This is a genomic window from Flagellimonas olearia (assembly GCF_009184425.1).
In the GTDB taxonomy this organism is placed as follows: domain Bacteria; phylum Bacteroidota; class Bacteroidia; order Flavobacteriales; family Flavobacteriaceae; genus Flagellimonas; species Flagellimonas olearia.
The window spans coordinates 1,324,227-1,381,897 of the sequence record NZ_WELG01000002.1; the positions used below are offsets into that span (position 1 = coordinate 1,324,227).

51 protein-coding genes (2 of these 51 cut by a window edge) are annotated in these 57,671 nt (G+C 44.0%); 44 read left to right on the forward strand and 7 right to left on the reverse strand.

Annotation, left to right across the window (positions count from 1 at the left end):
• The 7 genes from F8C76_RS15340 to F8C76_RS15370 form a co-directional block, all read left to right on the forward strand.
• Positions 1 to 151, forward strand: the final stretch of a protein-coding gene (locus F8C76_RS15340; RefSeq protein WP_152132530.1) for a hypothetical protein. 1,781 nt of this gene lie to the left of the window's left edge; 151 of the gene's 1,932 nt are visible here — the last part of the coding sequence; its start codon lies off the left edge, out of view; the stop codon is at positions 149 to 151.
• A gap of 1 nt (position 152) precedes the next feature.
• Positions 153 to 560 (forward strand): hypothetical protein, encoded by a 408-nt coding sequence (locus F8C76_RS15345; RefSeq protein WP_152132531.1) that lies wholly within the window; start codon positions 153 to 155, stop codon positions 558 to 560.
• Positions 561 to 864: 304 nt separating this feature from the next.
• A complete protein-coding gene (locus tag F8C76_RS15350) occupies positions 865 to 1,293 on the forward strand; it encodes a hypothetical protein (protein ID WP_152132532.1) in 429 nt (142 codons plus the stop codon).
• A 468-nt stretch (positions 1,294 to 1,761) separates the two neighbouring features.
• Entirely contained in the window at positions 1,762 to 2,322 is a 561-nt protein-coding gene (locus F8C76_RS15355; protein WP_152132533.1) for a hypothetical protein, read from the forward strand.
• Positions 2,313 to 2,744, forward strand: coding sequence for a hypothetical protein (locus F8C76_RS15360; RefSeq protein ID WP_129655490.1), 432 nt, complete (start codon positions 2,313 to 2,315; stop codon positions 2,742 to 2,744). The genes F8C76_RS15355 and F8C76_RS15360 overlap by 10 nt, the downstream gene beginning before the upstream one ends.
• 15 nt (positions 2,745 to 2,759) lie before the next feature.
• Positions 2,760 to 3,194, forward strand: coding sequence for a hypothetical protein (locus F8C76_RS15365; RefSeq protein WP_152132534.1), 435 nt, complete (start codon positions 2,760 to 2,762; stop codon positions 3,192 to 3,194).
• Positions 3,195 to 3,407: 213 nt separating this feature from the next.
• Entirely contained in the window at positions 3,408 to 3,899 is a 492-nt protein-coding gene (locus F8C76_RS15370; RefSeq protein ID WP_152132535.1) for a hypothetical protein, read from the forward strand.
• A gap of 64 nt (positions 3,900 to 3,963) precedes the next feature.
• Here the strand turns inward: F8C76_RS15370 and F8C76_RS15375 are convergent, their stop codons facing one another.
• Entirely contained in the window at positions 3,964 to 4,338 is a 375-nt protein-coding gene (locus tag F8C76_RS15375) for an SPOR domain-containing protein (RefSeq protein ID WP_129655480.1), read from the reverse strand.
• Positions 4,339 to 4,573: 235 nt separating this feature from the next.
• Between F8C76_RS15375 and F8C76_RS15380 the strand changes: the two genes are divergently transcribed.
• The 9 genes from F8C76_RS15380 (at position 4,574) to F8C76_RS15420 (ending at position 16,926) form a co-directional block, all read left to right on the forward strand.
• Positions 4,574 to 5,908 carry a cytochrome c3 family protein gene (locus tag F8C76_RS15380; RefSeq protein ID WP_152132536.1) on the forward strand — a complete coding sequence of 445 codons (1,335 nt, stop codon included), beginning with the start codon at positions 4,574 to 4,576 and terminating at the stop codon, positions 5,906 to 5,908.
• Positions 5,909 to 5,940: 32 nt separating this feature from the next.
• Positions 5,941 to 9,072 (forward strand): TAT-variant-translocated molybdopterin oxidoreductase, encoded by a 3,132-nt coding sequence (locus tag F8C76_RS15385; protein WP_152132537.1) that lies wholly within the window; start codon positions 5,941 to 5,943, stop codon positions 9,070 to 9,072.
• A 30-nt stretch (positions 9,073 to 9,102) separates the two neighbouring features.
• Positions 9,103 to 10,557 carry an NrfD/PsrC family molybdoenzyme membrane anchor subunit gene (gene nrfD, locus F8C76_RS15390; protein ID WP_129655474.1) on the forward strand — a complete coding sequence of 485 codons (1,455 nt, stop codon included), beginning with the start codon at positions 9,103 to 9,105 and terminating at the stop codon, positions 10,555 to 10,557.
• 2 nt (positions 10,558 to 10,559) lie between these two features.
• Positions 10,560 to 11,087, forward strand: coding sequence for a DUF3341 domain-containing protein (locus F8C76_RS15395; protein WP_129655472.1), 528 nt, complete (start codon positions 10,560 to 10,562; stop codon positions 11,085 to 11,087).
• A 4-nt stretch (positions 11,088 to 11,091) separates the two neighbouring features.
• A complete protein-coding gene (locus tag F8C76_RS15400; protein ID WP_152132538.1) occupies positions 11,092 to 11,661 on the forward strand; it encodes a c-type cytochrome in 570 nt (189 codons plus the stop codon).
• Between the two features lie 17 nt (positions 11,662 to 11,678).
• Positions 11,679 to 13,031 carry a quinol:cytochrome C oxidoreductase gene (locus F8C76_RS15405; RefSeq protein ID WP_152132539.1) on the forward strand — a complete coding sequence of 451 codons (1,353 nt, stop codon included), beginning with the start codon at positions 11,679 to 11,681 and terminating at the stop codon, positions 13,029 to 13,031.
• Positions 13,032 to 13,059: 28 nt separating this feature from the next.
• Positions 13,060 to 14,118, forward strand: a complete 1,059-nt coding sequence (locus F8C76_RS15410; RefSeq protein ID WP_152132540.1) for a cytochrome c oxidase subunit II — start codon at positions 13,060 to 13,062, stop codon at positions 14,116 to 14,118.
• 41 nt (positions 14,119 to 14,159) lie between these two features.
• Entirely contained in the window at positions 14,160 to 15,977 is a 1,818-nt protein-coding gene (locus tag F8C76_RS15415) for a cytochrome c oxidase subunit I (RefSeq protein ID WP_129655464.1), read from the forward strand.
• A 124-nt stretch (positions 15,978 to 16,101) separates the two neighbouring features.
• Positions 16,102 to 16,926, forward strand: coding sequence for a GIN domain-containing protein (locus tag F8C76_RS15420; RefSeq protein WP_170284042.1), 825 nt, complete (start codon positions 16,102 to 16,104; stop codon positions 16,924 to 16,926).
• Positions 16,927 to 16,928: 2 nt separating this feature from the next.
• Here the strand turns inward: F8C76_RS15420 and F8C76_RS15425 are convergent, their stop codons facing one another.
• Positions 16,929 to 19,193 (reverse strand): acyl-CoA dehydrogenase family protein, encoded by a 2,265-nt coding sequence (locus F8C76_RS15425; protein WP_152132542.1) that lies wholly within the window; start codon positions 19,191 to 19,193, stop codon positions 16,929 to 16,931.
• Positions 19,194 to 19,331: 138 nt separating this feature from the next.
• Between F8C76_RS15425 and ruvB the strand changes: the two genes are divergently transcribed.
• From ruvB to tsaB, 26 genes are all read left to right on the forward strand, one after another.
• Positions 19,332 to 20,354 carry a Holliday junction branch migration DNA helicase RuvB gene (gene ruvB, locus F8C76_RS15430; RefSeq protein WP_129655458.1) on the forward strand — a complete coding sequence of 341 codons (1,023 nt, stop codon included), beginning with the start codon at positions 19,332 to 19,334 and terminating at the stop codon, positions 20,352 to 20,354.
• 223 nt (positions 20,355 to 20,577) lie between these two features.
• The gene (locus F8C76_RS15435; protein ID WP_249042434.1) at positions 20,578 to 21,654 is read left to right on the forward strand and encodes a c-type cytochrome; all 1,077 of its coding nucleotides are present in this window, start codon (positions 20,578 to 20,580) and stop codon (positions 21,652 to 21,654) included.
• Positions 21,655 to 21,666: 12 nt separating this feature from the next.
• Positions 21,667 to 22,344, forward strand: a complete 678-nt coding sequence (locus F8C76_RS15440; protein ID WP_152132543.1) for a Tat (twin-arginine translocation) pathway signal sequence containing protein — start codon at positions 21,667 to 21,669, stop codon at positions 22,342 to 22,344.
• Positions 22,345 to 22,355: 11 nt separating this feature from the next.
• The gene (locus F8C76_RS15445) at positions 22,356 to 22,766 is read left to right on the forward strand and encodes a DsrE family protein (protein WP_129655452.1); all 411 of its coding nucleotides are present in this window, start codon (positions 22,356 to 22,358) and stop codon (positions 22,764 to 22,766) included.
• 67 nt (positions 22,767 to 22,833) lie between these two features.
• Positions 22,834 to 23,730, forward strand: coding sequence for a tRNA epoxyqueuosine(34) reductase QueG (gene queG / locus F8C76_RS15450; protein WP_439108300.1), 897 nt, complete (start codon positions 22,834 to 22,836; stop codon positions 23,728 to 23,730).
• A 188-nt stretch (positions 23,731 to 23,918) separates the two neighbouring features.
• Positions 23,919 to 25,250, forward strand: coding sequence for an MFS transporter (locus F8C76_RS15455; protein ID WP_152132545.1), 1,332 nt, complete (start codon positions 23,919 to 23,921; stop codon positions 25,248 to 25,250).
• 120 nt (positions 25,251 to 25,370) lie between these two features.
• Entirely contained in the window at positions 25,371 to 27,668 is a 2,298-nt protein-coding gene (locus F8C76_RS15460; RefSeq protein WP_152132546.1) for an NADP-dependent malic enzyme, read from the forward strand.
• 40 nt (positions 27,669 to 27,708) lie between these two features.
• The gene (gene ruvA / locus F8C76_RS15465; protein WP_129655444.1) at positions 27,709 to 28,290 is read left to right on the forward strand and encodes a Holliday junction branch migration protein RuvA; all 582 of its coding nucleotides are present in this window, start codon (positions 27,709 to 27,711) and stop codon (positions 28,288 to 28,290) included.
• 5 nt (positions 28,291 to 28,295) lie between these two features.
• The gene (gene sov, locus F8C76_RS15470) at positions 28,296 to 35,438 is read left to right on the forward strand and encodes a T9SS outer membrane translocon Sov/SprA (RefSeq protein ID WP_152132547.1); all 7,143 of its coding nucleotides are present in this window, start codon (positions 28,296 to 28,298) and stop codon (positions 35,436 to 35,438) included.
• 105 nt (positions 35,439 to 35,543) lie between these two features.
• Positions 35,544 to 35,924 (forward strand): glycine cleavage system protein GcvH, encoded by a 381-nt coding sequence (gene gcvH, locus F8C76_RS15475; RefSeq protein WP_129655440.1) that lies wholly within the window; start codon positions 35,544 to 35,546, stop codon positions 35,922 to 35,924.
• Positions 35,917 to 36,324, forward strand: coding sequence for a VanZ family protein (locus F8C76_RS15480; RefSeq protein WP_152132548.1), 408 nt, complete (start codon positions 35,917 to 35,919; stop codon positions 36,322 to 36,324). Before gcvH ends, F8C76_RS15480 begins: the two co-directional genes overlap by 8 nt.
• Before the next feature lie 52 nt (positions 36,325 to 36,376).
• Entirely contained in the window at positions 36,377 to 37,081 is a 705-nt protein-coding gene (locus F8C76_RS15485; protein ID WP_129655437.1) for an energy transducer TonB, read from the forward strand.
• Between the two features lie 194 nt (positions 37,082 to 37,275).
• Positions 37,276 to 38,175: a heme o synthase gene (gene cyoE, locus F8C76_RS15490; RefSeq protein ID WP_152132549.1), complete on the forward strand. Its 900-nt coding sequence runs from the start codon at positions 37,276 to 37,278 to the stop codon at positions 38,173 to 38,175.
• A gap of 6 nt (positions 38,176 to 38,181) precedes the next feature.
• Entirely contained in the window at positions 38,182 to 38,763 is a 582-nt protein-coding gene (locus F8C76_RS15495) for a cytochrome c oxidase subunit 3 (protein ID WP_152132550.1), read from the forward strand.
• A 92-nt stretch (positions 38,764 to 38,855) separates the two neighbouring features.
• The gene (locus F8C76_RS15500) at positions 38,856 to 39,830 is read left to right on the forward strand and encodes a cytochrome c oxidase subunit 3 (protein WP_152132551.1); all 975 of its coding nucleotides are present in this window, start codon (positions 38,856 to 38,858) and stop codon (positions 39,828 to 39,830) included.
• A gap of 56 nt (positions 39,831 to 39,886) precedes the next feature.
• Positions 39,887 to 40,270: a cytochrome C oxidase subunit IV family protein gene (locus F8C76_RS15505; protein ID WP_129655429.1), complete on the forward strand. Its 384-nt coding sequence runs from the start codon at positions 39,887 to 39,889 to the stop codon at positions 40,268 to 40,270.
• Between the two features lie 71 nt (positions 40,271 to 40,341).
• The gene (locus F8C76_RS15510) at positions 40,342 to 40,974 is read left to right on the forward strand and encodes a hypothetical protein (RefSeq protein WP_152132552.1); all 633 of its coding nucleotides are present in this window, start codon (positions 40,342 to 40,344) and stop codon (positions 40,972 to 40,974) included.
• Positions 40,955 to 41,698 carry an SCO family protein gene (locus F8C76_RS15515; protein ID WP_152132553.1) on the forward strand — a complete coding sequence of 248 codons (744 nt, stop codon included), beginning with the start codon at positions 40,955 to 40,957 and terminating at the stop codon, positions 41,696 to 41,698. Before F8C76_RS15510 ends, F8C76_RS15515 begins: the two co-directional genes overlap by 20 nt.
• Positions 41,695 to 42,225 (forward strand): DUF420 domain-containing protein, encoded by a 531-nt coding sequence (locus tag F8C76_RS15520; protein WP_152132554.1) that lies wholly within the window; start codon positions 41,695 to 41,697, stop codon positions 42,223 to 42,225. The genes F8C76_RS15515 and F8C76_RS15520 overlap by 4 nt, the downstream gene beginning before the upstream one ends.
• Positions 42,226 to 42,242: 17 nt before the next feature.
• Positions 42,243 to 42,455, forward strand: coding sequence for a hypothetical protein (locus tag F8C76_RS15525; RefSeq protein ID WP_152132555.1), 213 nt, complete (start codon positions 42,243 to 42,245; stop codon positions 42,453 to 42,455).
• A 177-nt stretch (positions 42,456 to 42,632) separates the two neighbouring features.
• On the forward strand, positions 42,633 to 43,334 hold the full coding sequence (locus F8C76_RS15530) for an ABC transporter ATP-binding protein (protein ID WP_152132556.1): 702 nt from the start codon (positions 42,633 to 42,635) through the stop codon (positions 43,332 to 43,334).
• A complete protein-coding gene (locus F8C76_RS15535) occupies positions 43,327 to 44,556 on the forward strand; it encodes an ABC transporter permease (RefSeq protein ID WP_129655417.1) in 1,230 nt (409 codons plus the stop codon). The genes F8C76_RS15530 and F8C76_RS15535 overlap by 8 nt, the downstream gene beginning before the upstream one ends.
• A 59-nt stretch (positions 44,557 to 44,615) precedes the next feature.
• Complete coding sequence (locus F8C76_RS15540) at positions 44,616 to 45,815, forward strand: ABC transporter permease (RefSeq protein WP_249042435.1); 1,200 nt, start codon at positions 44,616 to 44,618, stop codon at positions 45,813 to 45,815.
• Positions 45,816 to 45,849: 34 nt separating this feature from the next.
• Positions 45,850 to 46,962, forward strand: a complete 1,113-nt coding sequence (locus F8C76_RS15545) for an efflux RND transporter periplasmic adaptor subunit (protein ID WP_129655413.1) — start codon at positions 45,850 to 45,852, stop codon at positions 46,960 to 46,962.
• A 37-nt stretch (positions 46,963 to 46,999) separates the two neighbouring features.
• A complete protein-coding gene (locus F8C76_RS15550; protein ID WP_129655411.1) occupies positions 47,000 to 48,349 on the forward strand; it encodes a TolC family protein in 1,350 nt (449 codons plus the stop codon).
• Positions 48,350 to 48,365: 16 nt separating this feature from the next.
• Positions 48,366 to 49,043, forward strand: a complete 678-nt coding sequence (tsaB, locus tag F8C76_RS15555; RefSeq protein WP_152132558.1) for a tRNA (adenosine(37)-N6)-threonylcarbamoyltransferase complex dimerization subunit type 1 TsaB — start codon at positions 48,366 to 48,368, stop codon at positions 49,041 to 49,043.
• Here tsaB and F8C76_RS15560 read toward each other — a convergent pair.
• The 4 genes from F8C76_RS15560 to F8C76_RS15575 form a co-directional block, all read right to left on the reverse strand.
• Complete coding sequence (locus tag F8C76_RS15560) at positions 49,040 to 49,861, reverse strand: mechanosensitive ion channel family protein (protein WP_152132559.1); 822 nt, start codon at positions 49,859 to 49,861, stop codon at positions 49,040 to 49,042. The two genes, tsaB and F8C76_RS15560, sit on opposite strands and share 4 nt — an antisense overlap.
• 77 nt (positions 49,862 to 49,938) lie before the next feature.
• Entirely contained in the window at positions 49,939 to 52,053 is a 2,115-nt protein-coding gene (locus F8C76_RS15565) for a thioredoxin domain-containing protein (protein WP_152132560.1), read from the reverse strand.
• Between the two features lie 60 nt (positions 52,054 to 52,113).
• Complete coding sequence (locus F8C76_RS15570) at positions 52,114 to 52,314, reverse strand: dodecin family protein (RefSeq protein WP_116217249.1); 201 nt, start codon at positions 52,312 to 52,314, stop codon at positions 52,114 to 52,116.
• A gap of 70 nt (positions 52,315 to 52,384) precedes the next feature.
• Positions 52,385 to 53,281 (reverse strand): NifU family protein, encoded by an 897-nt coding sequence (locus tag F8C76_RS15575; protein ID WP_152132561.1) that lies wholly within the window; start codon positions 53,279 to 53,281, stop codon positions 52,385 to 52,387.
• A 129-nt stretch (positions 53,282 to 53,410) separates the two neighbouring features.
• Between F8C76_RS15575 and F8C76_RS15580 the strand changes: the two genes are divergently transcribed.
• Positions 53,411 to 54,406, forward strand: coding sequence for a PorP/SprF family type IX secretion system membrane protein (locus F8C76_RS15580; RefSeq protein ID WP_152132562.1), 996 nt, complete (start codon positions 53,411 to 53,413; stop codon positions 54,404 to 54,406).
• A gap of 50 nt (positions 54,407 to 54,456) precedes the next feature.
• Here the strand turns inward: F8C76_RS15580 and F8C76_RS15585 are convergent, their stop codons facing one another.
• Positions 54,457 to 55,626: a VWA domain-containing protein gene (locus F8C76_RS15585; protein ID WP_152132563.1), complete on the reverse strand. Its 1,170-nt coding sequence runs from the start codon at positions 55,624 to 55,626 to the stop codon at positions 54,457 to 54,459.
• A 232-nt stretch (positions 55,627 to 55,858) separates the two neighbouring features.
• Between F8C76_RS15585 and F8C76_RS15590 the strand changes: the two genes are divergently transcribed.
• Positions 55,859 to 57,671, forward strand: the 5' portion of a protein-coding gene (locus F8C76_RS15590; protein ID WP_170284043.1) for a tetratricopeptide repeat-containing sensor histidine kinase. Its footprint extends 143 nt past the window's final position; 1,813 of the gene's 1,956 nt are visible here — the first part of the coding sequence; its start codon is at positions 55,859 to 55,861; the stop codon falls past the right edge of the window.

The following is a 57,671-nucleotide window of genomic DNA, read 5'->3' on the forward strand; positions in this document are numbered from 1 at the left end:
ATATACTCTAAAGCAAATACAATCTGCTTTGAATACATCAAGAGGCGTCCACACATGGAAAGAGCGATTAAAAAAGCTATATAATAATTCAACGGAAATGTTTATGGATGAGTTGTTCAATGAGTATATGTACAATCGAAATTGTGATTAAAATGAAAGCAATCAAGACAATATGTATTCTTTTATTCTGCCTTTTATCCTGTTCTCCAGAGGATAGTGATATTGTGACATTTAGAATGTTTAATGATACGAATCATCAAGTAAAATTATTGGCTTTTAATAAAGTCAGTAAGGCAATGGTCGATGAAATAAATATTTCATCAAAGGGTATTTATGCTATCAAGAAAAATAGGGGTAATTCTGGAAATTTTATCAGTGAAGCTTTTTACTCCTCCAATAATGTAGACTCAATAAGAATGATTTTTAATGCAAACAAGGTGCATGTCTTTTTGCAGACAATTGAAAATAACGACATCTTTTTTGGAGACCAAAATCGAGAGTTTCGTATAACAAACGAGTACTATTCTATGGCAATGGTTTGCAGTGCCGAATGCGAGTGAATTTCAATTTCTTTAGTTGCATTTTGTGGATTGTCAAACAACGCCTAAATGTAAATGGACTGTTGGTAAAGTCATTTGACCTTCATTGGTTTTTGGTGGAATTTGAATTATAAGCAATCATTTCGAATGAGTTGACTTTGGGTTGTTCATTAAAACAAATCCAAGCCTCCTTGAACAATTCACGTGGGCCACATACTTGGAAGGAGAGAATAAAAAGTCAGCACAGCAATGCTACGGAGAATTATGTAGATGAACTGTTTGGGGTGTACATGTTTGACAATTGTAAATAATAAAACTTTTTTGAATGAAAAAAGCAGCAATACTTTTTAGTCTTTTTATCATAGTTTCATGCGGCAGTGGACTGGATGGTGAGGAAGAAGTTTATTTCTATACCTTCATTTTAAAAAATGAAACAGGCGCCACTGTTGTTATAACAGGAGATTCTCCTGAAAGAGTTGAAGAACTTCAAAATGGCCTTTCTTTTTCTTGTGGATATACTTCAATATCGGGCACAGCGGTAGGGATTTGTGAGGATTATGTTTTTATTTTTTTTCCTCAGATCAATAAAGGGTATCAGTGTTATGGTGGTTCAGGTGATACTGGCTTGTGTTTTGAGGGGGGTATGGGGTTATTTACAAAACTTGAAGGGACCATCTTTACCGAAATTGCTCCCCGAACCTATGAATATGTGTTGACCCCCGAACTTTTGGAGGGTGCTTTTGAATTGCCTTGATGTGCTGCTATGAAAAGGATTGCCTTGATATGTTGGGTCTTTTTTGTTTCATGTACGGAAACCAGTGAAGACATTTTTTTTGCACTCCACAACGATACAGATAAAGCTATTGAACTAAGGGCATTTGAAAGCAAAGGTGGAAAGTTGCTGGATGTCATAAACATATTGCCCTTTTCGCAGCATCAGCAAAAGCAAACAATTGGTTTTTCGGATACTCAAAGTAGAGCATTTTACTCGGAGTTTGGTGTTGATTCGGTTAGGGTGATATTTGATATGTCAAAGGTTACCGTGTATACCGGATATAATAACCAAAGTATCAATTTGGAAATCATTTATGGGGATAACCGAGAGTATCGCATAACCAATGAAGATTTTTCAAAAGGGATGGAATGTAATAATAATTGTAGATGAAGTTAATTTCCACTTTTTCAGAAAGTTCCGGCCTTTTGATTGTCTTGTTCCCTTCGTGTGACTTCGTTTGACAAAGGTACCAATGATAACTGCTTTTATTGCAGTAGTGATGGCATTTACGCCACCACCGTACATGAGCTTACCCATGCGGGCCACCGGGAACTGGACCCGGGCATGTTCAGTGTATTGCATAGCAAGAACTGCGAGCGGTTGATGCTGCGTGAAAGCTGGGCCGAAGGGGTAGAGACCATTGTGACGAATGATAGGTATAAACGTCTAAGCTCAACCTATATTAATCCCACTAACGACAATATAGGGTGGAATTATCAAAGACAAAGAAATACGGTGGATGAAATGACAGAATACACTCCAATTGTAGCAGATTTGATAGATAACCTAGACCAAAATGAAGTTTTTTCGAATATCTACCCGACAGATCGAGTTAAAAACTATAATCTACAACAAATACAAAAAGCATTGGATAATTGTAGAACCCTAGATTGTTGGAGAAGTAATCTTAAGAGTTACTATCATAATTCAAGTGAACAGTATTTAAATGAACTCTTTGGTTATGTGAAAGGAGTTCTTAACAATAACAATCCCAAAAAATGCAAATAAGACTATTATTATCATTGATGCTGATTGTAATGCTTAATGCATGTACAGACGAACCAGATTTAATTCAATTCTCAGTAAGTATCAAAAATAGCACTGATAAAACATTTGAAATACGGTGTTTTAGTCAAGGTAAACTACAGGTTCAAAAAAGTCTGAGTCAGGGTGAAGCTAAAAATATTTGCACCTACACTTCAGAATTCTTTATTGGACTTGCCGGATGCCAAAAAGATTCTGTGGTAGTGGAATTCAATAATTCAAAAGGGTACATTGATATACGCTTAGGCAACAATCTAAACGAATACCGTTTTTTGGACAATAAATCCATATTTATTCAAGGAAATGGCTTCCAAAATGTAGGTAACGAGTATGAATTTTCAATCACTCAACAGGATTTCGAAAACGCTTTTGAACTGCCAAAGTAGTAGAACAAAGATAGGATGAGAAAAACAGCAACATTTTTTGCTCTATTAACTGCAGTTTCATGCGGCAGTGGTCTGGATGGAGAAGAGAAAATGTTTACATATACTTTTATTTTGAGAAAAGAGACTGGTCAAGATTTAAGTATTACCGGAGATTTTGGGCCAAGAAATGAAGTGGTGGCGACAGGTGAGATATTTACCTGTGCATATGTAGGGTCGGTTAGCGATGCTGGCGGTTTTTGCTCAAGCTTTTTAGAAATAGTAGATATTGAAAAAGTTAAGGGTTATCGTTGTTTCGGAAAGGCTTCGCAAATAGAGGGATTTTGTTTTGTTGAGGACGCAAGAGTGTTCACAAGGATTGGTAATACCATTTTCACTGAAATTGCTCCCCGAACCTATGAATATGTGCTGACCCCCGAACTTTTGGAGGGTGCTTTTGAATTGCCAGGATAAATACGGTAACCTATGAAAAGAATATGTATTGCTATGGGTTGTTTTGTCTTTTGGTTCTCTTTAAAGGCGCAAGAACAAACAACTCTGGAAATTGAAAAGCCGTTCAAGGCCATTACGTTTGATCTGTTGTCCCCTTTATACCCGAGGCGGCTTCTAAGTTCTAGTGAAAGTTCTTCACACTTGACCCGATGGAGAATTGGCTACCAACACCAATTGAACCAAAGATGGGGCATAGGTGCCGATTTCGGTTACGGAAACAAAAGTTTGGCCGTTTTTAAGGAAAGAGAGCATTATAGGTTGTATGAGTTTAGGTCAGAAATTCTATACCTACCTCTGCAACAAAGTAGGATAAAGGTATATTTTTCCTTTCAGCCCTTTTATATTCTACATACTGAGACGCTACTGAACAAATCAGTTTTTGCTGAAGGAATGGGCAGGGTCAGCTTCGATCGGGCAGATTATAAAAGAATCAAATATGGTTTTACGTTCAACTATGGTTTTCTCTTTCCAATATTTCCTTCAATAAGGCTCAATGTTTATACGGGAGGGGGTTTAAAGAGGAGGGAAAACGACTATGCATCATTCGTTAATCTTGCCCCGAGTCCATATGATGAAGACCATTTTCCACCTTACTTCGATTCATATGAACCATTGACCGAATTTGAATTTTCATTTGGAATGAAAGCTTACTTTTTCCTTAAATAAATATCCGGGATATGGCAGAGTGAAGCCTTATGTGTTCATTGCGCCGATGCGGATGGGAGTATTGCTATGATTTGGAATCGTGCTCCGGTTTCAGGAGCATGGCATCGGGATATTTTTTTCGGACTTCAAGGTATTTTCGTTCCGCCTCCAATTTGGTCTTGAACCGGCCAAGGCGAACCCGGTAGGTAGGGGATTCAAATTCAATTTTGGAATCCCATCCCGGAAAATCAATTTCAACCTGGGCCTTCAGGTTCTGTGCTTTTTGGTAGGAGCCAAAACCTACTTGGATTTGGTAAAACTCTGCTTTTGAGTTCACTTCGGTATAGCGTTTTACCAACTCGTCTATTTTAGGGTCCTGCTGTATGGAAACTGTTCCTTCCTGTGCGGAAATATGCAGGGCAAAGCCTGTAAAAAGCGCAATAAATACAAGAGTCTTCATATAATTCAAGTGTTTTGACATACGGTCATGGTGCAAAAGTAAATTTTTATGGTCTAACCCCGTTGAACCCACTTTATTTAGAATCTTTATAAATTAGAAGTTATAAATACCTTAACATTTCAAAAAATGGCGCTATGTCGTACTTTTGTGACCAATTTTGGTAGGACTGGAAGCTATTGTTCTCAATATCAATAGAAATAATCATGCCAAAGATTTCGATAGAAATTTCGTTAATATGAAAAAGGTTTTGTACCGCCATCTATTTTCTAAAATTTTAGGTTTCTCTCTCCTATTTTTCTCCATTTCATTTTATGCGCAGGAAGAAGCTGCCGCCGCAGGTGGTGGTGATCCGGCAAAAGGGAAACAGCTCTTTAACCAGAACTGTGCTGCTTGCCACGCCCTGGACCGTAAAATGACAGGTCCTGCCCTGGCCAACGTGGAAGCGCGTTTGTCAGAGGATCAAGGATTGGATAAGGAGTGGCTGTATTCTTGGATCAAGAACAGCCCTGGGATGATTAGTTCAGGGGATTCCTATGCAAATGCAATTTACGCCGAGTACAATCAGGCGGCAATGACGCCTTTCCCAACCTTGTCCAATCAGGACATCGATGATATTTTGGCCTATACGGCCGCTCCGCCTCCTGCGCCAGCAGCTGCTCCAGCGGCATCAGGTGGAGGTGATGGAGGTTCTGCTGCGTCTGGTGGAATATCCAATGAAGTGATTTTGGGTGCCTTGGCGTTGGTGTTCGGTCTGTTGGTCATCATGTTGATTTTGGTGAACAAGACCTTGCGTAGAATCGCGGAAGCCAATGGGGTTGTGTTGGAACAAGAGAAAGAAAAACGTCTTCCCATTTGGAAAGCGTTTGCCAAAAACCAGTTTTTGGTCTTGGTAAGTGCCATTTTCCTTTTGTTGGCCAGCGCGTATTTCGCTTATGGATGGATGATGCAGGTGGGTGTCGATCAAGGATATGCCCCGGTACAGCCCATTCACTTTTCACATAAGATCCACGCAGGGGACAATAAGATAGATTGTAAATATTGCCACTCTTCGGCAAGGGTTTCAAAAACATCGGGGATACCTTCCTTGAATGTTTGTATGAACTGTCACAAGTCCATCTACCAATATGCCGGTAATCCAGAAGGACCATCAGCTGAAGATTTGGCTGCCGGTCACACCAATGATTTTTACACCGCTGAAATCAAAAAGCTGTACAAGGCCGTTGGATGGGATGAGGAAAATCAATCCTACACTGGTGAGACACAACCAGTGCAATGGGTAAGAATACATAACCTGCCTGATTTTGCCTATTTCAACCACTCCCAGCACGTTTCTGTTGCGGGGGTTGCTTGCCAGACTTGTCACGGTCCTGTTGAGGAAATGGAAGTCGTGGAACAATTTGCGCCATTGACCATGGGTTGGTGTGTAAACTGTCACAGGGAGACCAATGTGAAGATCGAGGGCAATGCCTACTACGAGGCCATTCATGAGGAGTTGTCCAAAAAGTATGGCGTTGAGCAGTTGACCGCGGCCATGATGGGTGGTATAGAATGTGGTAAGTGTCACTATTAAGAATTAAAGGAAGATAATCTCAGATATATCGTATGGCATCAAACAAAAAATATTGGAAAAGTGAAGCGGAGCTGAATCCGAACGATTCCATTGTTGAGACGCTAAGACAAAACGAATTTACAGAACAGATCCCCGTTGATGAGTTTTTGGGTGACAAGGAGAACTTGTCCGCTTCAAATACCAACAGAAGGGACTTTCTGAAATATGTTGGGTTCAGTACGGCAGCGGCGGCTGTTGCTGCATGTGAGGGGCCGGTCCATAAGTCCATACCCTACGTGGTGCAGCCGGACAATATTGTTCCGGGTGTGGCCAACTATTACGCAACCACTATTGCGGATGGTTTTGATTTTGCCAGTGTTTTGGTAAAAACAAGGGAAGGAAGACCTATAAAAATAGAAAACAACACCGATGCCAAGGTGAACGGAAGTGCCAATGCAAGGGTTCAAGCCTCTGTGTTGACACTGTATGATAGCAAGCGGGTTCAAGGGCCAAGTGCCAATGGTGAGCCTGTGGAGTGGATGGTGTTGGATGCTACGGTAAAAGCTAAATTGGGAAGTTTGAAAGGGTCTAACCGACAAATTGTTTTGTTGACCCAGACGTATGCCAGTCCATCTACCGATAAATTGATCGCTGAGTTCAAGGAAGCTTATGGTGAAAACGTGAACCACGTGGTTTATGATGCCATTTCCGAAGATGCTGCGCTCAATGCGTTCAATGCTGCTTATGGTGAGCGTGCCTTGGCTGATTACGATTTTGAAAAAGCAGAATTGATCGTTTCCTTCGGGGCCGATTTCTTGGGAGATTGGCAAGGAGGAGGCTATGATAGCGGATATGCCAAAGGACGTGTGCCCAAACATGGGAAAATGTCCAGGCACATTCAATTGGAGTCCAATATGTCTTTGTCCGGAGCCAATGCGGACAAGCGTTATCCCATGACCCCAACCCAACAAAAAGTTGCCTTGGCCAAGTTGTATGGCAAATTGAACGGCAGTAGTGTTGGTGGAGGGACTTCTGATGTGGATGAAGCTGTGGATAAGGTTGCTTCCGAGTTGAAAAAAGCGGGAAGCAAAGCCGTTGTGGTCACAGGACTTAATGATGTAAATGCACAGACGGTTGTCTTGGCCATCAATAAATTATTGGCCAGTGAGGCTTTTGATGCCAAAAACCCACGATATGTGCGTCAAGGTGATACGGCCAAAGTGGGCAAGTTGATTGCCGATATGAATGCCGGTCGTGTTGGGGCTTTGATCATGGACGGGGTGAATCCTGCCTATACATTGCCCAATGCCGAGGAGTTTGTAACCGGACTTGGAAAAGTTGATGTTTCCGTGGCATTTGCGTTCAATAATGACGAAACCGCCCAAGCGGCTGGTTATGTTGCTGCTGCTTCCCACTACTTGGAGTCTTGGGGCGATGCACAGTTCAAAAAAGGACAATACACTTTAATGCAACCTGCCATCCGACAGTTGTTCGATACAAGACAGTTCCAAACGGCCTTGTTGACTTGGATGGGCAGTGAAAAAGCATATTACGATTACATCAAGGAAACTTGGAGTGCGGATATCCTTCAGGGAGGGTCTTGGAACAAGGCGCTTCAGGATGGGGTTTTTGCAGCTTCTGCTCCTGTTGCCCAAGAAGAGGGTGCCGTTGCAGCTTCACAAGCTGAGGCGGAAGAAGCGGAAGGTGAATCCACAGTGGTTCCCATTGCCTCTGCAATTCGCTCCTTGGTGAATGCTACCAGTGCCGGAACGGAATTGGTGCTATATTCCAAAGTAGGTATGGGAGATGGCCGACAGGCCAACAACCCATGGTTGCAAGAGTTCCCTGATCCTATTTCAAGGGTTTCTTGGGACAACTACGTGACTGTTTCCAAAGCCGATGCCGAAAAATGGGGTGTGGAAAACAAGATGGTCGCCGATGGTGGTGTCAATGGTAGCTATGTAAAATTGACCGTTGATGGAAAAGTATTGGAAAGTGTTCCGGTAATCGTACAGCCTGGTCAGGCGGTAGGAACCGTGGGACTTTCTTTTGGATATGGTAAAAAAGCCGGAATGCAAGCTGAAATGGCTACGGGGGTAAATGCTTACACCTTGTATACCAATTTTTCAGATGTACAGTCCGTTACTGTTGAAAAGGCTGCTGGAGAGCATGAGTTTGCTTGTATCCAGTCGCAAAAAACATTGATGGGTAGAGGGGATATCATCAAGGAAACTACCTTGGAGATCTTCAATACCAAGGACCATGCAGAGTGGAATCATATGCCACAGGTTTCATTGAACCACAATGAAATCCCTGTGACTTCTCCAGATGCCGACCTTTGGGATGAGTTCGATCGTTCTATTGGGCATCACTTCAACTTGTCCATCGACTTGAATGCTTGTACAGGATGTGGGGCTTGCGTTATAGCTTGTCACGCTGAAAACAACGTTCCGGTTGTGGGTAAAGCAGAGATGCGTCGTTCCCGTGATATGCACTGGTTGCGCATCGATAGATATTACTCTTCAGAGGAGACCTTTGAGCAGGATAATGAGAAGAAGGACGGAATGGACGGTCTATGGGGTGAAAAAGGTTCCTTGGGTGGATTCAGGGAGATGGAAGATCCATCGGCCAATCCTCAGGTAGCCTTCCAGCCTGTAATGTGCCAACACTGTAACCATGCACCCTGTGAAACGGTTTGTCCGGTTGCGGCCACATCGCACAGTAGACAAGGTCAGAACCATATGGCATACAACCGTTGCGTGGGTACTAGATATTGTGCCAACAACTGTCCCTACAAAGTACGTCGATTCAACTGGTTCTTGTACAACAACAATGACGAGTTCGATTTCAATATGAACAATGACTTGGGCAAGATGGTCATCAACCCAGATGTGAACGTTCGTTCAAGAGGGGTAATGGAAAAATGCTCCATGTGTATCCAAATGACGCAAAAGACCATTTTGGATGCCAAGCGCGATGGACGTGTCATCAAGGATGGAGAGTTCCAAACAGCCTGTTCTGCAGCATGTAGCAGTGGAGCTATGGTATTTGGGGATGTTAATGATCACGACAGTAAAGTTGCCAAGTTGAAGGAAGATGATAGAATGTACCACTTGTTGGAGCATGTGGGTACAAAACCCAATGTGTTCTATCATGTTAAAGTAAGAAACACCAACGAGGCGTAATCAATAAAAGAAGTAACTAGAAGATAAATTATGGCGTCGCATTACGAAGCACCTATTCGAAAGCCCTTAGTACTTGGAGACAAAGGATACCACGATGTAACCGTGGACATTGCCCGTCCGGTAGAGGGAAAGGCCAATAAACAATGGTGGATTGTCTTCACCATTGCCCTTGTGGCATTCCTTTGGGGTCTAGGATGTATCATTTATACCGTTTCCACGGGTATTGGGGTTTGGGGTCTAAACCGAACCGTTAACTGGGCCTGGGATATTACCAACTTCGTTTGGTGGGTAGGTATTGGTCACGCAGGAACCCTGATTTCGGCGGTACTGTTGTTGTTCCGTCAAAAATGGAGAATGGCGATCAACCGTTCCGCGGAGGCGATGACCATCTTCTCGGTAGTTCAGGCTGGTTTGTTCCCGATCATTCACATGGGTCGTCCATGGTTGGGTTACTGGGTACTTCCCATCCCTAACCAATTTGGTTCCCTTTGGGTGAACTTTAACTCACCATTGCTTTGGGACGTATTTGCGATTTCAACTTACCTTTCTGTTTCATTGGTATTCTGGTGGACGGGTCTTTTGCCTGACTTCGCCATGATCCGTGACAGAGCGGTAAAACCTTTCCAAAAGAAAATATACAGCTTGTTGAGCTTCGGTTGGACCGGTAGGGCCAAAGACTGGCAACGTTTCGAGGAAGTTTCCTTGGTATTGGCCGGTTTGGCAACACCTTTGGTACTTTCCGTACACACCATCGTATCGTTTGACTTTGCTACTTCGGTAATTCCAGGATGGCACACCACCATCTTCCCACCGTACTTCGTTGCTGGTGCGATTTTCTCTGGATTTGCCATGGTGAACACGCTTTTGATCATCATGCGTAAAGTATGTAATCTTGAAGCGTATATCACAGTTCAACATATTGAGTTGATGAACATCGTGATCATGATTACAGGTTCCATCGTAGGATGTGCCTATATCACGGAGTTGTTCATTGCTTGGTACTCAGGAGTGGAGTACGAACAATACGCTTTCTTGAACAGGGCTACCGGGCCTTACTGGTGGGCGTACTGGTCCATGATGACCTGTAACGTGTTCTCGCCCCAGTTCATGTGGTTTAAAAAATTGCGTACCAGTATCATGTTCTCTTTCTTTATCTCTATCGTGGTAAACATAGGGATGTGGTTTGAGCGTTTCGTGATCATTGTTACCTCATTGCACAGGGATTACTTACCATCATCTTGGACCATGTTCTCCCCAACCTTTGTGGATATCGGAATCTTTATTGGAACCATAGGATTCTTCTTTGTGTTGTTCCTATTGTATTCCAGAACATTCCCTGTAATTGCCCAAGCGGAAGTGAAATCTATCTTGAAGGCATCAGGTGAAAAGTACAAGAAACTTAGGGATGCTGGAAAACCATTGTATGAAATGCCGGCTAAAGGAGGAAATACAACTAAAGCTAAAAAATCTAACGATAAAGAATAATTATGGCATCAAAAGTTATACAAGCACTTTACCACGATGACGATGTGTTGATGCATGCCGTAAAGAAAGTGAGGGCAGAGCACCATCATATAGAGGAAGTATATACCCCTTTCCCAGTTCACGGTTTGGACAAGGCCATGGGATTGGCTGATACGCGAATTGCGATCACTTCCTTCATGTATGGCTGTTTGGGACTTACCGTGGCTATTGTGATGATGAACTACATCATGATCGAGGATTGGCCCCAGGATATTGGAGGAAAGCCCAGCTTTAGCTATTTGGAGAATATGCCCGCCTTTGTTCCGATCATGTTCGAGTTGACGGTTTTCTTCGCGGCTCACTTGATGGTGATCACGTTTTACCTAAGAAGTAAAATGTGGCCCTTCAAAAAAGCGGAAAATCCCGATAAACGTACTACGGATGACCATTTTTTGATGGAAATTGGAGTGCACGATAATGAAAAGGAGTTGACCGATTTGTTGTGGGAAACAGGAGCGGTGGAAATAAAAGTTACAGAAAAGGAGTCTTAATACTATGAAACTACTAGGTAAAATAAGTGTTGTATTGGCCTTGGTGTTGTTTGTTGCTGCTTGCGCTGACAAAAACAGACCAAACTACCAATTTATGCCAAATATGTACGAAGGCGTAGGATATGAAACCTATCAAGGAGTGGATAATGGACTGTTCCCCGAAGGAACGGAAGCCATGTTGCCTGTTGAAGGAACCATCTCCAGAGGATATATGCCCTATGAGTTCGAAAATACTCCTGAAGGAAAAGAACTGGCAAGGTTGAATACAAGTCCCTTGGATTCATTGAACTTGGAGGAAGACTTGGCTGCCGGAGCGGAATTGTACGCTATTTATTGTGCGGTATGCCATGGACCTAAAGGCGACGGACAAGGAAACTTGGTAAAACGTGAAAAAATATTGGGTGTTCCCAGCTACAGTGATGTGGCAAGAAACATTACCGTGGGTACTACGTACCATACCATCTACTATGGTTTGAATTCCATGGGCTCCTATGCATCTCAGTTCGCTAATGAAAAAGAGATGTGGCAGGTGTCGGAATACGTGATGAAGTTAAAGGGGGACCTAACAAAATAATTGGATAAGAGTAAACTATGTACACCTTTTCAAACAGACTTAAAATAGGATCTTTCATTGCCATGGGGCTTGGAGTTATTTTCTTGGCCATTGGTTTTCTATCGGCTCCATCAACAGTGGAAGAGGCAAAGGCCATTGTGGCTGCCCATGATGATGGCCACGGAGGTGGTCACGGACAAGAGGCTGTGAGCCATGGAGGTGATCAAGGCCATGGAGAAAGTGCCGCACACGGTGCAGAAGCTTCGCATGATGAAGGACATGATGCCTCACATGATGAGCATTTATTGCACCAACTACAGAACAAGCCTTGGGCCGCACTGTATGTAGCTGCTTTCTTTTTCTTTATGATCGCTTTGGGGGTATTGGCCTTCTACGCCATACAACGTGCCGCACAGGCAGGTTGGTCGCCCTTATTGTTTAGGGTCATGGAAGGGATTACCTCGTACTTGGTACCAGGAGGTATCGTAGTCTTTGTGATTTTGGTACTCTCTGTAATGCACATGAACCATATGTTCGTGTGGATGGATGCCGATGTTGTGGCACACGATGAATTGCTACAAGGAAAAGCAGGATATTTGAACCCAACCTTCTTCTTGGTAAGGGCCGCTATATTCTTGGGCGGATGGATTTTTTACCGTGAGTATTCCAGAAAGCTTTCTTTGGCTCAAGACGAGTCTGATGACGATAGCAACTTTATAAAGAACTTTAGATGGTCTGCCGGATTCTTGGTATTCTATTTGGTTACTGAATCCATGATGTCATGGGATTGGATCATGAGTTTGGATCCACACTGGTTCAGCACCCTTTTTGGATGGTATGTATTTGCCAGTATGTTCGTTTCAGGGATTACTGTGATTGCCATGGTGACTATTTACCTAAAATCAAAAGGATATTTAGAGCAGGTGAACAATAGCCACATCCACGATTTGGCCAAGTTTATGTTCGGTATCAGTATTTTCTGGACGTACCTATGGTTTGCCCAATTCATGTTGATTTGGTATGCCAACATTCCTGAGGAGGTTACCTATTATGTGGCACGTTTCCAAGATTTCAAACTGCCGTTCTTCGCCATGTTGGTGATGAACTTTGTGTTCCCATTGTTGGTGTTGATGAACAGCGACTACAAACGGGTCAACTGGTTTGTGATCATGGCAGGTATCGTGGTATTGGCAGGACACTATTTGGATATCTTTAATATGGTGATGCCGGCAACGGTAGGAGACCAATGGTATATCGGGTTGCCCGAAATAGGAGGTATATTGTTCTTTGGAGGTCTATTTGTGTACTGGGTGTTCAATACCTTGACCAAGGCTCCGTTGCAGCCCAAGCGCAATCCATTTATTGAGGAAAGTAGACATTTTCATTATTAATACGATTTAAGTCTTAGATAAGTATACAATGACTGCATTATTAACATTGACTGTTTTAGCACTGGTGGCGATTGCGATATGGCAAATGACCAAGATTTTTGAATTGTCCCAACTTAAAACAGAGAAGACCGAGATAGCAAACGATACCGATAACAAAAACAACGGATATCTGTTGTTTGCATTCCTGATATTCATCTATGGGATCACCATATTTTGTTTTGCAAAATATACCAAAGTGTTGTTGCCAGAGGCATCATCTGCCCATGGTGGGGAATACGACCAATTGATGTGGGTGTCCTTTGCGATCATTTTCTTTGTTCAGTTTATCACACAGGCCTTGTTGCACTATTTTGGGTACAAGTACCGTGGGGAAGAAGGAAAAAAAGCATTGTTTTTTGCAGACAATGACCGTTTGGAGTTCATCTGGACCATCATCCCAGTAGTGGTTTTGGCCGGATTGATCCTTTGGGGATTGTATACTTGGACCAACATCATGGATGTCAACGATGAGGATGACCCATTGATTGTTGAACTTTATGCCCAACAGTTTAACTGGACCGCCCGTTATGGTGGGGAGGATAATGTTTTGGGAGATGCCAATGTACGCTTGATTGATATTGATAAGGCCAACATATTGGGCTTGGATGAAGCAGATCCGAATGGGGAAGATGATGTTATTGTAAAGGAATTGCACTTGCCCGTAGGCAGAAAGGTGAACTTTAAGATGCGTTCCCAAGATGTGCTTCACTCAGCATATATGCCACACTTTAGGGCTCAGATGAACTGTGTGCCCGGAATGATCACACAATTCTCGTTCACACCAACCGTGACCACGGAAGAAATGCGTTTGAACCCAGATGTAGTGGAAAAAGTAAAACGTACCAATGCCATTAGGGCAGAATGGGCAGCAGAAGGAAGACCGAATTCCGATCCATGGGAGTTCGATTATGTATTGCTCTGCAATAAAATTTGTGGAAAGTCACACTATAACATGCAAATGAAGATTATAGTGGAGACCGAAGAGGAGTTCAACAAATGGATGGCGGAACAGACTACGTTTAAGCAAACCGTAGCACCCGCAGAATAATTTAGGCTAGGAAAGAAACCATAACAAAACTTAAGAAGATTATGTCAGCTACCGGACACGACGAACACGGACACGAAGATCACGGGCATCATCATAAAGAGACCTTTATCACCAAGTACATCTTTAGTCAAGACCATAAGATGATTTCCAAGCAGTACCTGATTACGGGTCTTATCATGGGATTCATCGGTATTGCAATGTCCTTGTTGTTTAGAATGCAATTGGCATGGCCAGGGGAATCTTTCCCAATCTTTGAGGCCCTACTTGGAAAGTGGGCGCCCGATGGGGTCATGGATGCCGATATTTATTTGGCATTGGTAACCATTCACGGTACCATCATGGTATTCTTTGTACTTACCGCTGGATTGAGCGGTACCTTTAGTAACCTATTGATTCCATTGCAGATTGGTGCAAGGGATATGGCTTCCGGTTTCTTGAATATGGTTTCGTACTGGTTGTTCTTCCTTTCTTCTTTGATCATGGTACTCTCCTTGTTCGTTGAAGCTGGGCCTGCAGCAGCTGGTTGGACCATCTATCCTCCATTGAGTGCTTTGCCTATGGCGCAACCTGGTTCCGGTATGGGTATGACCCTATGGTTGGTTTCCATGGCTATATTCATTGCTTCCTCATTGTTGGGTTCATTGAACTATATTGTAACCGTTCTTAACCTTAGAACCAAAGGAATGTCAATGACACGTTTGCCATTGACCATCTGGGCGTTCTTTGTAACTGCGGTTATCGGGGTGATTTCATTCCCGGTACTTCTTTCAGCAGCCTTGTTGTTGATTATGGACCGTAGCTTTGGAACATCGTTCTTCCTATCCGATATCTTCATTCAAGGTGAGGTATTGCATTACCAAGGAGGTTCGCCCGTATTGTACGAGCACCTGTTCTGGTTCTTGGGTCACCCGGAAGTATATATTGTTATTTTGCCAGCGATGGGAATTGTTTCCGAAGTAATGGCGGTTAACGCACGTAAACCTATTTTTGGTTACCGTGCCATGATTGCCTCCATTTTGGCCATTGCGTTCCTTTCTACGATTGTATGGGGACACCATATGTTCATCTCGGGAATGAACCCATTCTTGGGCTCTGTATTTACATTTACTACACTTTTGATTGCGATTCCATCGGCGGTTAAGGCCTTTAACTGGATTACCACGCTGTGGAAAGGAAACCTGCAATTGAACCCAGGGATGCTGTTCTCCATAGGAATGGTATCTACCTTCATCACTGGAGGTTTAACAGGGATTATTTTAGGTGACAGTACGTTGGATATCAACGTTCACGATACTTACTTTGTAGTGGCTCACTTCCACTTGGTAATGGGTATATCTGCACTGTATGGATTGTTTGCTGGGGTATACCACTGGTTCCCTAAGATGTTCCAAGGACGTATGATGAACAAGAATTTGGGATATGTCCATTTTTGGGTAACGGCGATAGGTTCTTATGGAATCTTCTTCCCCATGCACTTTGTGGGAATGGCAGGGGTGCCAAGACGTTACTACCAGAACACTGCGTTCCCAATGTTTGACGACTTGACCAATATCCAAGTATTGATGACCGTATTTGCCATCATCACTGCAAGTGTACAATTGGTATTTGCCTATAACTTCATCGTTAGTATATTCTACGGTAAGAAGGGTCCACAAAACCCTTGGAAAGCCAATACGTTGGAATGGACCACACCTCAAGAGCACATCCATGGAAACTGGCCGGGGGCCATTCCACATGTGACCCGTTGGGCCTACGATTACAGTAAGACCTACGAAAATGGGGAGTACATCATCGCCGGACAGGATTTTGTTCCGCAGAACGTACCGCTTCAGGAAAATGAGGAAGAACTCAACCACTAAGGTGAAAATATATCAAAAAAGCCCATCCAATTCGGATGGGCTTTTTTGATTGTAGCACATTGATCCACAAGAGTTAGCAACAATTATAATATCTTTAAAGAACGGAACCCCAAAAAGAAGCACAGTGAAAAAAGTACTTGTCCTTATCCTGTTGGTTTTTCCCATTTTGATCTTGGCCCAACGCAAACCCCGAATAAAGGGAAGCCGTATTGTTACCCAGGTCAATGAAGAACTTCCCCCATTCAATGCCATAGTATTGAATGATAATTTGGACATCGTCCTTAAAAAATCTTTTGGTCCGGGTTATGAGGTCATAGCGGACGATAATTTAATAGACATTCTAAAGTTTGAGGTGCAGGACGGTACCTTGCTCATCAGTTCCTATTATGATGTTACGGCAAAGAAACAGTTCGATATCATCGTCAACTATGTAGATTTAAAGGCAATTACCCTTAAAGATGGCAGTATTGTTTCCCAGGATATCATTGAAAGTGATGAGTTGTTTGTAGACGGATTCAACAATACCAAACTCGATATCAAGGCTAGGGCCGGTGTTATGGACATTAATCTGGAAGATACCAGCCATGGGGATTTTAATGTGGATGTGGATAGTTTGAACATCAGCATGGGGCATAAATCCGATGCATACATCTATGCCGTGAACGAAGTCAGCTTGGTGGATTTGGAAGATAATACCTCCCTAACCCTCGAGGGAACCTCCAATAGAGTCCAAGGACGTTTAATGGGAAATGCCAAGTACAAAGGAGAGACCATGGAAGCCGGGACCGTTAAAATGGAACTGGAAAGCAATACAAGCGCCCGCATCTATGCCCACAGCGAATTTGAACTCAGCGCCAAGGGAGATTCAAGGATATACCTCTACGGTACACCAAAAATCACCATCCATGAATTTGTGGACACCTCCCAACTCATTAAAAAGCAAGAATGAGGTTACTGCGCGATGGGCGCGGTAAGACAATGCTCTGGAATGCCAAAGCCGTCCACCAAGACCTCAATATGGGGTCGTAGTTCGGTGGATAAACGTTCCACTCTCTGACGTATCGCCTTGGATTTTGTACTGCCGAGATAGCCCTGTTCCAAATACCATCGGGCATCCAAATGTATCTGTTGCAACGCATGCAGCGTACCTACCTTTTCCAAGAGCTCCCGATAGGTTTCATCTTCTATCGTAGTGCAAAATTCAGAAAAAATGGAGTAGGCCAATTCGGTACTATAGGCCTTGCCCAAGGCCAACAAATGGGTCTGTACCTTCAAGAAAGCCTGATAGGAAGGCACTCCTTTTTTGATATAACCACGAATCCGCATGGCCAAGGTATAGGTCAATCTTCGGGTTCGATAATTAAAGGCATGCTTGTGGAATTTTGGGTTGTACAAGTGCTCCGCATCCACCTTGTTGGAATACAGCGGATTGATGGCCGTTAATTTGTCCGAAAGCTGGCTTTGAAGCAATTTCAACACCGATGTGAACCCAGCACTGTTGAATTCCGCCTTAAAATACGAAAGAATACCTTTTGCTGCCAATTGAAGGAGGACAGTGTTATCCCCTTCGAATGTGGTAAAGATATCCACATCTCCTTTGAGGTCCGCAATTCGGTTTTCCAGCAAATAACCCTTTCCACCACAAGCTTCCCTACATTCTTGGATGGTATCATTGGCAAACCAGGTAATCACGGATTTAAGTCCGGCCACTTGGGTTTCAATTTGCCGCTTGTCCGGTTGGGAGTCGTCACTGTAACGTTTCATCATTTCTTCCAAGACCACATGGTAAACATAGGCACTGGCTATGTCTGGTGTCAATCGTATTTGATGCGTGGGATAATCCATGATCAGATCCTCTTGGATTTTGATACTGTCATTGAATTGTCTGCGGTTCAACGCATGCTTCACGGCTATGGTCAGGGCCATCTTGGCGCCTCCCAAAGCACCACGGGCCACACAGATGCGTCCGCCCACTAACGTGCCCAACATGGTGAAAAAACGCTTGTTCGGATTCTTGATGGATGAAGAATAATTTCCTTCCGAAGTGATTTCTCCGTACTTGTCCAAAAGATTTTCCCGGGGCACACTTACACTGTTGAACCAAATCTTTCCATTGTCCACGCCATTTAGCCCAAGTTTATAGCCATTGTCCTCAATGGTGATGCCTTCAAGCAGTTCGTGCCTTTCATTTCTGAGGGGGACCAAGATGGCGTGCACCCCTTCATTTTTTCCATTGACGATGAGTTGGGCAAAAACAGTGGCTATTGTGGAATGCAATGCATTACCAATATATTCTTTGTTGTCATTCTTACCCGGGGTGTGGATGATGATGGAATCCGTGGTTGGGTCATATGTGGCAGTGGTCCTAATGCCCCTTACATTGGAGCCGTGCCCCGTCTCGGTCATGGCAAAACAGCCCAACAAATTGGTTTTTCCGGCATCGGATAGATATTGGTCATGATGCTTTTTAGTGCCCAATTTTTGGATACTTCCCCCAAAAAGCCCAAACTGTACCCCGAATTTTACCGCAAGGCTGCCGTCCACAAACATCAAATGCTCAAATATGGCGGCATAGGTGGGCATGTTGTCCGTGCCCCCATATGCAGTAGGATACGCCATGGCACCGTACCCCTTTTCACCCAAAAGTTGTACCTGCTCCAATATTCTTGTTCTGAAATCCTCTTTGTTTCGGCGGATATCCCATTGGAAAGTGGGTTGCGCCAAGAACTGGCGAAATTCATCAACTACTGGGGCATGCTCGCCTTTCAGGATTCCATCCAAAATGGTTGCATCGTACAGGTCGGAAGTCTTTTCATGGACTACCTCAACATCGAACAAGTGGTTGTAGTGATTGGGCTGTATGCCCAAATTGATTTCAATATGTTTTAAATGCTCGTTGAAGTCACATTCATCACATCGTAAACTAGCCAATCGTTGACTCAAGGATGCCAAGGGGTAGGTGTCACTTTCCACCAGTTTCACCCCAGAGCTGGAAATGGTTTGTCTCCAAGTTTTGATTTCTTCGTCAGCAGGCGGATTTTCTTTGTTGAGCCAGAGTTTTAATTGTTTCTTTTCATCTGGGTCAAGGGAGTTGTCTTCTTGAACCGTGTTTTCAACTACCGAAATCTCGGAAGCGGAAAGTAGGTCGTCCGACCAAATCACATAGAAAAAAGGGATGTATTGTAGGATTCCCAAGGAATAATCTGTAGTTACCATTGAATTTTGGGTTACGATGGGGTCATTTTGTTTTCAATGTATCTAAGGTAAGGTTTAGTTTTTTAAGATGTGTGCCTGCCATCATTTTGGATGAATTGCTTTCAGCCTCATGGGCTTTTCAACTATATTTGTTAAGCCATGAATGAAAATTTAGATCCAACGGCCCATAATTTTTCCCAAGAGGAGCTCGATATAGAAAGAGCGTTACGCCCTATTACATTCGACGATTTTACGGGACAGGCCCAAGTATTGGAAAACCTTAAGGTTTTTGTACAAGCGGCCAATCTTAGGAATGAGGCCTTGGACCACACCCTTTTTCATGGTCCCCCTGGATTGGGAAAGACCACATTGGCCCATATTCTGGCCAATGAACTTGGTGTGGGGATCAAGGTAACGTCTGGTCCGGTACTGGATAAGCCCGGTGATTTGGCGGGATTGTTGACCAATTTGGAGGAAAGGGACGTTCTCTTCATTGATGAGATCCATCGTTTGAGCCCCATTGTGGAGGAATATCTCTATTCGGCCATGGAGGATTATAAAATTGACATCATGATCGAGACCGGTCCCAATGCAAGGACGGTTCAAATTAATTTGAGTCCCTTTACCCTGATAGGGGCCACCACACGATCTGGATTGCTCACGGCACCCATGCGGGCAAGGTTTGGTATCCAGAGTCGATTGGAGTACTACAACACGGAACTGCTTTCCACTATTGTGGAACGAAGCGCGGAAATCTTAAAAGTGCCGATTACCCAAGAAGCGGCCATAGAAATTGCAGGACGGAGTAGGGGAACCCCCAGGATTTGCAATGCCCTTTTGCGAAGGGTGCGGGATTTTGCCCAGATCAAGGGGGATGGCAACATCGATTTGGGAATCTCCCAATTTAGCCTCAAAGCCTTGAATGTGGATGCCCATGGATTGGATGAGATGGACAATAAGATTTTAAGTACCATCATTGATAAATTCAAGGGAGGCCCTGTCGGAATCACCACCTTGGCCACGGCGGTTTCCGAAAGCGCCGAAACCATTGAGGAAGTGTATGAGCCTTTCCTTATCCAACAAGGTTTCATTATGCGGACCCCAAGAGGTCGCGAGGTCACCGAACTGGCTTATAAGCATTTGGGAAGAATCAAGGGTGGGACCCAACCAGGCTTATTTTAGTAGTGGTACGACTTCTTGTCCAGTAAAATACTTGCCTTCAACTTCATTGATTTTAACATTTTTTTGTAAATTAATACAATGCTTTGGTTTGCAATGCTTTATGTGGTGTTTTTCCTATAAAGTGCTTAAGGCAAATCTATGGTTTTGATATGATGTAGCTATTCCAGATCTACCATTTACGAATTAGGTTCTCAGATAGATTTTAATCGGTCGTGATGGTATTATGGAAGCTAGTCAAGGAAATACACGGACTTCCACTGCAATGGACTCCCAATCCTTATCCAAGCAAATAAGGGGGTTGTGTGCCAAGATAGGTATTTGTAGTGCCCTCATGATCATTATGGCATTTGGGGTGATTCTGATCGGTTTTGGTTTTGGTGCCAAAAAATCCACATTTACTTCCTTTCCAGACGAGGTCTACTACATGGACTATAATGTCTATAACCTATCCTTCTCCAAGAAAAATGAATTGATCAAACACGGGTTTGAGGTTTTTAGAAATACACCATTGCATATTGGTCCCAAACAGAAGGATTCCTCCCAAATCTATGCAGGTAACAATTTGGCCTGTGCCAGTTGTCATTTAAATGGAGGGACCAAGCCTTATGGTGCTCCCCTGATCGGTGTTGTCAAAAGATTTCCGCAATATCGAGGTCGTGAAGATAAAATGGGCACCATAGAAGAGCGCATCAATGGCTGCATGGAGCGCAGTATGAATGGCAAAGTGATGCCAGAGAGTTTAACGGAAATGAAAGCGCTTATTGCTTACATGGACTGGTTGGGCCGCGCAGCTCCCGATAATGGAAAAATTGAAGGACAAGGATTTTTAAAAATTCAGATTCCAAACCGTGCTGTGGATTTAGCGCATGGACAAGCAGTTTTTGAGAAGGTTTGTGTGGAGTGTCATGCCCGGGATGGTCAGGGACAAACCATGGAAGACAATGGCCTTTACCTCTATCCACCACTTTGGGGGAATGATTCTTATAATAATGGGGCAGGTATGACGAGGGTAATTACCGCTGCCCAATTCATCAAGGGGAACATGCCTTATGGAACCACCTATGACAAACCTTTACTTACCGATGAAGAAGCCTATGATGTTGCGGGATACATCAATCAAAAGTTAAGACCGACCAAACCCAATCGGGAAGTCGACTTTCCGGATTTGGTAAAAAAACCCGTTTCTACCCCCTACGGCCCGTATGTAGATCCTTTTACGCAAGAACAACATCAGCTTGGTCCATTTCAACCCATCATGGCGTATTACAAAGAAAACCATCAAATCAATAAATCTAAATAAACACACATTACAATGAAAACAACACAAACAACATCGCGACGAAATTTTATGGGCGCCATGATGTTGGGGGCCACGGCTTCCACATTATCCGCTTTTACCAACCCAATTTTTGGCGGAGCGCCAGAATTTACCACTTCAGAAATGAAGGGGGCGGAAGATTGGATCAAAACCATTAAGGGCAATCATCGTGTGGTCTATGATGGTTCATATCCGCATAAGGGGTTTCCCGTTATTTGGAACTGGGCCTATTATTTGTCCAATAACGAAATGGGTTCGGCTGACGACCAGATTACGGCCATGACCGTTTTCAGGCACGACGCCATTCCCTTGGCATTACAGGATGACCTCTGGACAAAATACCCACTGGGGGAGATGTTCCATGTGAAAAAAGCGGATGGGACCCCTTATGACCGCAATCCGTTTTACGAACCCCAGGAGGGAGATTTTCCCCTTCCCATGATCCAAGGTGTCAAAGATATGCTGGGTCGCGGGGCCATGTTCTGCGTCTGTAACTTGGCGCTCAATGTGTACAGTGGAGCTGTTGCACAACAGATGGGTAAAGATCCCAATGAGGTATACGAAGAGTGGAAAGCTGCCGTTTTGCCGGGCATCCAGATTGTACCATCCGGTGTTTGGGCATTGGGTAGGGCGCAGGAAGAAGGTTGCGGATACATTTTTGCCGGAGAATAAAATTGAATGCAATGAAAAAAGCAATCGTATTGATCTTGTTATTTGTTTCTGGTGTTGTCATGGCCCAGAATGAACCCATCAAAGTAGTTTTTGATGTAACCAGTAGCAATCCTGATGTGCACCGTACAGCGGCCAAACATTTGCGATTGATGGCCGAGGCGTACCCAGATTCGGAATTTGAAATGGTAATCTACAGCGGAGCCTATTCTATGGTGGATAATAAATCTTCGGTAGCAGGAGAAACCTTAACGGAAATGGTCAAAAAGGACAATGTGTCCATTGTGATCTGCCAACAGACCATGAAACGACATGAAATGTCCATGAACGACCTGATTCCGGGAGTGGGGTCGGTGCCCGATGGAATTTATGAAATCGTCATGAGACAAAAAGAAGGTTGGGGCTACATTAAAGAAGCGCAATGACCGAAATGCATTCAATTGCAATTTTATGGATTAACTTTATGGCATGAATGCCACCAAAAGAACCCAAATGATAAAAACCGAAGCCAAGCGCCTCGGTTTTTTGTCTTGTGGTATTTCCAAAGCGCAATTTTTGGAAGAAGAGGCCCCACGTTTGGAGAAATGGCTCAAAAACAACATGCATGGGGAAATGCAGTACATGGAGAACCATTTTGACAAGCGTTTGGACCCGACCAAATTGGTGGAGGGTTCAAAATCGGTGATTTCCCTACTGTTGAATTACTTCCCATCCCAAGAGCAGAACCAAGACTCCTATAAAATCTCCAAGTATGCCTATGGTACGGATTATCACTTTGTGATAAAGGACAAACTCAAAAGTCTCTTGCATTTTATCCAAGATAAAATAGGGGAGGTCCATGGAAGGGCCTTTGTGGATTCCGCCCCGGTTTTGGACAAGGCATGGGCTGCCAGGAGTGGTCTGGGGTGGATAGGCAAGCACAGCAATCTGCTTACCCAACAAGTGGGTTCGTTTTATTTTATTGCAGAGCTTATTGTGGATTTGGATTTGGAATACGATGCGCCAACTACCGACCATTGTGGTACGTGCACGGCTTGTATCGATGCCTGTCCCACTGAAGCCATTGTGGAACCCTACGTGGTGGATGGCAGCAAATGCATTTCCTATTTTACCATAGAGCTCAAAAATGAAATTCCCACTGAGTTCAAGGGAAAGTTGGACGATTGGATGTTTGGCTGCGATGTTTGCCAGGATGTTTGTCCGTGGAACCGATTTTCAAAACCACACCGTGAACCCCTTTTTGACCCTGACCCTCAATTACTTTCCATGACCAAGAAGGATTGGCAGGAAATTACCGAGGAGGTATTTAGACAAGTCTTCAAGAAATCTGCGGTTAAGCGAACCAAGTACAGTGGATTGCAGCGAAATATCAATTTTTTGAAATCCTAGGATTCACTACAACGTTTTCGTTTTCCGTAATGTCAATTTGGGGTTAAGTTTTTTTAACGGAATCATTAAAAAGACTATATTGAATTGGATTTGCATTGATGTATTCTCAAAATTTAAGCTGTGTTTTTGTTATAATGTAAATCCTTGAGTTTTTCAACTCCAGTTTTGCTAACCAAACAACACATACGATGAAGATCATAAAACCCCGATTGAGTTTTTGGCAGATATTCAATATGAATGTGGGCTTTTTGGGTATCCAATACAGTTTTGGGCTTCAACAGAGCGCTATTAATCCCATTTTTCTTTTTTTGGGTGCCAAAGAAGAGATTCTCCCCATTTTAAACATTGCCGGTCCCATAACCGGATTGATAATCCAACCCATAATTGGGGCAATGTCAGATAAAACATGGTCACCTAGATGGGGGAGGAGAAAACCCTTTTTCTTGATAGGGGCAGTATTGGGCAGTCTGTGTCTGTTTGCTTTTCCTTTGAGCCCTGCTTTGTGGTTTGCCGTGGGACTCTTGTGGATTCTGGATGTGGGCAACAATATGGCCATGGAACCCTATCGGGCTTTCGTGGGGGATAAATTACCCGATGCCCAATTGAGTATTGGTTACCAAATGCAAAGTTTGTTTGTGGGGGCCGGTATTCTTTTGGCCAATGCATCCATCTTTCTGTTTCAAGATTGGTTTGGGGGCGGCCAAGAAATTGAGGGAACGGTTCCCAAATGGTTGTATTATTCCTTCTTTATAGGCTCGTTTTTATCCATTGTCACCATACTATGGTCGGTTTTAAAGACCCCGGAGATACCACCTTCGGATGAAGAACTGGCAGAAATCAACAGGCATAAGTCTTTGCCTTTTATGGAGCGTTTTAAAACCCCGTTTGTAGAGATTTCCCATGCAGTAAAGGAAATGCCCCAGTTCATGTGGCGATTGTCTGCGGTATATCTTTTTCAGTGGTATGCCCTTTTTGTCTATTGGCAGTTCATTACGCCCCTTTTTAGAGCCACTTTGGGGTACGATACCTCAGAAGCTGCGGCTCAAGCCGCTAAAATGAGCACTACATACAATATTGTTACTGCTGTGGTGGCTTTGGTTTTGGTGCCATTGACCATGCGATTTGGAGGGAAAAAGATATATGCACTCAGCTTGTTGGGAACAGCAATAGCCTTGTTTGCCATTCCCAATATTTCGGATCCGGTATATGTCTTGTTCCCTATGGTCTTTTTCGGTATAGGTTGGGCGGCCATGATGGGGATTCCCTACAGTATGGTATCCAAAATTGTTCCCCAGGAACGCAGAGGGGTCTATATGGGGATATTGAATATGATGATTGTAATCCCCATGGGTATCCAAACCTTGACCTTCGGTCCTATCTTTAAAAATGTTCTCGGTGCAAACTCTGTCAATGCCATGTTATTTGCAGGCGGATGTTTTGTGCTGGCCTCACTATTGGCCATGCGACTCAACATTCCAAAGGGCAAGCAAGATTCTGAGTTGGATATTGAAATCCCCTGAGTTTCTGCTTTGATGAGCTGCCCATTTAAAGGGTGTTTCATGGATAATATCAAAATAGGTGGATAGGGACTTTCCAAAACCAAGGAATCCCCTAACTTTACCCCATTCATTTTTCACGATATGAGCAAGGAAAAACAACGACGGGAAGCATTGTTGTATCATGCGAAACCCCAACCCGGAAAGATAAAAATAGTCCCTACCAAACCCTATTCCACCCAGCGAGATTTGGCCTTGGCCTACTCTCCCGGAGTGGCAGAACCCTGTTTGGAAATAGAAAAGAACAAGGACGATGTCTACAAGTACACGGCCAAAGGAAATATTGTGGCCGTAATTTCCAATGGAACGGCCGTTTTGGGTCTGGGCAATATCGGCCCAGAAGCCTCAAAACCCGTGATGGAAGGAAAAAGTCTCCTGTTCAAGATTTTTGCGGATATTGACGGCATCGATATTGAATTGGATACGGAGGATGTGGATAAGTTCATTGAAACCGTAAAGACCATCGCACCCACCTTTGGTGGCATCAATCTGGAAGACATCAAAGCGCCCGAGGCATTTGAAATAGAAAGACGCCTTAAAGAGGAATTGGACATCCCGGTAATGCACGATGACCAACATGGAACGGCCATAATTTCTGCTGCAGCCTTGCTGAATGCCATTGAGTTGACCAATAAAAAAATCGATGAGGTAAAAATTGTGGTCAGTGGTGCCGGTGCTGCCGCAGTTTCCTGCACAAAACTTTACAAAGCTTTCGGAGCCAATGGCAAGAATATTGTCATGCTGGATAGTAAGGGAGTTATCCGAAGTGATAGGGAAAATTTAAGTGAGGAGAAGAAGGAATTTGCCACAGATAGAAAAATTGACACATTAGAAGAGGCTATGAAAGACGCGGATGTGTTTATCGGTCTGTCCATAGCCAATATTGTGACCCCAAAAATGCTCAAGTCCATGGCAGACGACCCCATTGTCTTTGCCATGGCCAATCCAAATCCTGAAATTGCATACGATTTGGCTTGCAAGACCCGAAAGGATGTCATCATGGCCACCGGACGTTCCGATCATCCCAACCAAGTGAACAATGTACTTGGGTTTCCCTTTATTTTTAGGGGAGCATTGGATGTGCGAGCCACCAAGATCAATGAGGAAATGAAAATGGCGGCGGTTAGGGCTTTGGCCGATCTTACCCGTGAACCTGTTCCCGAGCAAGTGAACATTGCATATGATGCCACACGTTTGGCCTTCGGAAAAGAATACATCATCCCAAAACCTTTTGATCCCAGGTTGATCACCACCATTCCGTTGGCCGTAGCCAAGGCCGCTATGGAAAGTGGGGTAGCCAAAGCCCCCATTCAGGATTGGGACAAGTATGAGGAGGAGCTTTATCAAAGATCGGGCAACGACAATAAGGTGGTCCGTTTACTGCACAACAGGGCCAAGGTAAATCCAAAGCGTATTGTTTTTGCCGAAGCTGAACTGTTGGATGTGATGAAAGCAGCTCAAATAGTCTATGAGGAAGGTATTGCGGAACCGATACTTTTGGGACACAAGCCAACCATAGAAAGTCTAAAAAAGGAGCTCGATTTTGATGCCGAAGTGACCATTATCGACCCTCGTTCCGATGAGGTCAAGGAACTGCGGACCAAATATGCCCTTAGATTATGGGAATCCAGAAAACGCAAAGGGGAAACCCAGTATAGTGCCCGGGTGAACATGGGCAAGCGTAACTATTTTGGGGCCATGATGCTTCTTGAAGGGGATGCGGATGGGATGATTTCCGGATATTCCAGGTCATATCCCAAAGTGCTTCGTCCTGTTTTTGAAGTCTTGGGAAGGGCCAAGGGAGTGAAAAACGCTTCCACGGTAAATATTATGATCACGGAAAGAGGACCCCTCTTTTTGGCGGATACCTCCATCAATATAGATCCCAATGCTGAGGAATTGGCAGAGATAGCCCAAATGACAGCCAATGTGGCCAGTACCTTTGGTTTTAATCCGGTTGTGGCCATGCTTTCCTATGCCAACTTTGGGTCATCCATTCATCCCAATGCCCAAAAAGTGAAGGAAGCGGTTCGGATTTTGCATGAAAAGAACCCTGATTTGGTTGTGGACGGAGAAATCCAGACCGACTTTGCCTTGAGCCAAGAATTGTGCAACAATAACTTTCCATTTTCTAAATTGTCCGGGAAAAAGGTGAACACGCTTATTTTTCCCAATTTGGAATCGGCCAATATCACCTATAAACTTCTCAAGGGCCTCAACAAAGCAGACTCCATTGGGCCCATTATGGTAGGACTTACCCGGGCCGCACACATTTTACAATTGGGGGCCAGTGTGGATGAAATGGTGAACATGACCGCCGTGGCCGTTATTGATGCCCAAGAGCGTGAAAAGCGCAGAAATACAAGAAGGGGAGCGGAGTAGTTTCCTCAATCAAAACATTGAATAATCCAACACAACCAATATGATCACCCATTTAAGAGGAAAGCTGGTAGAGAAAAATCCAACCTATGTTATTGTGGAATGTAATGGGGTAGGCTATTTTTTGAACATTTCCCTGCATACATTTTCCTTGTTGAAGGACGAGGAGAACATTCAACTGTACACCCATCTTTTGATCAAGGAAGATTCCCATACGCTGTTTGGTTTTGTGGAGCGATCGGAACGTGAGATTTTTAGATTGTTGATTTCCGTTTCCGGTGTGGGTTCCAGTATTGCAAGGACCATGTTGTCCTCTTTGTCACCCGCCGAAGTAAGGGATGCCATTGCCAATGGCGAGGTGGCTTCCATACAGGCGGTTAAGGGAATTGGGGCCAAGACGGCCCAAAGGGTCATATTGGACTTGAAGGACAAGATTTTGAAAGTCTACGATATGGGTGAAGTTTCCCTTCCATCAAACAATACAAGTAAAGAAGAAGCGTTATCTGCTTTAGAGGTTCTTGGTTTTACCAGAAGACAATCTGAAAAGGTTGTGGACAAGGTGCTTTCCGAAGATCCTTCACTTAGCGTTGAGAACACTATTAAACAGGCGCTGAAAAATTTGTAACTAGTTTGAAAAGAGGGGCAAAACCAATACTTAAACCAGCCAGTTTTAAGTACATTTTCGTATTCATCTGTTTTTTGGCCGTCACGTCCATGATGGGTCAGGAGGAAACCAATGAACAGGTTCAGGATTCTGTACAGACCGGGGTAGAGCTAGGGAGGCTTATCTTGGAGAACCCCGATAGCATTATTGCCAAATACACTTACGACCCCCAGACCGATCGTTATATCTACACCGAAAGTATAGGGGATTTCAATATCAATTATCCCGTTATCCTCACTCCCGACCAGTATTATGAATTGGTAAGGAAGGAACAAATGCGGTCCTATTTCAAGCAAAAGATTGACGCCTTCACCGGGAAAAAGGAAGGAAGTGAGGAGGCCCGAAAAAATTTATTGCCCAACTTTTATGTGAACAGCAACTTCTTCGAGTCCATCTTTGGAGGAAATACCATCGAAGTGATTCCGCAAGGTTCCGTGGCCATGGATCTTGGGGTGCTCTGGCAAAAAAATGACAATCCGGCCCTTTCACCTCGTAACCGGACCAACCTTTCGTTTGATTTTGACCAACGTATCAGTTTGAGCTTATTGGGAAAAGTTGGGGAACGTCTCCAAGTGACCGCCAATTACGATACGGAAGCTGTTTTTGATTTTCAGAACTTGGTGAAGTTGGAATATACCCCAACTGAGGACGATATCCTTCGGAAGATTGAAATCGGTAATGTGAACATGCCCTTGAACAGTTCTCTGATCACCGGGGCACAGAGCCTTTTTGGGGTCAAGACCCAATTGCAATTTGGGAAAACCACCGTAACCGCTGTTTTTTCGGAGCAGCGATCACAGAACAATACCGTTGTGGCGCAAGGAGGGGGAACACTGAATGAATTCTCGCTTACCGCTCTGGATTATGATGAGGACAAGCACTTTTTCCTCGCTCAATATTTTAGGGACAATTACGATCGTGCCCTTCAAGACTATCCTTTTATTAGGAGCCAAGTACAGATTACCCGACTGGAAGTCTGGGTGACCAACCGTAACCAGCAGACCCTCAATGTGAGGAATGTGGTGGCCCTTCAGGATTTGGGGGAAGCATTGGAGGACAAGACCCGAATCGGCATCAACAATGGAGATCCGGCAGGGTTTTTTAATCCATCGGCCATAGTCACGGGATATCCGCAGAATGCGGCCAACGCCTTTGACCCAGCGCAAATTGGGACAGGCGCCTTGACCCAGTCCATTCGTGATATTGCCACGGTGGAAGCAGGTTTCAATGTTCCCGGATACCAAGTAAACCAAGGATTTGATTATGCCATCTTGGAAAATGCCCGAAAATTGGAACAAGGCAGGGATTATCAGTTCAACTCACAATTGGGATACATTTCCTTGAACCAGCGTTTAAGCAATGATGAGGTATTGGGGGTGGCATTTCAATATACCATTAATGGCCAGGTTTATCAAGTAGGGGAGTTTGCCAATGGCGGGGTGGATGCCACTACCGTTTCCGGAGGGGTGAATCCTATTGTAGAAAACAATACCTTGATCCTGAAATTATTGAAGAGTAATATTACCAATGTAGAGGATCCCATTTGGGATTTGATGATGAAGAATATCTATGCTACGGGTGCTTTTCAATTGGATGAGGAAGATTTTAAACTCAATATCCTTTATTCCGATCCCACTCCCAGAAACTATATCACCCCAGTGGACCCCAATGCGGGATGGCCCAATGGTTTGGAAGACCGTATATTGATCAATGTGTTCAACCTGGACCGCTTGAATGTGTACAATGACATTCAGCCTGGAGGTGATGGATTCTTTGATTACGTACCGGGCATTACCGTAGATCCACAGTCTGGACGTATCATCTTTACCAAGGTGGAGCCTTTTGGGGAATACCTTTTTGAGGAGCTGGGAGGTGGAACCTATGATATAGAAAATGATCAAGGCTATAATGCCAACCAGAGACGATACGTGTTCCGTAATATGTATGCCAAAACCAAGGCAGCGTCTTTGCAGGATGCGGAAAAGAACCGTTTTCAGATTAAGGGACGTTATAAGTCGCAGGGCAACAATGGTATTCCAATTGGGGCGTTCAACGTACCCAGAGGTTCTGTTCGGGTAACGGCAGGGGGTCGACAACTTCAGGAAGGAATAGATTATACGGTGAACTATCAAGCCGGAACAGTGCAGATTTTAGATCCCAGTTTGGCTGCTTCCAATACCCCCATTAACATTTCGGTGGAAAACAATGCGGTTTTTGGACAGCAGACCCGTCGATTTGCTGGGGTGAACGTGGAACACCAGTTCAACGAAAAATTTGTTTTGGGAGGAACGCTTCTCAACCTGAATGAAAGACCGCTTACCCAAAAATCCAACTACGGGGTAGAGCCTGTGAACAATACCATTTTTGGTTTGAATGGAAATTTTAGCACCGAGATTCCATTTTTGACCCGTTTGGCCAATAAGCTGCCCAACATAGATACCGATGTGCCTTCCAACCTGTCCTTGCGTGGCGAGGTGGCCTTTTTAAAGCCTAATTCACCCAAGAATGCAGATTTTCAGGGAGAGACCACAACCTATCTGGATGATTTTGAAGGAGCACAGGCCTTAATTGATATTCGCTCCTCTTTGGGATGGACCTTGGCGAGTCCGCCGGTGGAATTTGTTCAGGACAGAACCGATATTGATGTGGGCTACGAGCGTGCCAAGATGGCTTGGTACACCATAGACCCTATCTTTTATACCAATCAAAGACCATCCGGTTTATCGGATAATGATATTTCCTTGAACTCAACCCGAAGGGTATTCATTGATGAGGTCTTTACCGAAACCGACATTGCCCAAGGCCAGACCCAAGTACAGAGCACCTTGGACATTGTTTACTACCCCAATCAAAAAGGGCCGTACAATGCCAATCCAAGCTTTGAGACCGAAGGACCGCAGGACAAATGGGCCGGTATCATGCGTCCGTTGAGCAGTACCAATTTTGAGCAATCCAATGTGGAATTTGTCCAATTTTGGGTATTGGATCCCTATGTGGATGGACAGACCGACAACTCCAACGCCGGAGAGCTTGTGTTGAACTTGGGGAATATTTCAGAAGATATTTTGCGTGATGGCCGTAAGCAATATGAAAATGGATTGCCGGCAAGCACCAATAATGAGGTGCCCAGACCCACCATGTGGGGACAAGTGCCCTCTACACAATCCTTGGTCTACGCTTTTGATGCCGATGAAGCGAATCGTACCTCACAGGATGTTGGATTGGATGGTTTGAGCGATGCCGAGGAGCAGGCCATATATAATGGTCCAGCAGAAGACCCTGCTTTGGACAACTACCAATACTATTTGAACCGTGAGGGGAATATTTTGGAGCGTTATCTTGATTTCAACAATACGCAAGGTAACTCGCCGGTGGCTGTGACCAATACCAATAGGGGTTCCACCACTTTACCTGATGTGGAGGACATTGATCGCGATTTGACCATGAACACGGTAAACAGTTACTATGAGTACCGTATCCAGATCAAGCCCAATACCACCATCAACGACCAGTATGTTACGGATATCCGTGAAGGACAGACCCCGACGCTGCCCAATGGAACCCAATTGAATCGAAGATGGATACAGTATAAGATTCCATTGAGTGATTTTACCGATGCGGTTGGAGGGATTACAGATTTTAGGTCTATTAGCTTTATGCGGATGTACCTTACCGGTTTCTCCGATGATGTGGTCATGCGTTTTGCCACTTTGGATTTGGTCCGTGGCGATTGGCGTACCTATACAAGATCGTTGCAGGCAGAAGGAGTGGACAACGACCCTTCCGATGATGGAACGGTAACCGACGTGAACACGGTCAATATTGAAGAAAACTTTGGTCGTCAGCCTATTCCTTATGTATTGCCTCCAGGGGTGGTGCGGGAACAGCTGAACAATAACAACACCATTATCCGTCAGAATGAACAATCCCTGTCCTTTGTGGTGGAAAACCTGGAACCTGAGGATTCCCGTGGGGTGTTCAAGAATGTGAATGTGGATGTAAGGCAGTATGAACGCATTAAAATGTTCATGCACGCCGAAAAGATAATGAACGGGGACTATTCAGATAGCGACACCCCATTGGTGGGATTCCTTCGGATTGGAACGGATTTCTCCGAGAACTACTATCAGGTGGAACTTCCATTGCAGTTTACCCCTTTCAATGTGACCTCGGCAGAGGAGATTTGGCCCGATGTCAATCAGATAGATATTGCCTTGAATGATTTGAACAAGGTAAAATCCAAAGGGATAGCGGAACAGACCCTGAACGAAACCAACTATTATGAGATTGTGGATGGCGAAGCCATTCCTGTGGATGAGTTTGCCCCCCGTACGTTGGGAACGGTACGAATTGGAATTCGCGGTAACCCTTCCTTGGGAAGTATCCGTGGGATGATGGTGGGTATAAAGAACATTGACGACCTTCCGGCAAGGGGAGAGGTATGGTTCAACGAATTGCGCCTTGTGGGCTTGGACAATAAGGGTGGTTGGGCCGCTATTGTGGCCATGGACGCCAATATGGCCGATTTTGCCAACGTGTCCGTTACCGGGAGCAAGAGTACTTCAGGTTTTGGTTCCATAGACCAAATGCCCAATGAACGCTCCAGGGAAGATGCGGTTTCCTATGATATGGTCACCAATGTGAATGCGGGACAATTGTTGCCCAAAAAGTGGAACCTGCAAGTGCCGTTCAATTATGGGGTTTCGGAGACCTTGATCACACCGGAGTTTGATCCTGTTTATGACGATTTAAAATTGGACGACCGTATCGCGGCGGCAGCTACGCAAGAAGATGCCGAAACCATACAGGAGCAGGCCGAGGATTATACCAAGCGTACCAGTTTCAACCTGATCGGGGTAAGAAAAAATAGGGGGGAAGATGCCAAAGAGAACTTTTTTGATGTAGAAAACTTCACCTTTAATTATTCGTATAACGAAACCAGCCATCGGGATTTTGAGATTGCCGATCTAAAAGATCAGAATGTGAATACGGGCTTTGTGTACAATCACAATTTTAAACCAGCCCCTGTGGCACCATTTGCCAAAAAGGATTCTTTACTTACCGGAAGATATTGGAAATGGCTCAAGGATTTAAACTTGAATGTGCTGCCTACCAGTATGTCTGTGAATGCCAATATCAACAGGGCTTTCAACCAGCAACGGTTCAGGGATGTACTGGAGCCAGGGGTGGATGCCTTGCAATTGCCTTTGTTGCAACAGCGCAACTATCTGTTCAATTGGCAATATGCCCTCAACTATAGTATCTCCAAGTCCCTTCGCCTGAATTTGACGGCCTCCAACAATAATATTGTACGGAATTACTTCAATGTGGATGACGACACGGATTCTGGTATCAACCAGGCATTGGATTTGTGGGACGGCTTTTTCGACATTGGGGAGCCCAATCGACATGCCCAGCAGATGCAGCTGAATTACGAATTGCCTTTTAGTAAGTTTCCGTTCCTTGATTTTATCAATGCCCAATACACCTACACCAGTAATTTTGATTGGCAGCGGGGAGGCGATGCACTCAATGAAGTGGCCGGTCAGGATATCAATACGGTGCAGAATGCCAGTACCCATAATATTACGGGCAACCTGACCATGCAACGTTTCTATGACTTTTTGGGGTTGAAGAAGCGGAGTGGTAAGGTAACTGCCGCCCAAGCGCCTGTGCGAAGGGACAAAGCGGGTAATCCTGCCACTGATTCTGAAAACAATGCGCCCAAGAAGACCGGTAAAGGCTTCAATACCTTGGTGGATATTGTGACCATGGTGAAGCGGGTCAATATAAATTATACTGAGAACAGGGGGAAAATGCTGCCGGGATATACCCAAAGTATTGGATTTATAGGTACAGCAAGACCTTCTATAGGATTTGTGTTCGGTAGTCAGGCCGATGTACGATACGAGGCCGCCCGAAAAGGTTGGTTGACCACCTTCCCGGAGTTCAATACCCAGTTTATGCAGAACTCCACCAAACAATTGAACATTACTGCAACGGCCCAGCCTACCCAAGACTTGACCATAGACATTACGGCCGATAGACAGATATCCAATAGCTATCAGGAAACCTTTAAGGTGAACGACCTTGGTGGAGGACAGTTTGAATATGAGACCTTGTTGGGTAACAATTATGGAAATTTCAGTATTTCCACCATAATGATCGGTACCATATTCAACAAGAGCGATGAGTTTGATTCGGAAACTTTTGAGCAGTTCAAACAGAATAGGATCACCGTAGCCAATAGATTGATTTCCGATCGTGGGGAAAATCCAGGTACTTTGGATGATGATGGATTCCCGGAACGTTATGGGAAGACCCAGCAAGAAGTTTTGCTTCCCGCTTTCTTTGCGGCCTATACCGGTCAGGACGTGAACCGTGTAAATTTGGATGCATTCCGTCAGATTCCTATCCCCAACTGGAACCTCAAGTATACCGGATTGATGAAAAACCGTTGGTTTCGAAAGAAGTTCAAACGTTTCTCTTTGAGCCATGGATACCGTGCGGCCTATAGTATCAACTCCTTCCAGACCAATTTGGCAAGGGAGCAATTGATCAAGGATGGCCTGCCTGCCATAAATGTGGAGAATGATGATGCGCTTCCCGAGAACATTATCAATAATGTGGTGTTGACGGACCAGTTCAACCCCCTGATGCGCATGGATTTTGAAATGCAGAATTCCTTTAGCTTTTTGGCCGAGGTGAGAACGGACAGGACCTTATCCTTGAGTTTTGACAATAACTTGATGACCGAGATCAATGGAAAGGAATATACCCTTGGATTGGGTTACCGATTCAAGGATGTAAAAATGGTGACCAACATTGGTGGGGAAAAAACCCGACTCAAGGGCGACCTTAATTTAAAATTCGATCTTACCCTTAGGGATAATATTACCATCATCAGAAATTTGGATATTGACAATAACCAGATCACTTCAGGCCAAAATTTGATGTCCATTAAGTTTACTGCCGATTACGCCTTGAGCAAGAATTTCAATGCGCTGTTCTTTTACGATCATTCCTTCTCAAAGTTTGCCGTGTCAACAGCTTTTCCACAGACTACGATCAATACCGGGTTTACCTTGCGCTACAACTTCGGAAACTAGGTTTTGGAAGGATTGGGGATTGTTGAATTTTGTTTGGTGGATTTTTTGAAAACCTATCCACAATCCGTTACATTTGTCCATCGACTAATTCAAACGTAAACGCAAATGGACATACCTTCTGAACTAAAGTACACCAAGGACCATGAATGGGTCAAAATAGATGGCGATATCGCCACGGTTGGAATCACGGATTTTGCCCAAAGTGAGTTGGGGGATATTGTATATGTAGAGGTGGAGACACTGGATGAAACCTTGGATAAAGAAGAGGTTTTTGGTTCTGTTGAAGCCGTAAAGACGGTATCCGATCTGTTCTTGCCCCTAAGTGGTGAGATCATTGAGTTCAATGAAGCCTTGGAAGATGAGCCAGAAAAGGTCAATACCGATCCTTACGGGGAAGGCTGGATGATCAAAATTAAAATGAGCGATGCCTCTGAGGTTGATGGTCTAATGGGTGCTGATGATTACAAGGCATTGATAGGTGCTTAGAAAATACGGATATACCTTATTATTTATAGGCTGGGTGCTGTTCATAACGGCACTCAGCTTATTTTCTTTTTCAGAAATGGATTTGGATGAAGGGGGATGGAACATTCCCTATGCCGACAAGATTACCCATTTTGTCTTTTATCTTGTTTTTGGAATGCTGGGGTGTCTTTTTGTGAGGGAAAGAACAAAGGGACAAATGGAGTTGGTAAAGGCAAGTAGGCTTATTTTTCTTGTAGCGGTGGCCTATGGCATAGGTATTGAGGTATTACAATATACCTTGACTACCGATCGTATGGCCGAATTTGGCGATGTTTTGGCCAATACTTTTGGAGCATTTGTAGGAATAAGCCTAGTTAGGTGGTCTTTTTCTAAGGAAAGGCCGTTAAAATGGAAATTTTAATTGTTTATTTAACCAATTAATAATTAAATTAGCAAACACTAAAATCAAAGAGATGGAACTAAAAAAGAATCCAAAAGCGGACGTAGGAAGAAACAGCTCACTCTATTTTGTGGTAGGGTTGGCCGCTGTTTTGGGGTTGGTTTATGGAGCCATGGAGTGGAAAAAATATGACAAGGTCAATGATTACGACATTTCAATGAATGTTGAGGATCAGTTGGACGAAGAAGTGCCAATGACCGAGCAAATCAAGACTCCACCACCACCACCGCCACCTGCTGCGCCAGAGGTAATTGAAGTTGTTGAAGATGAGGAAGAAGTGGAAGAGACCGTTATCGAGTCCACTGAAACCAGTCAGGAAGAAGAAGTTGTAGAAATTGAAGAAGTTGAGGTTGAAGAGGTTGAAGAAGATATTTCGGTTCCATTTGCCGTGATTGAAGATGTGCCCGTTTTCCCAGGTTGTGAAAGCGCCAGCGATAAAAAAGCTTGTTTCCAGGAAAAAATGCAGGCTCACATCCGTAAGAACTTCCGTTACCCAGAAATTGCCCAAGAAATGGGAGTTCAAGGTAGGGTTAACGTTATTTTCGTAATCCAAAAAGATGGAAGTATCGGTAACATCAGAATGCGTGGACCTGACAAAAACTTGGAGGCTGAGGCATTGAGAATCATTGAGAAATTGCCTAAAATGACCCCCGGAAAACAAAGAGGTAGAGCGGTAAAAGTTCCTTTTAGTATTCCAATTACGTTCAAATTGCAGTAAAAAGCATATATATCCCTGCTGAGGCGGGGGTGGAAAAAGCCCTGATGGTAAAACCTCAGGGCTTTTTTTGTTTCAAAAATGTAGTAGGGTGGCTTTTATGTGATGTATTAACATTTCCAAAACAGTATAAAGACCATCAATAGGTTGGAAAAGAAGCCTCTCAGCACTATCTTTGCCAGCCAATAAATTTGTGGATGAAGTCTGCTGTAGGTTCCGTAAAAAACACATCGCTGTCCGTAATTCTTTCTGATTTCAAGGAGATTACCAAGGCCAAGCTGGCGGTCAGTGTGGTTTTTTCTTCCATTGCGGGATATTTTTTAGGGGCCTACGAGGTAAGCTTGGTTTCCCTATTGTTGCTCACTTTTGGTGGATACTGTATGGTTGGGGCCTCCAATGCCTACAATCAAATTATAGAAAAGGATTTGGATGCGTTGATGAACCGAACTAAAAATCGTCCAATTCCTTCGGGTCGGATATCGGTTAAAACTGCTTTGGCCGTTGCCATTACATTAACGGTTCTGGGCGTTTTGGCCTTGTTTGCGTTAAGTCCAAAAACGGCCATGTTCGGGGCCATTTCAATTTTTTTGTACACCAGTGTTTATACCCCATTGAAGACCAAGACCCCTTTGTCTGTTTTTGTTGGGGCCTTTCCGGGAGCCATTCCCTTTATGTTGGGATGGGTGGCGGCCACAGATGATTTTGGCATTGAGCCGGGAACACTGTTTATGATACAATTTTTTTGGCAATTTCCCCATTTTTGGGCCTTGGGTTGGATGTTGGATGAAGATTATAAAAAGGCAGGATTTAAAATGTTGCCCACTGGGAAAAGGGATAAGGGGACAGCCCTACAAATAATACTGTATACAATCTGGATGATGGTCATTTCCATTGTGCCTGTTTTTGGGTTTACGGGAAGGTTGACGCTTTCTGTAACTGGAGCCGTATTGGTATTTGTATTTGGATTGGTCATGCTCTTTTTTGCCTTGAGATTGTATGAAAAACGCGACAATGCAACAGCAAGAAAACTGATGTTGGCCAGTGTCACCTATATATCGTTGATTCAAATCGTATATGTTGCAGATAAATTTATTTAGAAAAGGATGGATTTAACCCAAGGAACAGCAGTGGAGAAAAACCGGAGGGCAAAGAAAATGATGCTCTGGTTTGGAATAGTAAGTTTGATTATGGGATTTGCTGGTTGGACCAGTGCCTATATTGTCAGTAGCAAAAGGGATGATTGGATCAGTGATTTGGAACTCCCGCAGGCATTTTTTATCAGCACTGCCATTATAATTTTAAGTAGTATCACCTATTTCATTGCCCAGAAAGCAGTTGAAAAGAACAACCAGAAGTTGGGAACTATTTTGTTGTTCGTAACCTTGTTCTTTGGCATTTCATTTATCGTATTGCAGTTCATGGGATTTTCCCAAATGTTGGAGCACGGGTATTATTTTACCGGTCCTACAAGCAGCATTAAAATGTCCTATGTGTTTTTGATCGCGGCAGTGCATATTGTGCATGTTGTGGCAGGTCTTATCTCCTTGTTGGTGGTGTTGGTGCAGCAATTGCGAGGGAAATACAGTCCCGAAAATATGTTGGGTCTGGAATTGGGTGCCACGTTCTGGCATTTCTTGGATTTTCTATGGGTGTATTTAATACTATTTATGTATTTCGTGAAATAAATTCTGAATAGAGCAGTTTTCATTCAACTTTATCTTTTTGAATACACCAAAAGGTGTAAATTTGTGAAAGTTTTAATAAACCGACTTTTTTTATGGATGCAACGGTGACTACCGGTACGGAAGAAAGTGTTTGGGGAGGCGGAAATCGTCCCTTGGGTGCTAGCTACGGAAAAATGATGATGTGGTTTTTTATTGTCTCTGATGCCTTGACCTTTTCCGGGTTCTTGGTGTCTTATGGCTTTTCTAGGTTCAAGTTCATTGAAACTTGGCCCATTGCCGATGAGGTGTTTACCCACGTTCCCTTTTTCCATGGAAACTATCCCATGTACTACGTGGCCTTTATGACCTTTATTTTGATCATGTCCTCTGTGACCATGGTACTTGCCGTGGATGCCGGGCACAAAATGATGCAGAAAAAAGTAATTCTCTATATGTTCCTTACCATTATAGGAGGGGCCATCTTCGTTGGTTCACAGGCTTGGGAATGGGCAACCTTTATAAAGGGAGACCATGGGGCATTGGAAACCAAAGGAGGTAGAATATTGCAATTTGTCAATGCGGAGACTGGACAACGGGCTTCATTGGCCGATTTCTCCAAGGCCTTGCCCGAGGAAAGGGTAAAGCATGAAAGCAGCAAAGGTATTTGGTTTGAAAAGGAAGGCAGTCAAACCTCATTCTCCTTGAATGAAGTGGTGGAAGGCTTTAAGGCTACCCCGAATATCCTTATCCGTACGGAGACCATTACCGAAGAAGGACATAAGACCGTATTGAATCGGGAGGAATCCTTGGCAAAATTAAAAGATGCCGTTTTAGTAGTGGAAGGAGCCAATCTTATCCATAATGAATATGGAAGCAGGCTTTTTGCCGATTTCTTCTTCTTTATAACAGGGTTCCACGGATTCCACGTATTTTCAGGTGTGGTCATCAACGTGATCATCTTCTTTAATGTCATCTTGGGAACTTACGAGCGTAGAGGCCATTATGAAATGGTGGAGAAGGTTGGATTGTACTGGCACTTTGTAGATTTGGTGTGGGTATTCGTATTTACATTCTTTTATTTGGTTTAAAATTGGATTTCGATTCCGGATACATCGGGAATCATAAGCATATAGTATAAAATAGCATGGCACACGATCATAAACTTGAGATCTTTAGAGGAACATTGAAGTTCAAATCCAACGTCCAAAAAATTTGGGGCGTTCTTATCTTCCTTTCCCTAGTAACGGCAGTGGAAGTTGCCTTGGGTATCACCAAGCCAAGAGTATTGACCCATAACTTCTTTTTGGGCATGAAGTTGCTCAACTGGATATTCATTATCCTGACCTTGGTAAAGGCGTATTACATTGCATGGGATTTTATGCACTTGCGTGATGAAAAGAAAGCCTTGAGAAGATCCATTGTATGGACCCCAATATTTTTGGTCTGTTATTTGATCTTCATTCTCCTTTTTGAGGCGGATTACATCTATAACGTGTACAAGGATGGTTTCTTAGCCTGGAATTTCTAAAAGAAAGTATTAACAAGATTAAAAGACGGTTTTTCAACCGTCTTTTTTATTTTTGTAAGGTTTTGTTCCCTATGAAAAAGACGTTTGTTTTAGTGGTTTTGTTTGTACTCCCTTTGGTGGCGTATTTATTTTTTGCATCTGGGGTGAACAACTTCGGAAAACTTCCGGTTTTAACGGAGAATATTCCTGATATTTCCCAATTGGACCATGCATTGAGCCTGGATGGAAAGATTACCATTCTGGGTTTTATGGGGAGCGACATTCAGCAGAAAAAGGGAAATGCCTTTAACCTCAATCAGAAAATCTACAAACGGTTCGGGGATTTCAATGACTTTCAGATGGTCATGGTGGTGGAGGAAGGACATCAAGAAGATGCCGAACTTCTTAAAAAGGAATTAGGGGAACTTTCCAATGCCGACAAATGGCACTTTGCCTTTGGGAATGGGGATGAGATCAAAACGTTTTTTGCCCAACTGAAGACCGATGTGAACTTGGATGATGACCTATCCACTCCCTATGTTTTTATCGTTGATAAAGACCGTAACCTCAGAGGAAGGAAGGATGATGAGGATGATGGGGTAAAATACGGCTTTAACACCACCTCAGTGGCGGAGCTCAACAACAAGATGGAAGATGATGTCAAGATTATCTTGGCCGAATATAGATTAGCGTTAAAGAACAACGATGCCAACAGGAGCAAATAGTAAAAAGAAGTACACCTACGTCTGGGTGTCCGCGGTTATTCTGGTTTTTGGGATTTTTGCGGTGTATGAGATCACAAAGAGACTTAAGGAGGGAACCGTGGTGGAGAACGACCGGATGAACATGGGATTCCAGCAAAAACAGGTAGGTTTTATATTGAATAATGGGAAGAAACGAAAAGTACCCGCTTTTTCCTTTTTGGACCAAGATAGTGTGCTGGTTACGGATAAGGACTATTTGGGTAAGGTCTATGTGGTTGAATTTTTCTTTACCACTTGCCCTACCATATGTCCGGTAATGACTAAAAATTTGGTCTCATTGCAAAACACCTTTCAAAATGATGAAGGTTTTGGAGTGGCTTCTTTTACCATCAACCCAAGGTACGATACACCATCCGTGCTAAAGAACTATGCGAAGAAGTATAATATCGTGGACAAGGATTGGCATTTACTGACCGGTGATAGGGATGAAATTTACAATTTGGCCCAAGAAGGATTCTATATTGTGGCCAATGAAGTGGAGGATGCCCCGGGTGGTTTTGAGCACTCTGGAATGTTCGCATTGGTCGACAAAAATGGGTATATTCGTTCTCGCCAAGATGAACACGGAAACCCTTTGATCTATTACAGGGGAACCGTGACCGAGGAACAAGGGGTAAATGCGGAGGGGGAACCCCAGCAGATTACCATATTAAAAGAAGACATTAAAAAATTGTTGGCAGAATGATCGACGAGGTTTCTATAAGGGAAAAACGGTTCAATAAATGGATTACGGTGATATCGGTGGCCATACCTTTGATAGTGGCCTTATTGTTCGGTTACAAGATACCCAATGCAGAGCCTCTATCTTTTTTGCCGCCCATTTACGCTACGATAAATGGAATAACCGCAGTTCTTTTGGTGATTGCGGTAGTGGCCATTAAAAATGGTAAAAGAGGGATTCACCAAAAATTGATGACGACTTGTATTGCATTGTCCGCACTGTTCTTGGTGATGTATGTGGCATACCATATGACATCGGAAACCACGATTTATGGTGGTGAGGGCAGCATAAAATACATCTATTACTTTATTCTTTTGACCCATATTGTGCTTTCCATATCGGTGATTCCTTTGGTTCTGATTACCTATTCCAAGGTGTATTTAAACGACTTTCAAAGCCATAGACTGTGGGCCAAATATACATTTCCCATTTGGCTGTATGTGGCAGTGACCGGGGTTGTTGTCTACATCATGATTTCCCCCTACTATTAATATTGAATATACCGAGAATGAGGATCAAGCTTCTACTATTGTTACTTGTTTTGTTGATTTTGCCCAATGTTGCGGAGGCCCAATGTGCCATGTGCCGTGCGGTGGTGGAAAGCGAAGCTGATGGTAAGACCGCGGAGGGAATCAATAATGGAATTGTGTACCTTATGGCCATCCCATATGTGTTGGTGGCGGCTCTGGGTTATTTTGTCTACCGTAAAATGCGAGGGTAAGAAAATCTGATTTTCTCCAAATTTTTCCTATTGCCAATATCGATACCTGAGTTTTCGGGAGATGGAAATCCTTGTTATCAATTATTTAACAAAAAATTTCAATCATTCTTGTAACAATTCAGCAATTTGTATGTCTTACATACAGAAGTTGATATTGGATAGCTAACATCACCAATTATGATTGAAATCAAGGATCTTCACAAGTCCTATAAAATGGGGAGCAATTCCCTACATGTTTTAAAAGGAATCAATTTTAAAGTGGAAGAAGGCGAACTGGTGGCCATTATGGGGTCTTCAGGATCTGGAAAATCCACACTCTTGAACATTTTGGGGATGTTGGATGGCGCCGATTCGGGGGAATATACCTTGGATGGGGTCCCGATCAAGAACCTGAGTGAGACCAAGGCGGCCCAATATAGAAACAAGTTTCTGGGATTTATTTTCCAATCCTTCAATCTTATCAATTATAAAAGTGCCTTGGAAAACGTGGCACTACCGCTATACTACCAAAAAGTTCCCAGAAAAGAACGTCAGGAAAAAGCGATGCAATACTTGGAAAAAGTGGGACTTAAACCTTGGGCCCACCATTTGCCCAGCGAATTGTCCGGTGGACAAAAGCAGCGAGTGGCCATTGCCCGCGCCATGGCGGCCGAACCCAAAGTATTGTTGGCAGATGAGCCTACCGGGGCTTTGGACAGTAAAACTTCCTATGAGGTCATGGACTTGATCCAGCAAATCAATGACGAGGGGAATACCATTTTGGTGGTGACCCACGAGGAGGATATTGCACATATGTGCAAACGCATTGTGCATCTTAAGGATGGTGTGATCGTGGAGGACAAAAAGATAGAACAGGTAAAAGCGGCGCAATATGTTTGATCGAGACGTCTGGCAAGAAATATTCAATACCATTAAGACCAATAAGCTCAGGACTTTTTTGACAGGTTTTTCGGTAGGATGGGCCATCTTTATCTTGGTAATGCTCTTGGCTTCCGTAAATGGCATGCAAAACGGGTTTTTGGGTCAGTTCAATGACGATGCCACCAATACCATTTTTATTCGCCCCGGGACTACCTCAAAAGCCTATGGCGGGTTCGAGGCAGGGAGACGTATCCAATTAAAAAATGAAGACCTGGAGTACGTCAAGCAAAGTTTTGCCGATGATATTGAATACCTAAGCGCTAGGTATTATGCCAATGTCACGGCTCGATATAAAAGTGAAACCGGTTCTTACAACGTGCAGGCCACCCATCCGGACCATCAGGCTATTGAAAAGACCCTGATCATGTCCGGAAGATATTTCAACGAAGCCGACCTCATAAACAAAGCCAAGGTGGTGGTGATCGGACGAAAAGTGGCTGAAGATCTTTTTAAGAAAGAAGACCCCCTTGGAAAATTTGTGGAACTCAATAATCTGTCCTTTCGGGTGATTGGGGTGTTTACAGATGATGGGGATGACAACGCCGAACGCGGAATCTATGCCCCGGTGAGCACATATCAGCGTATTTACGGGAACACCAACAATATCAATGTGATAGCGCTTACCTACAATCCCACCTATGATTTGGCCAAGGCGTTGGAGTTTTCCGGGAAACTGGAGGATGTCATGAAAAGGAGACACAAAATAGACCCTGAGGACCAAGCAGGATTGTATGTTTGGAACTATGCGGAAGCCTTTGATAACATCAGCAGTTTTACGGCTGTTTTAAGAGGTATTGGTATTGGAGTTGGCTTCCTTATCCTGGTTGCGGGTATTGTGGGCATAGGGAATATCATGGTGTTTACGATTAAGGAGCGCACCAAGGAAATTGGAGTGCGGAAAGCGCTGGGGGCAAGGCCTAGACAGATTATAAACTTGGTGCTTTTGGAGTCTATTTTCATTACCACATTATCTGGATTTATCGGATTGGTATTTGCTTGGGTGATATTGGCCGCAGTTGGCCCCATGTTTCAGACCCCAGCTTTTAGCAATCCCTCGGTAAATGCATCCACGGTCATTACGGCGACCATTATTTTAATTGTTGCGGGTGTTTTGGCGGGTCTTATACCGGCTATGAAAGCCGCCAATGTTAAACCCATTGTAGCACTAAGTGATAAATAGGTATGTGGTTATTTGATAGAGACTTGTGGATAGAGATTTTTCATACGCTGGGCAAGAATATGTTCAGGACCTTCCTCACCATGTTGGGGGTCATCTTTGCCATGGTCATTTTGGTGCTGTTATTGGGTTCTGCCAATGGGATGAGCAATGGATTCAACAAGATATTTGCAGGAACCGCTTCCAATAGCCTCTTTGTTTGGGGGCAATCCACATCAGAACCCTATAAAGGGTTTGAAAGAGGTAGAAGGATCCGGTACAAGATTGAAGATGCCGATATCTTAAAAAAACAGATTCCGGAAATTGAAGTGTTGGCACCACGTATTGAATTGGGTAGCCATAGGAGTGTGGTCAGCGTGTATAGAAACGGACAGACCAGTGGCTCGGCAGTTTATGGGGATTACCCGGAGATAGACGAAATCACCAAAAAGAAATTGGTGGAAGGTAGGTTCCTGAACCAAACCGATATTGAACACTCCAAAAAGGTTTGCGTCATTGGGGAAGAAACTTATAAGCTTTTGTTTGACAAAGGGGAAAAGGCCATTGGGCAGGATATCCGTATCAACGGGGTGTACTTTTCGGTGGTAGGGATTTACAAACCCAACAACAACATCAATATCGATGGGGAGAATGCCGTGTTTATTCCTTTTACCACTTTTCAAAAAGCATTTAACTCTGGAGACCGTATGGGGTGGATGGCCATAGCCGTAGACCCCAAAACCCCGGTGCCATTGGTAGAAAAACAGATCAAGGATATTCTCAAGCATAAGTACGACATCCATCCAGATGATGATCGGGCCATAGGTAGTTTTGATATGTCCGAGATATTCAACAATATCACCAGTTTTACCATGGTACTCCAAGGTTTCTCCTTTTTTGTTGGGATTTTTACGCTGTTGGCCGGTGTCATTGCCATCAGTAATATCCTGTTGATTACGGTGAAGGAGCGTACCAAGGAGATTGGAGTACGAAGGGCCTTGGGGGCCACGCCCAAAATCGTAAAGCGTCAAATTGTGGTGGAGGCTATTGTGTTGACAGCTTTTGCCGGATTGGTCGGATTTGCCATTTCCGTTGGGATATTGGCCATCATGAATTCCATGTGGGGTAGTGGAGACGATTTTCCCTTTGCCAATCCCATGATCAGCATACCGCAGTTTGTCATATCGTTTGTCTTAATGGTCGGCTTGAGTGTACTCATTGGGCTGTTGCCGGCAAACAGGGCGGTCAAGGTAAGGCCCATAGAAGCATTAAGGGAAGAATAATCAATACAAATAATAACGAATCAAATTAGTCATAATGAACAAATATGTAAAGTACGGATTGATTGGGGTTGTGGTCATAGGTATTTTGGCCGCTACCGTATACTTTCTCAAACAAAACAGTACACCGGCCGAGCTCTACAAAACCGAGACCGTGGAGCGGAAGGATATTGTCAACAAGGTGATTGTTACCGGAAAGGTCATTCCAGAGGATGAAATCAACATTAAACCCCAAATATCAGGGATTATAGATAAGATTATTTTGGAAGAAGGGGTCAAGGTCAATGCCGGGGATCTTATTGCGGTGATCAAGGTGGTTCCCAATGAACAATCCTTGAACCAAGCGGCAGGAAGGGTTCGTACTGCAGAGCTGTCATTGAACAATGCCAAGATTGAGTACGATAGGAACAAAGTGCTCTTTGATAAAGGCGTGATTTCCAGTCAGGATTTCAACAACCTAAAATTGACCTTTGACCAAGCCACACAGGAATTGCAAAATGCCCGGGCGGATTACCAAATCATCAAAAAAGGGTCGTCCGGAGGGTCTGCCAGTGCCAACACCAATATTAGGGCCACGGTATCGGGAACCATTTTGGAGATACCGGTGAAGGAAGGTGATCAGGTGATCCAAAGTAATAATTTCAATGACGGTACTACCATTGCCACCATTGCGGATATGTCCAAAATGATCTTTGAAGGCGAAGTGGACGAAGCCGAAGTTGGGAAATTACACGTGGGAATGCCCTTGGATATCAGTTTGGGTGCCCTTGAAACGGAAAAATTTTCGGCAAAATTGAAGTTCATTGCTCCAAAGGGAGTAGAGGAAGAAGGAGCCGTTCAGTTTAAGATTGAAGGCGATTTGGCCCTGACCGATAGCACCACATATGTGAGAGCCGGGTATAGTGCCAATGCCTCCATTGTCTTGGAGGAGAAAAAGGATGTTTTGGCCATCAAGGAAGCTCTACTACAATTTGATAAGGAAACCGAAAAACCTTACGTAGAGATCGAAGTGGGTGAGAATGAGTTTGAGCGTAAGGATTTGGAATTGGGTGTCAGTGACGGCATCGATGTGGAAGTGGTTTCGGGGCTTGAGGAAAATGCCAAGGTCAAGATCTGGAACAAGCTCGAAAAGAAAAGTGATGCAGAATAAAAAAGTCACCTTTTCCAAGAACAAAATCAAAAAACGAATGAGAAATATCATAACAGCCATAGTGCTCCTTTTTGCCATGTCCCTCTCCCAGGCACAGGTTCGTAAATGGACCTTGTTGGAGTGTGTGCAGTATGCCATGGAGCATAATCTGACCGTTGAACAATTTGAATTGGATCTTGAAAACGCCAAAATAGACAAGTCGGATGCCTTGGGAAATATGCTGCCTGATTTAAATGGGTCAACATCCGTATCCAGCAATACCGGGTTTTCCATTAACCCTACCAATAACTTGCCTACCAATAGCACGGCATTCAACGTGAATGCCGGTATAAGCTCCAATATCACCTTATTTGATGGATTGCGCAATATGCGGCAGCTCAATAGGGCCAAGCTTAACGCCATCGCCAATCAATACCGGTTGGATAACCTTAAGGATGATATTCGGCTGAATGTGGCCAATGCCTATTTACAGGTACTGTCCAACAAAGAGCAATTGAAGACCTTTAAGGCGCAATATGCGGTAACCGAGCAAGATTTGAAACGTACCAAGGAACTTGTGGAATCTGGAGTGGTGCCCAAAGGTGATCTTTTGGAAATTGAGGCCACGGCAGCAAGTCAGGAACAGCAGATTGTGAACGGGGAGAGCATGGTGCTCATCTCTAGGGTAAATCTTGCGCAATTGCTTCAAATCACCGATTATGAAAATTTTGATATCGCCGAGGAAGAGTTCGACGTGCCTCCTTCCGATATCCTTAGCAATTCTCCCAAGGTGATTTTTGACAAGGCCGTAAGCTTTAGAAGCGATATCAAGTTCTCGGAATCTTCCGTGGATTTGGCAGAAGAGGATTTAAAAATAGCCAAGGGAGCCTACTATCCTAGTTTAACAGCATTTTTTCAATATGGATCAAGGTATTCGGATGTAACCCAAATTCCTGATGGAAATGGAGGGGTATATACCCCGAACTTCACCGATCAGTTGTGGATATTCGATGGTATCTCTTACGGAGCGCAGTTGAGTGTCCCCATTTTTAATGGGTGGAGAACCAAGAACAGCGTAAAGCGCTCAGAAATCAGTTTACAAAAGGCCAAGTTGCAATTGGAACAGGACAAGTTGGATTTGGAGACTACCGTGCAACAAGCTTATGTGGATGTGGGTACTTTTGAAAAGGCCTATGAGGCCGCTCTGAAAACCTTGGAAGCACGCAGATTGGCCTATGAATATGCCAAAGAACGCTATAATGTTGGGTTAATGAATGCCTTTGATTTCAGTCAGGCACAGGCCCGGGTGGACAATGCGGAGGCCGAAGTGATCCGCACCAAATACGATTATATCTTTAGATTGAAAATTTTGGAGTTCTACTTTGGTTTGCCCATTTCCTTAAACTAGTATCTTTGTGGCCGCTATGGCCAGAATACTCAATTTAGAAACCGCGACCACCAATTGCTCTGTGAGCATCTCCGATGGAGATACTATTGTTTTCCTTAAGGAAAACAATGCCATGGAATACTCCCATTCAGAACAATTGCACATTTTTATCAAGGAAGCCTTGCAAGGGGCTTCTTTGTCTTTTTCAGACTTGAATGCCGTATCGGTGAGCAAGGGCCCAGGTTCGTATACGGGACTCCGCATAGGCGTATCCGCAGCAAAGGGACTGTGTTTTTCATTGGACCTTCCGTTGATTTCCATTCCTACCTTGGAAAGTATGGCGCATCAAGTCACCCTAAAGGGTAATGGACTGGTCATTCCGGTATTGGATGCCCGTAGGATGGAGGTATATTCGGCCGTATTTGATGCAGACCATCAAGAAATCCGTGAAACCAAGGCCGAAATCATCACCGAAGACTCATTTAGGGAATATACGGCCCATAAAGAAGTGCATATTGTGGGCAGCGGTGCCCAAAAATGCAAGGACCTCCTTCAGCATCCCAACTTTCAGTTTGACGTTTCGGTAACACCTTCCGCAAAGGAAATGGCGCAATTGGCCCATAAAAAATATGAAGCGAGACACTTTGAGGATGTCGCCTATTTTGAACCCTATTATCTAAAAGACTTCGTTCTACAAGGAAAAAAGAAAGCTTAATCGGCTTGGTGCACCACCCGTTGTGGGAAAGGAATTTCAATCCCAGCGGCATCAAAGCGAAGTTTGGCTTCTTCGATCACATAAAAATGGGCAGGCCAAAACACATCGGTATTGGCCCAAAAACGTAGGGTCAGGTTTACGGAACTGTCGCCCAAGGCCCCTACATAAACTTCGGGGGCAGGCTCGGAGAGGATATTGGGATTGTCCGCACAGATTTTCAACAGAATGTCTTTGGCTTCCTTGATATTGGACCCATATCCAATTCCCACATCAAACTTGTCTCTACGGGTATTTTCCATATTGTAGTTCACAATATTGCCATTGGACAGTTGTCCATTCGGAATTATGGCGATTTGATTGCCAAATGTGCTGAGTTTGGTATTGAAAATGCTTATTTCCTTTACGGTTCCATCCACACCTTGGGCGGAAATCCAGTCCCCGACCTTGAAAGGCTTAAAGATCAAAAGAAGTACCCCGCCGGCAAAATTGGCCAAAGACCCTTGCAGGGCCAAACCTATGGCAAGACCTGCGGCACCGATCATGGCCACCAAGGAAGATGTCTTAACACCGAGTTGGGTAACCACCAAGACAAACAGCAATACTTTTAGGGCAATGCTGATAAAGCTTTGCAAAAAGGATTCCAAGGTCTCATCGTAATCTTTCCTTTGGAAAAATCTACGCACCATCTTATTGATGAAACGGATGATCCATAATCCCACAAAAAATATAACGATGGCCAGAATGAGATTGGGCAACATGCTCAAGGTCCATTCCCAGGCATGATCTATGTAGTCTTGATAATTTTTGAATTCTTCCATATGCTTTTTTTGGTTTGGGGCAAACTAAATAATATTCCGTGAAATCGAAAAAAATGCGATGTAAACAAATGTTAATCCTATTGGAATGACTGTATTTGTTGCATGACCCCTTCCGAAGTAGTGACTGGCAACTTACAGGTGCCTTCAATGCAGACATAGGCGAGGGTTTCTCCATCCACATGCCTGTTTTTTAGGAGTTCCAAATTTCCGTCCTGTTTGGAACCTACCAAAATACTGTTGGGCAGGTACTGTGCACCGACCTCTTTGCCCAATGCTTTGTAATTATCACCTACCAAGGCAATCTCATAGAAATTCTGATTCTCGTAGAGGATTACATGCAGCCAGTTGGCAAAACCTTGGGCACTTCGGTCAAAATCCTTTTGTACATTTTTTACCATTTGGCGGGCAATGTCGCCATAATCTTCCTCGGTATAGAGCTTGTGGAACTTGAGAAGGTTCTTGGCCATGATGGAATTGGAAGCTGAAATGACATTGTCATTGGTTTCAATGCTTCTACGGATCAAGGAATGGTCTTCATCCGAAGTGAAAAAGAACATCCCGGACGCTTCATCCCTAAAATGTTGTTTGGTATAATCCAGTAGTTTTTTGGAATGGTTCAGCCAGGCATCATCAAAGGTTACCTCGTACAATGCCAAATACGCTTCAATCACTGAGGCGTAGTCTTCCAAAAAGGCATTGATATTGCTTTTTCCGGCTTTATGGTTTCGGAACAGGGAATGATCCTCTTTGATCATCTCTTTTTCCAGAAAGCGGGCGTTTTTCAAGGCTAGTTCCAAGTAGGCTTCATTGCCTAAATATCGATAGGCATCCACCAATCCTTTCAACATCAGCCCATTCCAAGAGGTCAATATCTTGTCGTCCAATCTGGGTTTGGAACGTTTTGCCCTTTCTTTTTTTAGGATTTTAAGGCACTTGGCCATTTTATCTTGTAGTTCCGTGACAGAAATTGCATGGTTTTGGGCAATCTCCTCGTTCCCCTTATCCCGGATAAGGACGTAATTTCCTTCTTCCCAAAGGCCATAAGCGTTGATGTTATAATATTCCTTGAAAATGGGGAAGTCATCCCCCAGCAACTGGGTCAGTTGTTCCTCCGTCCAGACATAATAAGCACCTTCCTCCAGTTCTCCTTGCTCGTCCAGGCTATCGGCATCCAAGGAAGAATAGAAGCCTCCGTTTCCATCCAAAAGTTCTTCTTGGACAAATCCAATAGTCTCTTCCACGACCTGTTTGTAGAGCTCGTTTTTGGTCACGGCGTAGGCTTTTGCGTATAGGCTGACCAGTTGGCCGTTGTCATATAACATCTTCTCAAAATGGGGCACATGCCATTTGGTGTCCACAGCATATCGGGAAAATCCTCCTCCTACATGGTCATAGACCCCACCATAGGCCATTCGGGTAAGGGTGGTGTTCACCTGGTCCATGAGTTCGGGTTTGTTCTCTGCGGTGGCATAGTGCAATAAAAAGTCCCAGTTGTTGGGCATCATGAATTTAGGTGCCCTTTGGTATCCTCCCAAGTTAGGGTCAAAATGCTGCGACCATTGATTTACGGCAGCGTCCAACTGGTCCATGGAATATAGGTCGGATTCTGTATCGGTTTCCACCAAGTTAATGGCATGGATACCTCCAGCGAGGTCTGTGGCATATTGGGTGACCCTAGCCCTATCGTTTTTATAGAGTTGAACAATTTGTTCCAAGGATTTTATCCAATTGTCCTTGGGGAGATAAGTGGCTCCCCAGAACGGTTTTCCATCGGGTAGGGCAACGATGTTCAAAGGCCACCCCCCATTTCCTGATAGCATTTGAATGGCATCCATGTAAATTTGGTCCACATCGGGCCTTTCTTCGCGGTCAATTTTAATATTGATAAAATTTTCGTTCATCATTTGGGCCACTTCCTCATCTTCAAAGCACTCTTTTTCCATGACATGGCACCAATGGCATGCCGCATACCCTATACTGATCAACAAGGGCTTGTCCTCTTTTTGGGCACGTTCCAATACCTCCGGACTCCAAGCTTCCCAATTTACTGGGTTATGGGCGTGTTGCAACAGATAGGGACTGGTTTCATGGATTAGGGCATTGGTGTATTTATGCGACACTTTATTGGGTTTTTGATTGCAACTGAGGATTAGGGTGGCCAAGGCCAATACAAGGAGAGCTTTCTTTGGCATACGATGTTTTTAAACAAAAAAAGCGCCCATAAGGGCGCGATCAGGTGTTGTGCCCTTGGGTCATTTAACTTCGAACGTGATTTTTACATTGACTCTATAATCGTCAATTTTTCCATCCTTTACGGTGGCACTTTGTTCATTAATGTAGATGGAACGGATATTCTTTACCGATTTTGAGGCTTGTTCCAACGCATTTTTGGCTGCGTCTTCCCACCCTTTATCTGAATTAGCCAATACTTCGATTACTTTTAAAACTGCCATGGTCATTGTTTTTGAATTTCATTCAATGTAGCAAATTTTAGGCAGAATCCAGAAGAAACCAATCTTAAAATCAGCCATTAAGGGCCACTACCTCATGGATTTTGTCGCCCATCATGTTCTTTAGCATGGTCTCAATACCGTTCTTTAGGGTAAAGGTGGATGAGGGGCAACCACTACAGGCACCTTGTAAGATCACGTTCACGGTTTTGCTTTCCGCCTCATAGGATTGGAACAGAATATTTCCTCCGTCGCTGGCCACGGCAGGTTTCACATATTCTTCTAAAATATCAATGATCTGTTGCGAGGTGTCATCATACTGGGTCTGAGTGGAGGCCTGCTCGGTGGATTCCTTGCTTTTTTGGAGGGCTTCCGCGGAAACCACTTCCTTTCCATCGGCCAAAAAATCCCGGATAAACTCGCGCAACTGCATGGTGAGTTCCTCCCATTCGGCCATATCGTATTTTGAGATGGAAACATAGTTTTCATCAAAAAAGACCTCTTTTACAAACGGAAAATGGAAAAGCTCCTGCGCCAACGGTGAGTCCTTGGCTTCATCAATGTTCTTGAACTCGTAAACCGCGGGAACAATACGCTTATTGGCCACAAATTTCATCACGGCAGGGTTGGGGGTCACCTCAGCGTACACCGTAATGGGTTCTTTTTTCTGGGTGACATCTTCATGGACAACAGGTTCCCCTGCGTTCAGGTATTCCACCAATTGCTGGGCCACTTCGTCCTTTACATCGTCCCATTCCACAATATCAAACCGTTCCAAGGCAATAAAATTTCCAGAAATGTAAACGGTCTTGATGAACGGAAGATAGAAGAGTTGCTGGGCCAGGGGGGAATTCTTGGCCTCATCTATGTTTTTATATTCATAATTGCCCTTGGCCAAAAAATGATTGGCTTCCAATTTTATGATTTTTGGATTGTTGGTGGCAACAACGGTAATGTTATATTCTTTCATGGCGAATCTTTGTGCAAAAATACCAATAGTTGGAATGCGCAGCAAAATATTATAATAATGTATCCAGCAAATCGTTATCTAAATGTTTAATTGCAGTTACAACACAACCATTATAGCCCCAAACGTCACATGAGACGCTACATAACCTCAACGATAGTAACCCTGTTATTTGGACTATTTGCCAAAGCGCAGGAAGGAATCCCGGTTTACTTCGATTATTTGTCGGACAATTACTATTTGGTATATCCTTCCATGGCCGGAATTGCCGAAGGGACCAAAATACGTTTAACGGCCCGTAAACAATGGTTCAGTGTGGACGAGGCACCCAATTTACAGACCTTGAGTATCAACTCCAGGGTTGGGGAGCGCAGTGGTATAGGAGGTATTCTTTTCAATGATTCCAACGGATACCATTCCCAAACCGGATTTAAGGCCACATATGCCCATCATTTGCAATTGGCGGGTGATTTCAGGACCCTCAACCAATTATCTTTTGGACTGAGTGCCGGGGTGATACTGAGTAGTTTGGATGAAACCGAATTCAGGTCGGTATTCCCTGATCCGGTGATCACAGGGGTGAAAAATACAACCAGTTACTTTAATGTGGACTTGGGGGCATCGTACAATTTTCTTGAATTTTATGCCCATGCCGCTATCTTGAATGTTTTGGGAAGCGGTCGGGATCTATACAGTGCTGCTGAATTTGACAATTTAAGGCGGTATTTGTTCTCCGTGGGATATGTTTTTGGTAGAACGACCCGAATAGAGCCTTCCATTTTGTTCCAAATGACCGATTTTACCAAGGAAAAAACTGTGGACCTTAATGCCAAAGTGTATAGGGATGTGAGTTTTGGGACGGTTTGGGGTGGTTTATCGTATAGAAGAAGCTTTGACGGAGCCCAGTATCAGTCCAATGGCGGTTTTGCGGAGCAACGTCTGCAGTTGTTCACGCCCATTATTGGGGTGAATGTGAACAATTTCATGTTCTCCTACAATTATTCCTACCAATCTGGGGATATCCGTTTTGATAATGGAGGCTTTCACCAGATTACCTTGGGATACGATTTTGGACAGAGCGACCAGGGCAAGCGATATGATTGCTATTGTCCCGCAGCCAATAACTAAAATGGCCCACCGCTCTCGGTGGACCACTTTCACAATTGTTCAACAAATAGTTAGTCCCACTTGTAATTTTTCTTTGCCGCTTGGGTCTTGATGGCGGACAAAAGTGCATTTTCCAGTTCGCCGGTTTCCTCCTTTTGGTTTTGGGCAATATAGGCCTCGCGCTTGGCATTGAGTTCCTGAATCTGTTTTTGGACCGCCTGGCGTTCTTCCTTTTTTTCTTTGATGTAGGTGTTGATCTCACTTTCCGATTTTCCTTGAAGCTCTTCGGGGAGGTCCTCAACATCCAGTTCTGAAAGTACCACCTCTTCGTCTTCCACGGCATCGACCAAATCCCATTTGGAGTTATTGTAAAGCCTTGAACTCTTGCTTACGGACCGCTTCACGGCAACCGCGGCCTCCATTTCGGCAGCATTGCTGTCCTGCATGGATTGCATGGCCTTTTTTTGTCTTCCCAAGGCACCATACGAAATGTAGGTGTTGTTCAATTTGGAGTTCAACTTAATGATGATGTCGTCATAGGGAGTGTTTATGTGCACAATCTGTTTGTTGTGATCAATGGCCATGTATTCGCCTCCGGTAAGGGTGGCCCCACTCTTCCACATGGTGGAGATACCCTGTTCGTAATTGCCGCAGAAAATGGTGTTAACAATAACATCGTTCTCCTTGGCATTGGTGGCGGCATCCCTATAATTCAATTTTCCTTGGGTGAAAGGTTCGTTCCCGGCTATAAAGATCATTTTTAGATCATCTGCATTTTTGCCCCAATCCAATTGTTTCAATGAGGTTTGAATGACCTGACCACAAAATTCCTCACCGCCGTTGGTGGTCAATGAAAACAGCTTTTCCGAGATTTCATCCAAGTCGGAACTGAAGCCCAAAACCTGTCTGATGTATCCCTCCCGTGCCGATAGATTGTCATTTCCATATTCATATAGGGAGATTTTCAATAAGGGTCGGGAGTCGTTCCCACACTTGGCATGGGTAAACTCGTTCACAATGTCCCACAATTGTGCCTTGGCCTGGTTGATAAGGCCATCCATGCTGTTACTGGTATCCAAAAGCAAGGCAATCTTTACATATTGTTTGCTTGGTTTTTCGGTAACCGACTTGGTGGTCAAGGCGGTACTCTTAGGTTCCTTCGCCTTCAGGTCGCACCCGTATGACGTTGCTGTAATAAGCAGGCAAAAAGTTATTCCGAATAGATGTTTCAAATGTTTCATGATGCAATGTTTTAAATGATGGGCTAAAAGTACCCGCAACATTTTTCAGGAAAAATCGCAAATGAGGGAAATGACCCTTATAATGAGTGAAGGGAAGATGTGGATTGGTAAAACGGTAAAATAGGGCCACTTAAAGTGGTTTTTGCGGTAAAACCCATTTTTTAATACGCTTGGGATGAAGTAAGTTTACATAACAATGATGCGCAGCGTATACATAGTATTCTTTTTTTTGATGGGACTTTATCATGGGATGGGCCAAGATGGTGTGCAACGCTCCAAATCAACTGCCAGGGAGTCCAATGCCAAAAAGGAAAGCCCTATTTCCCGAGTCATGCTGAGCCATCAGCAATACTTGGACTCCGCTAATTTCTATAAGCGAACTGATTTGGAAAAGAGTATTGATTTTATTGCCCGCTCCATAGCACCTCTGGGAAGTCAAGGGAACAAACAAGAATTGTCGGCCTCCTTGTCCACTCTTGGGGAAATCTATATGTTCCACAAACAATACGATCTGGCCATCGCCAATTTAAAGGATGCCCTTTCTGCCCGGGAGACCAGCAAGACCAAACTATTGTTGGGCAAAGCCTATATATTGAATGGTGAATATGAAAATGCAGAATCTACCCTCACCCCATTATTGGAGGTGAAAAATATGGTGCCCTACCAGCGAGTGGAGCTTTATGAAGCCCTTGGCGATAGCTATAAAGGTCTCTCCAACTTTAAAAAAGCCCAGGAGTTTTACAGGGAAGGACTTCAAATTGCGGAAAAAAACCAAGTGTCCCCAAAAGTCATCGACCTGAACTCTAAAATGGCCGATGCCTATGCCGGTCAAGATCGTACCATTGAAGCGGAAGGGTTTTATCGGAATTCCCTGAACCTTTCAAAGAAGGTGGCTCCGGAACGATCCATCCAGGAAAGTGAAAAAGTTGCCGATTTCTACAATCAGAAAAGTCGGTATGATGATGAGATCCAATTGCGCAAAAAAAGCTTGAACGAACTGCAACAATTGCCCCAACAAAAGGCTACGGCGGCTTCAAGCTCTATAATGCCGGGTTCAGATACCATTACCTCCCAACGCATCAATTACAAAATTGCCAATGCCTATATCGCCCAGGATAAGTTGGATGAGGCCATTCCCTATCTGGAACGAAGTATCGTGGAAGCGGATGAGGATGACGATTTGGTAGTGCAAAAGGATGCGACACGGAAACTGTCCGAAGTCTATAAGTACAAAGGGGATTTTACCAGAGCTTTGGAGTCGTATCAAGATTATGTGGCCGTTGTGGACAGTCTGTATATTAAAAAGGAGCAAGAGATTTCCAGGGCGGCCCGGTTCAATCGGGAGATTGCCAACACCCAGAACCGCATTTCCAGTTTGGAGCAGGAACGGGAACTCAGCCAGAGCAAATACAGTCTGGCCGTAACCGAACAGCAGCTCTATGAAGAAACGAGCAAACGGCAAAAGTGGATCATTTATTCCTTGGCTTTTGGGATTTTGCTCATGGCCTTGACCGCATTTTTGTACTATCGGAGCAATAGACAGCAGAAATTGGCCAACAATCTTTTGGCCTTGAAATCGCTACGCACCCAGATGAATCCCCATTTTATCTTCAATGCGCTGAATTCGGTGAACAATTACATCGCCAAGAGCGATGAACGCAGTGCCAATCGGTTTTTGAGTGAGTTTTCGGTATTGATGCGCAGTGTTCTCGAAAATTCGGAAGAAGATTTTATCCCATTGTCCAAGGAACTGGAATTGTTGGAACTGTACGTGAAACTGGAGCATTCCCGTTTCATGGATAAGTTCGATTATGAAATAGAGGTCGATAAAAAAGTGGACGTTGAAGCGTTTCAGATTCCGCCCATGTTGTTGCAACCTTATATAGAGAATGCCATCTGGCACGGATTGCGGTACAAGGAAGATAAGGGGTTTCTGAAAATTGCAGTGCAACAGCTCGGCAACGATCTATTGGAAATCACCATTGTGGATAACGGCATTGGCCGAAAAAAATCCGCAGAATTGAAGACCAGTAATCAGAAGAAGC

Excerpts from the sequence above, each read along its gene's own strand:
- F8C76_RS15345 (WP_152132531.1), top strand. The coding sequence starts at position 153 with ATGAAAGCAATCAAGACAATATGTATTCTTTTATTCTGCCTTTTATCC.
- F8C76_RS15350 (WP_152132532.1), top strand. The coding sequence starts at position 865 with ATGAAAAAAGCAGCAATACTTTTTAGTCTTTTTATCATAGTTTCATGC.
- F8C76_RS15360 (WP_129655490.1), top strand. The coding sequence starts at position 2,313 with ATGCAAATAAGACTATTATTATCATTGATGCTGATTGTAATGCTTAAT.
- F8C76_RS15365 (WP_152132534.1), top strand. The coding sequence starts at position 2,760 with ATGAGAAAAACAGCAACATTTTTTGCTCTATTAACTGCAGTTTCATGC.
- F8C76_RS15375 (WP_129655480.1), bottom strand. The coding sequence starts at position 4,338 with ATGAAGACTCTTGTATTTATTGCGCTTTTTACAGGCTTTGCCCTGCAT.
- F8C76_RS15380 (WP_152132536.1), top strand. The coding sequence starts at position 4,574 with ATGAAAAAGGTTTTGTACCGCCATCTATTTTCTAAAATTTTAGGTTTC.
- F8C76_RS15385 (WP_152132537.1), top strand. The coding sequence starts at position 5,941 with ATGGCATCAAACAAAAAATATTGGAAAAGTGAAGCGGAGCTGAATCCG.
- nrfD (WP_129655474.1), top strand. The coding sequence starts at position 9,103 with ATGGCGTCGCATTACGAAGCACCTATTCGAAAGCCCTTAGTACTTGGA.
- F8C76_RS15395 (WP_129655472.1), top strand. The coding sequence starts at position 10,560 with ATGGCATCAAAAGTTATACAAGCACTTTACCACGATGACGATGTGTTG.
- F8C76_RS15400 (WP_152132538.1), top strand. The coding sequence starts at position 11,092 with ATGAAACTACTAGGTAAAATAAGTGTTGTATTGGCCTTGGTGTTGTTT.
- F8C76_RS15405 (WP_152132539.1), top strand. The coding sequence starts at position 11,679 with ATGTACACCTTTTCAAACAGACTTAAAATAGGATCTTTCATTGCCATG.
- F8C76_RS15410 (WP_152132540.1), top strand. The coding sequence starts at position 13,060 with ATGACTGCATTATTAACATTGACTGTTTTAGCACTGGTGGCGATTGCG.
- F8C76_RS15415 (WP_129655464.1), top strand. The coding sequence starts at position 14,160 with ATGTCAGCTACCGGACACGACGAACACGGACACGAAGATCACGGGCAT.
- F8C76_RS15425 (WP_152132542.1), bottom strand. The coding sequence starts at position 19,193 with ATGGTAACTACAGATTATTCCTTGGGAATCCTACAATACATCCCTTTT.
- ruvB (WP_129655458.1), top strand. The coding sequence starts at position 19,332 with ATGAATGAAAATTTAGATCCAACGGCCCATAATTTTTCCCAAGAGGAG.
- F8C76_RS15435 (WP_249042434.1), top strand. The coding sequence starts at position 20,578 with ATGGAAGCTAGTCAAGGAAATACACGGACTTCCACTGCAATGGACTCC.
- F8C76_RS15440 (WP_152132543.1), top strand. The coding sequence starts at position 21,667 with ATGAAAACAACACAAACAACATCGCGACGAAATTTTATGGGCGCCATG.
- F8C76_RS15445 (WP_129655452.1), top strand. The coding sequence starts at position 22,356 with ATGAAAAAAGCAATCGTATTGATCTTGTTATTTGTTTCTGGTGTTGTC.
- queG (WP_439108300.1), top strand. The coding sequence starts at position 22,834 with ATGATAAAAACCGAAGCCAAGCGCCTCGGTTTTTTGTCTTGTGGTATT.
- F8C76_RS15455 (WP_152132545.1), top strand. The coding sequence starts at position 23,919 with ATGAAGATCATAAAACCCCGATTGAGTTTTTGGCAGATATTCAATATG.
- F8C76_RS15460 (WP_152132546.1), top strand. The coding sequence starts at position 25,371 with ATGAGCAAGGAAAAACAACGACGGGAAGCATTGTTGTATCATGCGAAA.
- ruvA (WP_129655444.1), top strand. The coding sequence starts at position 27,709 with ATGATCACCCATTTAAGAGGAAAGCTGGTAGAGAAAAATCCAACCTAT.
- gcvH (WP_129655440.1), top strand. The coding sequence starts at position 35,544 with ATGGACATACCTTCTGAACTAAAGTACACCAAGGACCATGAATGGGTC.
- F8C76_RS15485 (WP_129655437.1), top strand. The coding sequence starts at position 36,377 with ATGGAACTAAAAAAGAATCCAAAAGCGGACGTAGGAAGAAACAGCTCA.
- cyoE (WP_152132549.1), top strand. The coding sequence starts at position 37,276 with ATGAAGTCTGCTGTAGGTTCCGTAAAAAACACATCGCTGTCCGTAATT.
- F8C76_RS15495 (WP_152132550.1), top strand. The coding sequence starts at position 38,182 with ATGGATTTAACCCAAGGAACAGCAGTGGAGAAAAACCGGAGGGCAAAG.
- F8C76_RS15500 (WP_152132551.1), top strand. The coding sequence starts at position 38,856 with ATGGATGCAACGGTGACTACCGGTACGGAAGAAAGTGTTTGGGGAGGC.
- F8C76_RS15505 (WP_129655429.1), top strand. The coding sequence starts at position 39,887 with ATGGCACACGATCATAAACTTGAGATCTTTAGAGGAACATTGAAGTTC.
- F8C76_RS15510 (WP_152132552.1), top strand. The coding sequence starts at position 40,342 with ATGAAAAAGACGTTTGTTTTAGTGGTTTTGTTTGTACTCCCTTTGGTG.
- F8C76_RS15515 (WP_152132553.1), top strand. The coding sequence starts at position 40,955 with ATGCCAACAGGAGCAAATAGTAAAAAGAAGTACACCTACGTCTGGGTG.
- F8C76_RS15520 (WP_152132554.1), top strand. The coding sequence starts at position 41,695 with ATGATCGACGAGGTTTCTATAAGGGAAAAACGGTTCAATAAATGGATT.
- F8C76_RS15525 (WP_152132555.1), top strand. The coding sequence starts at position 42,243 with ATGAGGATCAAGCTTCTACTATTGTTACTTGTTTTGTTGATTTTGCCC.
- F8C76_RS15530 (WP_152132556.1), top strand. The coding sequence starts at position 42,633 with ATGATTGAAATCAAGGATCTTCACAAGTCCTATAAAATGGGGAGCAAT.
- F8C76_RS15535 (WP_129655417.1), top strand. The coding sequence starts at position 43,327 with ATGTTTGATCGAGACGTCTGGCAAGAAATATTCAATACCATTAAGACC.
- F8C76_RS15540 (WP_249042435.1), top strand. The coding sequence starts at position 44,616 with ATGTTCAGGACCTTCCTCACCATGTTGGGGGTCATCTTTGCCATGGTC.
- F8C76_RS15545 (WP_129655413.1), top strand. The coding sequence starts at position 45,850 with ATGAACAAATATGTAAAGTACGGATTGATTGGGGTTGTGGTCATAGGT.
- F8C76_RS15550 (WP_129655411.1), top strand. The coding sequence starts at position 47,000 with ATGAGAAATATCATAACAGCCATAGTGCTCCTTTTTGCCATGTCCCTC.
- tsaB (WP_152132558.1), top strand. The coding sequence starts at position 48,366 with ATGGCCAGAATACTCAATTTAGAAACCGCGACCACCAATTGCTCTGTG.
- F8C76_RS15560 (WP_152132559.1), bottom strand. The coding sequence starts at position 49,861 with ATGGAAGAATTCAAAAATTATCAAGACTACATAGATCATGCCTGGGAA.
- F8C76_RS15565 (WP_152132560.1), bottom strand. The coding sequence starts at position 52,053 with ATGCCAAAGAAAGCTCTCCTTGTATTGGCCTTGGCCACCCTAATCCTC.
- F8C76_RS15570 (WP_116217249.1), bottom strand. The coding sequence starts at position 52,314 with ATGGCAGTTTTAAAAGTAATCGAAGTATTGGCTAATTCAGATAAAGGG.
- F8C76_RS15575 (WP_152132561.1), bottom strand. The coding sequence starts at position 53,281 with ATGAAAGAATATAACATTACCGTTGTTGCCACCAACAATCCAAAAATC.
- F8C76_RS15580 (WP_152132562.1), top strand. The coding sequence starts at position 53,411 with ATGAGACGCTACATAACCTCAACGATAGTAACCCTGTTATTTGGACTA.
- F8C76_RS15585 (WP_152132563.1), bottom strand. The coding sequence starts at position 55,626 with ATGAAACATTTGAAACATCTATTCGGAATAACTTTTTGCCTGCTTATT.